The 56,252-nt window shown below is 64.9% G+C and carries 52 protein-coding genes (1 of these 52 running past the window's edge); 24 read left to right on the top strand and 28 right to left on the bottom strand.

The window, feature by feature from the left end; all coding sequences use genetic code 11:
• Positions 1-140 precede the first annotated feature (140 nt).
• Genes DESFRDRAFT_RS07195 through DESFRDRAFT_RS22885 form a run of 3 tightly spaced genes read right to left on the bottom strand, consistent with a single transcriptional unit; the run spans position 141 to position 2,367 of the window.
• On the bottom strand, positions 141-1,223 hold the full coding sequence (locus tag DESFRDRAFT_RS07195; RefSeq protein ID WP_005992575.1) for an SGNH/GDSL hydrolase family protein: 1,083 nt from the start codon (positions 1,221-1,223) through the stop codon (positions 141-143).
• Between the two features lie 27 nt (positions 1,224-1,250).
• The gene (locus tag DESFRDRAFT_RS22880) at positions 1,251-1,955 is read right to left on the bottom strand and encodes an AMIN domain-containing protein (RefSeq protein WP_005992577.1); all 705 of its coding nucleotides are present in this window, start codon (positions 1,953-1,955) and stop codon (positions 1,251-1,253) included.
• 13 nt (positions 1,956-1,968) lie between these two features.
• Entirely contained in the window at positions 1,969-2,367 is a 399-nt protein-coding gene (locus tag DESFRDRAFT_RS22885) for a hypothetical protein (protein ID WP_005992579.1), read from the bottom strand.
• 164 nt (positions 2,368-2,531) lie between these two features.
• On the opposite strand from DESFRDRAFT_RS22885, the gene DESFRDRAFT_RS07210 reads away from it, so the two are divergent.
• Positions 2,532-2,768 (top strand): hypothetical protein, encoded by a 237-nt coding sequence (locus tag DESFRDRAFT_RS07210; RefSeq protein ID WP_005992580.1) that lies wholly within the window; start codon positions 2,532-2,534, stop codon positions 2,766-2,768.
• 77 nt (positions 2,769-2,845) lie between these two features.
• On the top strand, positions 2,846-3,391 hold the full coding sequence (locus DESFRDRAFT_RS07215; protein ID WP_005992582.1) for a hypothetical protein: 546 nt from the start codon (positions 2,846-2,848) through the stop codon (positions 3,389-3,391).
• 20 nt (positions 3,392-3,411) lie between these two features.
• On the opposite strand, the gene DESFRDRAFT_RS07220 is transcribed toward DESFRDRAFT_RS07215, so the two are convergent.
• The 10 genes from DESFRDRAFT_RS07220 to DESFRDRAFT_RS07265 form a co-directional block, all read right to left on the bottom strand.
• The gene (locus DESFRDRAFT_RS07220; protein ID WP_005992584.1) at positions 3,412-3,648 is read right to left on the bottom strand and encodes a hypothetical protein; all 237 of its coding nucleotides are present in this window, start codon (positions 3,646-3,648) and stop codon (positions 3,412-3,414) included.
• A 76-nt stretch (positions 3,649-3,724) separates the two neighbouring features.
• Positions 3,725-4,651: a hypothetical protein gene (locus DESFRDRAFT_RS07225; protein ID WP_005992586.1), complete on the bottom strand. Its 927-nt coding sequence runs from the start codon at positions 4,649-4,651 to the stop codon at positions 3,725-3,727.
• Between the two features lie 255 nt (positions 4,652-4,906).
• Positions 4,907-5,788 carry an ATP phosphoribosyltransferase gene (gene hisG, locus DESFRDRAFT_RS07230; RefSeq protein WP_005992588.1) on the bottom strand — a complete coding sequence of 294 codons (882 nt, stop codon included), beginning with the start codon at positions 5,786-5,788 and terminating at the stop codon, positions 4,907-4,909.
• Positions 5,789-6,205, bottom strand: a complete 417-nt coding sequence (hisI, locus tag DESFRDRAFT_RS07235) for a phosphoribosyl-AMP cyclohydrolase (protein WP_272913123.1) — start codon at positions 6,203-6,205, stop codon at positions 5,789-5,791.
• A 13-nt stretch (positions 6,206-6,218) separates the two neighbouring features.
• Positions 6,219-6,650 carry a PIN domain-containing protein gene (locus DESFRDRAFT_RS07240; RefSeq protein ID WP_005992592.1) on the bottom strand — a complete coding sequence of 144 codons (432 nt, stop codon included), beginning with the start codon at positions 6,648-6,650 and terminating at the stop codon, positions 6,219-6,221.
• Complete coding sequence (locus DESFRDRAFT_RS07245; RefSeq protein WP_005992594.1) at positions 6,647-6,910, bottom strand: AbrB/MazE/SpoVT family DNA-binding domain-containing protein; 264 nt, start codon at positions 6,908-6,910, stop codon at positions 6,647-6,649. Before DESFRDRAFT_RS07245 ends, DESFRDRAFT_RS07240 begins: the two co-directional genes overlap by 4 nt.
• A gap of 102 nt (positions 6,911-7,012) precedes the next feature.
• Positions 7,013-8,065 (bottom strand): 23S rRNA (adenine(2503)-C(2))-methyltransferase RlmN, encoded by a 1,053-nt coding sequence (gene rlmN / locus DESFRDRAFT_RS07250; protein WP_005992596.1) that lies wholly within the window; start codon positions 8,063-8,065, stop codon positions 7,013-7,015.
• A 541-nt stretch (positions 8,066-8,606) separates the two neighbouring features.
• Positions 8,607-9,929 carry an HD domain-containing protein gene (locus DESFRDRAFT_RS07255; RefSeq protein ID WP_005992598.1) on the bottom strand — a complete coding sequence of 441 codons (1,323 nt, stop codon included), beginning with the start codon at positions 9,927-9,929 and terminating at the stop codon, positions 8,607-8,609.
• Positions 9,930-9,971: 42 nt separating this feature from the next.
• Positions 9,972-11,270 (bottom strand): dihydroorotase, encoded by a 1,299-nt coding sequence (locus DESFRDRAFT_RS07260; RefSeq protein WP_005992600.1) that lies wholly within the window; start codon positions 11,268-11,270, stop codon positions 9,972-9,974.
• Positions 11,267-12,205: an aspartate carbamoyltransferase catalytic subunit gene (locus DESFRDRAFT_RS07265; RefSeq protein WP_005992601.1), complete on the bottom strand. Its 939-nt coding sequence runs from the start codon at positions 12,203-12,205 to the stop codon at positions 11,267-11,269. The genes DESFRDRAFT_RS07260 and DESFRDRAFT_RS07265 overlap by 4 nt, the downstream gene beginning before the upstream one ends.
• 197 nt (positions 12,206-12,402) lie before the next feature.
• Here DESFRDRAFT_RS07265 and DESFRDRAFT_RS07270 point away from each other — a divergent pair, with 197 nt between their 5' ends.
• Positions 12,403-13,110 (top strand): epoxyqueuosine reductase, encoded by a 708-nt coding sequence (locus DESFRDRAFT_RS07270; RefSeq protein WP_005992602.1) that lies wholly within the window; start codon positions 12,403-12,405, stop codon positions 13,108-13,110.
• Between the two features lie 6 nt (positions 13,111-13,116).
• Here DESFRDRAFT_RS07270 and DESFRDRAFT_RS07275 read toward each other — a convergent pair whose 3' ends face one another.
• From DESFRDRAFT_RS07275 to DESFRDRAFT_RS07290, 4 genes are all read right to left on the bottom strand, one after another.
• Positions 13,117-13,938, bottom strand: a complete 822-nt coding sequence (locus DESFRDRAFT_RS07275; RefSeq protein ID WP_005992603.1) for a sirohydrochlorin cobaltochelatase — start codon at positions 13,936-13,938, stop codon at positions 13,117-13,119.
• A complete protein-coding gene (locus DESFRDRAFT_RS07280) occupies positions 13,938-14,810 on the bottom strand; it encodes a cell division protein FtsX (RefSeq protein ID WP_005992604.1) in 873 nt (290 codons plus the stop codon). The genes DESFRDRAFT_RS07275 and DESFRDRAFT_RS07280 overlap by 1 nt, the downstream gene beginning before the upstream one ends.
• Complete coding sequence (locus DESFRDRAFT_RS07285) at positions 14,807-15,478, bottom strand: cell division ATP-binding protein FtsE (protein WP_005992605.1); 672 nt, start codon at positions 15,476-15,478, stop codon at positions 14,807-14,809. The genes DESFRDRAFT_RS07280 and DESFRDRAFT_RS07285 overlap by 4 nt, the downstream gene beginning before the upstream one ends.
• A gap of 77 nt (positions 15,479-15,555) precedes the next feature.
• On the bottom strand, positions 15,556-18,318 hold the full coding sequence (locus tag DESFRDRAFT_RS07290; RefSeq protein WP_233489578.1) for an ATP-binding protein: 2,763 nt from the start codon (positions 18,316-18,318) through the stop codon (positions 15,556-15,558).
• On the opposite strand from DESFRDRAFT_RS07290, the gene DESFRDRAFT_RS07295 reads away from it, so the two are divergent.
• Positions 18,317-18,625, top strand: a complete 309-nt coding sequence (locus DESFRDRAFT_RS07295; RefSeq protein ID WP_199533110.1) for a hypothetical protein — start codon at positions 18,317-18,319, stop codon at positions 18,623-18,625. The genes DESFRDRAFT_RS07290 and DESFRDRAFT_RS07295 overlap by 2 nt on opposite strands.
• On the opposite strand, the gene DESFRDRAFT_RS07300 is transcribed toward DESFRDRAFT_RS07295, so the two are convergent.
• Positions 18,615-19,091, bottom strand: coding sequence for a C40 family peptidase (locus DESFRDRAFT_RS07300; protein WP_005992607.1), 477 nt, complete (start codon positions 19,089-19,091; stop codon positions 18,615-18,617). The genes DESFRDRAFT_RS07295 and DESFRDRAFT_RS07300 overlap by 11 nt on opposite strands.
• Before the next feature lie 375 nt (positions 19,092-19,466).
• Between DESFRDRAFT_RS07300 and DESFRDRAFT_RS07305 the strand changes: the two genes are divergently transcribed.
• From DESFRDRAFT_RS07305 to DESFRDRAFT_RS07335, 7 genes are all read left to right on the top strand, one after another.
• Positions 19,467-20,234 (top strand): ABC transporter ATP-binding protein, encoded by a 768-nt coding sequence (locus tag DESFRDRAFT_RS07305; protein ID WP_005992608.1) that lies wholly within the window; start codon positions 19,467-19,469, stop codon positions 20,232-20,234.
• 81 nt (positions 20,235-20,315) lie between these two features.
• Positions 20,316-21,443, top strand: a complete 1,128-nt coding sequence (locus DESFRDRAFT_RS07310; RefSeq protein ID WP_005992609.1) for a branched-chain amino acid ABC transporter substrate-binding protein — start codon at positions 20,316-20,318, stop codon at positions 21,441-21,443.
• A 198-nt stretch (positions 21,444-21,641) separates the two neighbouring features.
• The gene (locus DESFRDRAFT_RS07315; RefSeq protein ID WP_005992610.1) at positions 21,642-22,559 is read left to right on the top strand and encodes a branched-chain amino acid ABC transporter permease; all 918 of its coding nucleotides are present in this window, start codon (positions 21,642-21,644) and stop codon (positions 22,557-22,559) included.
• Positions 22,543-23,766, top strand: a complete 1,224-nt coding sequence (gene livM, locus DESFRDRAFT_RS07320) for a high-affinity branched-chain amino acid ABC transporter permease LivM (RefSeq protein ID WP_005992611.1) — start codon at positions 22,543-22,545, stop codon at positions 23,764-23,766. Before DESFRDRAFT_RS07315 ends, livM begins: the two co-directional genes overlap by 17 nt.
• Positions 23,767-23,768: 2 nt before the next feature.
• A complete protein-coding gene (locus DESFRDRAFT_RS07325) occupies positions 23,769-24,485 on the top strand; it encodes an ABC transporter ATP-binding protein (protein WP_005992612.1) in 717 nt (238 codons plus the stop codon).
• Entirely contained in the window at positions 24,475-24,753 is a 279-nt protein-coding gene (locus DESFRDRAFT_RS07330) for a hypothetical protein (protein WP_005992614.1), read from the top strand. Before DESFRDRAFT_RS07325 ends, DESFRDRAFT_RS07330 begins: the two co-directional genes overlap by 11 nt.
• Positions 24,754-24,902: 149 nt before the next feature.
• Positions 24,903-25,502, top strand: coding sequence for a hypothetical protein (locus DESFRDRAFT_RS07335; RefSeq protein WP_005992616.1), 600 nt, complete (start codon positions 24,903-24,905; stop codon positions 25,500-25,502).
• 15 nt (positions 25,503-25,517) lie between these two features.
• Here the strand turns inward: DESFRDRAFT_RS07335 and DESFRDRAFT_RS20705 are convergent, their stop codons facing one another.
• Both DESFRDRAFT_RS20705 and DESFRDRAFT_RS07345 read right to left on the bottom strand, forming a co-directional pair.
• Positions 25,518-25,832, bottom strand: a complete 315-nt coding sequence (locus DESFRDRAFT_RS20705; RefSeq protein ID WP_005992618.1) for a hypothetical protein — start codon at positions 25,830-25,832, stop codon at positions 25,518-25,520.
• A 73-nt stretch (positions 25,833-25,905) separates the two neighbouring features.
• Positions 25,906-26,805 (bottom strand): DMT family transporter, encoded by a 900-nt coding sequence (locus DESFRDRAFT_RS07345; protein ID WP_005992621.1) that lies wholly within the window; start codon positions 26,803-26,805, stop codon positions 25,906-25,908.
• A 177-nt stretch (positions 26,806-26,982) separates the two neighbouring features.
• On the opposite strand from DESFRDRAFT_RS07345, the gene DESFRDRAFT_RS07350 reads away from it, so the two are divergent.
• The 3 genes from DESFRDRAFT_RS07350 (at position 26,983) to DESFRDRAFT_RS07360 (ending at position 29,378) form a co-directional block, all read left to right on the top strand.
• Entirely contained in the window at positions 26,983-27,426 is a 444-nt protein-coding gene (locus tag DESFRDRAFT_RS07350; RefSeq protein ID WP_005992623.1) for a hypothetical protein, read from the top strand.
• 98 nt (positions 27,427-27,524) lie between these two features.
• Positions 27,525-28,799, top strand: a complete 1,275-nt coding sequence (locus DESFRDRAFT_RS07355; RefSeq protein ID WP_005992626.1) for a class II fructose-bisphosphate aldolase — start codon at positions 27,525-27,527, stop codon at positions 28,797-28,799.
• A gap of 111 nt (positions 28,800-28,910) precedes the next feature.
• A complete protein-coding gene (locus DESFRDRAFT_RS07360; protein ID WP_005992628.1) occupies positions 28,911-29,378 on the top strand; it encodes a YbhB/YbcL family Raf kinase inhibitor-like protein in 468 nt (155 codons plus the stop codon).
• Positions 29,379-29,490: 112 nt separating this feature from the next.
• On the opposite strand, the gene DESFRDRAFT_RS07365 is transcribed toward DESFRDRAFT_RS07360, so the two are convergent.
• From DESFRDRAFT_RS07365 to DESFRDRAFT_RS07380, 4 genes are all read right to left on the bottom strand, one after another.
• Entirely contained in the window at positions 29,491-30,015 is a 525-nt protein-coding gene (locus DESFRDRAFT_RS07365; RefSeq protein ID WP_005992630.1) for a cyclic nucleotide-binding domain-containing protein, read from the bottom strand.
• The gene (locus DESFRDRAFT_RS07370) at positions 30,012-31,235 is read right to left on the bottom strand and encodes a potassium channel protein (RefSeq protein ID WP_005992631.1); all 1,224 of its coding nucleotides are present in this window, start codon (positions 31,233-31,235) and stop codon (positions 30,012-30,014) included. Before DESFRDRAFT_RS07370 ends, DESFRDRAFT_RS07365 begins: the two co-directional genes overlap by 4 nt.
• A 224-nt stretch (positions 31,236-31,459) precedes the next feature.
• Positions 31,460-32,230 carry a hypothetical protein gene (locus DESFRDRAFT_RS07375; RefSeq protein ID WP_005992632.1) on the bottom strand — a complete coding sequence of 257 codons (771 nt, stop codon included), beginning with the start codon at positions 32,228-32,230 and terminating at the stop codon, positions 31,460-31,462.
• 89 nt (positions 32,231-32,319) lie between these two features.
• A complete protein-coding gene (locus DESFRDRAFT_RS07380; protein WP_043794164.1) occupies positions 32,320-34,737 on the bottom strand; it encodes a Lon protease family protein in 2,418 nt (805 codons plus the stop codon).
• Between the two features lie 139 nt (positions 34,738-34,876).
• Here DESFRDRAFT_RS07380 and DESFRDRAFT_RS07385 point away from each other — a divergent pair, with 139 nt between their 5' ends.
• Entirely contained in the window at positions 34,877-36,040 is a 1,164-nt protein-coding gene (locus DESFRDRAFT_RS07385; RefSeq protein ID WP_005992634.1) for an acyltransferase family protein, read from the top strand.
• A gap of 165 nt (positions 36,041-36,205) precedes the next feature.
• On the opposite strand, the gene sfsA is transcribed toward DESFRDRAFT_RS07385, so the two are convergent.
• Entirely contained in the window at positions 36,206-36,946 is a 741-nt protein-coding gene (gene sfsA / locus DESFRDRAFT_RS07390) for a DNA/RNA nuclease SfsA (RefSeq protein WP_005992635.1), read from the bottom strand.
• 90 nt (positions 36,947-37,036) lie between these two features.
• Between sfsA and DESFRDRAFT_RS07395 the strand changes: the two genes are divergently transcribed.
• The 3 genes from DESFRDRAFT_RS07395 to DESFRDRAFT_RS07405 all read left to right on the top strand — a co-directional run bounded on the left by DESFRDRAFT_RS07395 (position 37,037) and on the right by DESFRDRAFT_RS07405 (position 41,245).
• Positions 37,037-38,212, top strand: coding sequence for a pyridoxal phosphate-dependent aminotransferase (locus tag DESFRDRAFT_RS07395; RefSeq protein WP_005992636.1), 1,176 nt, complete (start codon positions 37,037-37,039; stop codon positions 38,210-38,212).
• Between the two features lie 127 nt (positions 38,213-38,339).
• On the top strand, positions 38,340-39,788 hold the full coding sequence (locus DESFRDRAFT_RS07400; RefSeq protein ID WP_005992637.1) for a sensor histidine kinase: 1,449 nt from the start codon (positions 38,340-38,342) through the stop codon (positions 39,786-39,788).
• An 83-nt stretch (positions 39,789-39,871) separates the two neighbouring features.
• Positions 39,872-41,245: a sigma-54-dependent transcriptional regulator gene (locus tag DESFRDRAFT_RS07405; RefSeq protein ID WP_005992638.1), complete on the top strand. Its 1,374-nt coding sequence runs from the start codon at positions 39,872-39,874 to the stop codon at positions 41,243-41,245.
• A 194-nt stretch (positions 41,246-41,439) separates the two neighbouring features.
• On the opposite strand, the gene DESFRDRAFT_RS07410 is transcribed toward DESFRDRAFT_RS07405, so the two are convergent.
• Complete coding sequence (locus DESFRDRAFT_RS07410; protein WP_407918613.1) at positions 41,440-42,606, bottom strand: sensor domain-containing diguanylate cyclase; 1,167 nt, start codon at positions 42,604-42,606, stop codon at positions 41,440-41,442.
• A gap of 614 nt (positions 42,607-43,220) precedes the next feature.
• Here DESFRDRAFT_RS07410 and DESFRDRAFT_RS07415 point away from each other — a divergent pair.
• The 6 genes from DESFRDRAFT_RS07415 to DESFRDRAFT_RS07440 all read left to right on the top strand — a co-directional run bounded on the left by DESFRDRAFT_RS07415 (position 43,221) and on the right by DESFRDRAFT_RS07440 (position 53,573).
• The gene (locus DESFRDRAFT_RS07415; RefSeq protein ID WP_005992642.1) at positions 43,221-46,166 is read left to right on the top strand and encodes a DEAD/DEAH box helicase; all 2,946 of its coding nucleotides are present in this window, start codon (positions 43,221-43,223) and stop codon (positions 46,164-46,166) included.
• Positions 46,167-46,673: 507 nt separating this feature from the next.
• Positions 46,674-47,486, top strand: a complete 813-nt coding sequence (locus DESFRDRAFT_RS07420; RefSeq protein ID WP_005992644.1) for an ABC transporter ATP-binding protein — start codon at positions 46,674-46,676, stop codon at positions 47,484-47,486.
• Between the two features lie 168 nt (positions 47,487-47,654).
• Positions 47,655-48,395: an ABC transporter permease gene (locus tag DESFRDRAFT_RS07425; protein ID WP_005992645.1), complete on the top strand. Its 741-nt coding sequence runs from the start codon at positions 47,655-47,657 to the stop codon at positions 48,393-48,395.
• A gap of 3 nt (positions 48,396-48,398) precedes the next feature.
• Positions 48,399-49,163, top strand: coding sequence for an ABC transporter permease (locus DESFRDRAFT_RS07430; protein ID WP_005992646.1), 765 nt, complete (start codon positions 48,399-48,401; stop codon positions 49,161-49,163).
• 43 nt (positions 49,164-49,206) lie between these two features.
• On the top strand, positions 49,207-50,139 hold the full coding sequence (locus DESFRDRAFT_RS07435) for an ABC transporter substrate-binding protein (protein ID WP_005992647.1): 933 nt from the start codon (positions 49,207-49,209) through the stop codon (positions 50,137-50,139).
• A gap of 86 nt (positions 50,140-50,225) precedes the next feature.
• Entirely contained in the window at positions 50,226-53,573 is a 3,348-nt protein-coding gene (locus DESFRDRAFT_RS07440) for a DEAD/DEAH box helicase (protein WP_005992648.1), read from the top strand.
• Positions 53,574-53,842: 269 nt separating this feature from the next.
• Here the strand turns inward: DESFRDRAFT_RS07440 and DESFRDRAFT_RS07445 are convergent, their stop codons facing one another.
• Both DESFRDRAFT_RS07445 and betB read right to left on the bottom strand, forming a co-directional pair.
• Complete coding sequence (locus DESFRDRAFT_RS07445; RefSeq protein ID WP_005992649.1) at positions 53,843-54,802, bottom strand: ABC transporter substrate-binding protein; 960 nt, start codon at positions 54,800-54,802, stop codon at positions 53,843-53,845.
• Between the two features lie 184 nt (positions 54,803-54,986).
• Positions 54,987-56,252: the 3' portion of a betaine-aldehyde dehydrogenase gene (gene betB, locus DESFRDRAFT_RS07450; RefSeq protein ID WP_005992650.1), read on the bottom strand. It continues 228 nt past the right edge of the window; 1,266 of the gene's 1,494 nt are visible here — the last part of the coding sequence; its start codon lies beyond the right edge, outside the window — the gene reads right to left on this strand; the stop codon is at positions 54,987-54,989.

Genomic DNA, 56,252 nt, shown 5'->3' on the forward strand with positions numbered 1-56,252 from the left:
GCTTGCGGGCGGCGCGGTGTGCGCGGCGGCCGGCGTATCGTTTAACGAACGTTCCTTGAGCGTATCCTGGGCCGCGGCTGCGGCGGCCAGGACGAAAACGCAGCCCACGGCCAAAACTATCGTCGCGGCAAAGCGTTGCATTATTTCCCTCCGTCGGTCGTGGCGGGCATGGCGGAAAAGCTATCGCGGATGGCCGGCAGCATGGCCGCCGCGATGCCCTCGCGCCCGGCATCGGTGTTATGCACGCCGTCGGCCGTGTAGGCCGGGGCGTTACGCCCGCACAGGGCGTTGCGCAGGTTCACGAAATAGGGTTTGCCGGCAAGGGCCTTCTCCAACGCGGCGTAAACGGTCATGAAGTTGTCGCGCACGTGGGGAAAGGTCTTGCGGCCAAGGATCGTCTTTTTCTCGCTGGCCGCCACGGCGGCGTTTTCGCCAGGGCATGTCTCGACCCAGTAGAGCGGCTGCAGGAAAAGCAGGAACCGCGCGCCGTAGGCCGCGCACACCTTGTCAGCGAAGTCGTAGCGCTTGACCGTCAGGTCCACGAACTTGGCCAGCTCCGGCGAATGCGGGTCCACCGGCTTGGCGGTGTAGAGGAGCTTTTGCAGCAGTTCCCGGGTAAACGAGGCGTAGTAGGCGGCGTTAAGGGGCTTGAGGATGCCGTAGCCGGCCTTGTAGTAGCTTTCGATGACGCCCTGCACCCGCTCGCGGCCCTCATGGGCATAGGGCGTTTTTTGCACGGCAAAGTAGTTGGCGTCGTTGGCCCCGTCGTAAAAGACCACGAGCTGGGGCCGGATGGGATACTCGATGAGCTGCTTCTCGAGGTATTTGACCTCGAGAAGGGAATTGAAGGAATTGACCCCAAAATTGAAGCAGTTGTAGGCGTAGGGCTTGCCCGTGGCATTGAGCGTCTTGGCGAGCAGGCTCGGGATGGAATGCTGGTAGGGCGCGGCGCTGGCCCGCATGGTGGAGCCGCCGAAAAACCAGATGACGCGCGAGAGCTCGGGATGGTTCTCGACATAGCCGGTATTGGCCGTGGGCCAGATGCCGTTTCCCATGAGGAACAGGGCGTAGGGATCGTAGACGGCCTTGGGACCCTCGCGCAGGTTGCCGTAGATGACCCAGTTGGTGGTGGTGATGACGGCAAACGACAGCACTTCCAGGCACAGGACGGCGATGACGCCCCATTTGACGGTTTTCCACAGGGCGGAGAAAAAGCGTTTCAAGGCCAAAGGTTCCTTTGCCGCTCGGGATTATTTGGGGATGCGCAGGACCACGCCCTCGGGCGACCGGGACACCGTCGGCGCGCCGCGAAGCCGGGCCGGCGCGTCCGGGGCCATGTCGAGCACCACCCGGAACAGGTCCTTGTGCCGGCCGATACGGATGCGGCGGATGAAGTCGCCGCCCGTGTCGCTCGCCGACGCCCCGTGGTAGTCCCATAAGCCGGCGATATCGAGCACCATGCGTGGCGGATTGGTCAAAAACATCTTGGTGTAGCTCGCCGGCGGCTTGGTCGTCTGGATGGCAAGCTCGTAGACCCCGGGCTTTTCCTCGCCGATGACGCGAATGACCCGACCCACGGCGGCCGTTGCCTTGGCCGGGGCCGGAGCCGGCTTGGCTTCGGGCTTGGCCTTGGCGGCAACCGGCTTGGCTTTGGGCGCGGCGGCCGGTTTGCCGGCCGGGGCTTCGGGCTTGGCCTCAGGCTTGGCTTTGGTTTCGGGCTTGACGCCGGTCCCGTTTTTTTCCTTGGCCGGCTTGGCCGCCGCATGGGAGGGCTTCTCCTCGGCCTTGGCCGGCGCGCCCGATTCGGGCGCGGGGGGGGTAGCGGGCGGCGTCTGGGCCGCCTCGGGAGCCGGCGCGGGCTTGGGTTCGGCCGGGGGCCCCGCCTTGGGCGCGGCCGGCGCGGCCTCGCCGGGCTTCTCCGACGGCGCGGCGTCGCCGGAAATTTCCGCGAACATCTTCTCCAGGGTTTCATCCCCCCGGCGCGGCGGGAGCCGCCGGTTTGGCGGCGTCTTGCGGCGCGGAGGCCGCGTGTTGCGGTGCCTTCTCATCCGGGACGGCATCCTTTGCCACGGCGACCGGTCCGGCTGGCGGCGTGGTGGATTGCGTCACGACCGGAGCCGGCGGCGCGGACGGCGCGGGCTGGGCCGATTGCACGGGAGCGGCGGCGGGCACGGGGACAGGGGCCGACACGGCGGCCGGGGCTGGCGGAGCCGGCGTGGCGGCGGTTGGGGCCGGGGCGATGGCCACCGGTTCCTTGCCGCCGGAAAAAAGGCCCGGACGTTTGAGGATGGCCAAGCCCAAGACCACGGTCGCGGCCAGCGCCACCGCGCCAATGATGATCATTTTGTCGCCGCGCGTCAGTGCCATGCTCCTCTCCTCCCCTTGCTCGGGTCCAATACCCTGCCCTCAATTCGGCGGCAACGCTACCCGAGCTTGCCCGATCCCTCAAGAGGGAAGCCGGCCGGATGCGCGCCTCATACGTTGACAAGATATGGACTTTTCGTATTTCGTCTTCAAAACGGGAGGCAGGCATGCAAAACAAGGTCCGTTCGGTGCGGGTCCCGCCCGAAATCGAAACCCTCGACCTGTCGGCCCTGATAAAGGAATGCGCCCGGCATCTGCGCGATCTGGAATCGGCCAGCCTGCTCAAGGCGCAGGGCAACCCCGAGGCGGCCGAGGCGCTGGTGCGCGCCCGGCAGGCCGACCTCGGCCAACGCGTCGGCCGGCTCGTCTGGGAAGCCGGCAAGCGCGGCCAGGAGCGGAAATAAGGGCCCCTTGCTCCCGCGCGCGTCCGGGGATAGGACGGCCCTGCCTTCCTTTGCAACGCCTTCCGGGAGCCAAGCCCATGCCACGATTTTCCGTCCTGCCGCTATGCGCCGTTCTGGCGGCCCTCGTCGCGAATACGCCCGCCACGGCCGGCGTCACCCTGGAGGGCGACACCTGCCGGCAAGTCTTCGACAACCCGCGCGCGGAGAAGATCAACTGCCGCACCGGGTTCCGGCTGGACCCCGCCACCAGGGGCAAGCTCGAATCCAGCACCTTCGGCTTTTTGACAGATTTGACCTGCGCCGCGAATCTCACCGCCACCCGCTCCGAGGTCGTCGCCCGGGTCCATGCCGGCGGGGACGTGGCCCTGCCCCAACAGGAAATCCGCTGCCGGCTCTATTCCGGCTCCGACCCGGTCAACGTGCGGTTCCACCTGGCCCCGGTGGTGCGCATCGACAAAAAAAGCCGGCGGGCCGTGGACGCGCGCCTGGGCGTGCGCGACGTCACGGGCATCCCCGAGCCTCTGGCCACGGCCGTGGCCCAATTCCTCAACAGCGAGCCGACCCTGCGCAAAAGCCTGATCGCCGCCGCCAACCAGATCATCCCCAATCTGCCAGGAAAGTAACCCCGGCCGGCCCGGCGGCCTCACTCCGCGTCCAGTTGCCTGGCCAGCGCGGCGACGGCCTCTTCCTTCTCCTCTGGGGACAAGCGGGCATCGGCGCGGATCATGGCCATACGCGCCTCGAGAAAGGCGCGCCGCGTCGCCGCGTCCACGGGATTCCCGGCGGTTATACGGGCGAACGCTTCCCGCCGGTCCTCCCGTGGGGACAATTCCCGGGGCCTCCCGGGCGGCTTGTCGTCCGGCTTGCCTGTTTCGGCCATACCCCTCTCCCCGGCGGCGACCGACGATGGCCGGCCGCCGCCTTTTTACCTCTCCTTATGCCCTAGCCGGCATGCGTCAACTTTTGACCGCCCACGAGGACTGCGGATCGATGAAGTCCAGGCTGAAGCCCTTGTCATCCTCGCGGACCGTGGCCTCATCGGCGGAGAGCAGGCCGAGCTTTCCCCAGGTACCGGAAGAATCCTGGCCGGCCAGTTCGGTGATGAAGACCCCCATCAGCGAGGTGCCTTTGTAGCTGTCCTGGAAGGTTTCCACGATGGGCCCCCAGGAGCCGACCCAACCCGTCTTCTGCTCCGTCTCGGTCGCGGCATAATCATAGGAATAGACCAGATCGTAGCCCTGGCGATTGATATTGAAGAGGCTGACCGTGTTGCGCCACGTCCCCGTTTGCACCTGGGCGGTGACGTTCTCCACGGCAATCCCGGGATAGCGAACGCCACCGATGACGACCGTCACGAAATAATCCTGAAGGTTGGCATAGGGAATATTGAGCTGCCAGTGCTTGTCGCCCGGCTGCGCCCAGTCAAAGGCCATGAAGCTCATTTGATTTTGTGCGTAGTAGCAAACAAGGGCTTCCACACCGCGGGAGGCGCGGTTGGTCGCGGTCAGATAGAGCCAGGTGTTCACATTTCCGCCCGCCGTGGCCGGGCATATATAATCGAATTGCAGTTTCGTGCCCAGATTATAGGCGCTTTTGAAGGCGCTCGTATAGAACATGCCATACCCCACGCCGCCCGGAACGGGCTGATCGGTCACGGCCGCCTTGCCCAGCTTCATGGCCAGGGACTCATGGGCCGCTTTTTTTTGCGCGTCGCTGAGCGCGGGATCGGAGGCCAGCATCTGGAACCGGTTGGCGATGAAAGCCCGGGTGGCTTCTTCCGGGACCGGATTCGCCTTGCTGATTTCCTTGAAATACTCGGTACGATCTTCAAGAGGGGCAAGGGACGGATCGCCCGGCAAGGGGTGGGAAGCTTTCTGCGACATGCCAATTCTCCTTCGATTGGTTTCGAGGCCCGTTCCTTTTTACGATGACAAACGAAAACGCGGTCGCGCGAAAAAGGGTACCCGGAAAAAGCATGTCACAATATAAGATATTATTTCAAGAAATATATCATATCATCTATAAAACTTTCCAGCCATCCCTCCCTTGCGGACCGTAATCCACTCTTCCAAATAAAAAAGGCCGCGGGCGGATACCCGCGGCCCTTTTTCGGCATGGCGACGGAAACGCTGATGCGCCTAGATCACCTTATTGAGCGCGTATTCGATGATGCCCTCGGCGCCCAGGTCGTGGAGCTTGGGGATCAGGTCGCGCACGGTGCCCTCGGCCACCACGATTTCGATGGACAACCAGTCCTTGTTGTAAAGGTTGGCCACCGTCGGCGAGGTAAGGCTCGGCAGAAGCGCCATGATGTCGGGCATCTTTTCCTCGGGCACGTTCATCTTGAGCCCGACGAGGCCCTCGGCGCACAGCGCGCCCTGGAGCAGCATGTTGATGACCTCGATCTTGCGGCGCTTGAACGGGTCTTCCCAGGCTTTCTTGTTGGCGATCAGCTGGGTGTTGGTCAAAAGCAGCTCGGAGATGATGCGCAGGCCATGGGCCTTGATCGTGGTGCCGGTCTCGGTGACTTCCACGATGGCGTCGGCCAGCCCCTCGACCACCTTGGCCTCGGTCGCGCCCCAGGAAAATTCCACATCCACGGGCACGCCCGCGCCGGCGAAATACTTCTTGGTGAAATTGACGAGCTCCGTGGCGATCTTCTTGCCGGCCAGGTCCTCGGGACGCTTGTAGGGGGCGTCGGCGGCCACGGCCAGGACCCAGCGGGCCGGACGGTTGCTGACCTTGGAGTAGACGAGGTCGGAAACGACCACCACGTCGGACTCGTTTTCGAGGATCCAGTCCTTGCCGGTCAGGCCGCAGTCAAGGGTGCCGGATTCGACGTAGCGGGACATCTCCTGGGCGCGGCACATGGAGCAAGTCAGCTCCGGATCGTTGATTTCGGGGAAATAATTGCGGTGATGCATCCGGATCTTCCATCCGGATTTCTCGAACAGCGCGATGGTGGCGTCCTGGAGGGAGCCTTTGGGAATGCCGAGTTTGAGGATGTTGTTGGCGGACATTTATTTATAGACCTCCTTGGGATCGAAGACCTTGGGCGAACAGGTGCGCTCGCCGTCGCTTGTGATCTCGGTGTAAAAGCAGGACTTGTAGCCTTCATGGCAGGCCGCGCCGCCGATCTGCTCCACCAGGACCAGGATGGTGTCGGCGTCGCAGTCCAGGCGCACGGACTTGACCTTCTGGACATGGCCGGACGTGCCGCCCTTGTGCCAGAGTTTCTGCCGGCTGCGGCTAAAGTAATGCACTTCGCCGGTTTCAAGGGTTTTATCGTAGGCCTCTTCGTTCATGTAGGCCATCATGAGCACCTCGCCGGTGCAGGCTTCCTGGGCGATGGCGGGGACAAGGCCGCCGCACTTGGCGAAATCGGGTCGTTTCATGCACTGTTCCTTTAGCGAAACGGCGTTGGAAGAGGGGGATATCTCTTTTGGAGGGTTAAGGCTCTACAAACTGTTGGTCCGAACCGACAAGCGGTTCAAAATGCTTTCTGTTAAACGACAACACCAGTTCCGCACCGCCCTTTCGCGCGGCGACGACATGCAGCGCATCATAGATGCTGCCACCGCCCCGGCCAATTCGAGCCACCGACTCCATGGCCGCGACATAATCGCGGCAATCGAGCGTGATGACGGAACAAACGCCAAGAACGCTTGCCTGGAGAAGCATTGCGGCGCTGCGCGGCGATATGCGCGGCCGCGCCGGATACACCGTCAGCGACGCGTATGTTTCCGCCAATCCATGCGCGGCGACAAGCATCTCCAACTCGCCGCGCCGACATTTCAAATACCATGCGAAGGCTCGCTGGTGCTGCGGGTGGCTTTGCACCAACGCGGCCACCAGGACCGACGTGTCAAAAAGCGCCTTCATCGCCCCGAGAGCCCGGAAACATCGCGGGTGCGATCCTCGCGCACCCGGTCAAGCAGCTCCTCGACCGGCCCGACCGTTTCACCCCCGAACACAAGCACTCCGCACTCTTCGACAAGTCCGGATGCCGCATCCAGGGAACGAATCACAATGGCGCTGTCCTGCCCCTCGACAATGACGCGCGAGCCCGGAGCAAGCCCCATATCCTTCAGGACATCCGCAGGGATGGTCACGCGCCCCTGTTCGTCAAGCGTCGTTTCCATACGGCCTCCTCTGGCGCCCATTACGCACATATTGCGCGAAAAAGGAAGATAACCTTACTCAAACGGCAAATGAGTGACAAGCGCCGCGTGGCGGGCCGAATTTTATGCGTCGCCGCGCCCGGCGCACTCCGCCTCGGCGCGCAACTGCCCGCAGGCCGCCGCGATGTCCGCCCCCTTGCTCTTGCGGATCGTGGCCGTGATCCCCTTGGCCTTCAAAATCTCCTGGAACGCCGCCACCCGCCCGGCCGCCGGCTGGCGAAACGGCAGCCCCGGCGTGGCATTGTACACGATCAGATTCACCTTGGCCTTGACCGTGGAGAGAAGCCGCACCAGTTCCCGCGCATCGGCATCGGCATCGTTGACCCCGTCGAGCAGCAGATACTCGAAGGTCAGCCGCTCCCGAGGCTTCAGCGGATACTCCCGCAAAATCCCCATAAGCTCGGAAAGCGGCAGCTTGGCCGCCCCGGGCATGATCCGCGCCCGCTTCTCCTGGGTCGGCGCATGGAGCGACACCGCCAGCGAACACAACCCCGTGCGCCCAAGCTCCAGCAGATTGCGCCGCACCCCGGCCGTGGACACCGTGATGCGCCGGCCCGAAAAGTCCAGCCCCTGCGGATGATGCAACGCCTCAAGCGTCTTGACCAGATTGTCGTAATTGAGAAGCGGCTCGCCCATGCCCATAAAAACCAGATTGCGCAACGCCAGCGCCTCACCCTTGTCCAACAGATACTGCCGCGCCACCAACACCTGCCCCAACATCTCCCCAGGCGTCATGTTGCGCCGAAACCCCAGCATGCCCGTGGCGCAAAACCCACACCCCATGGCGCAGCCCACCTGGGTCGACAGGCAAGCCGTGTAGTGATCCTTCTCCGGAATCAAAACACACTCCACCGCCTCGCCATCCGACAGCCCCAACAAAAACTTCACCGTGCCGTCAGCGCTCTCGCTCACCCGCAATACGTCAGGCCAGGCGATCGTGGCGACTTCCCCCAGCCGCGACCGCAACGCCTTGGACACGTCCGTCATCCGGCCGATGTCGCGGCATCCCTTCTGCCACAACCATTGCCAGACCTGGCGCGCCCGGTACGGCGGCTCGCCAAGCGACACGATCAGCGCCTCAAGCTCGTGGAACGTCAGGTCGATCAGGTTCGTCATAGCGGTTCTGGCTGTCGGTAACTGTTGAGGCTGGAGCTGGCGGGGCTCCGCCCCGGACCCCGCCGGGAGGCCACGGGCCCCCCGGGCCCCCCGACTCGGCTTTGGCCGGACGGAAGCGGGATTGGCGCGCGGTCAGGCGGTTGGGTGAAGATGGCGGCGGAATTTGCCGGGACGCTGCCGCCGCTTTGCGGCAGGCTCGTCCCAAGCAAATTCCGCCGCCACCACGCCGGTCGCCCCTTTGGGGCGACATTCAGAAAAAGTATCTTCTTCTTAAATGCGGCGCTTCGCCGCTGGCGCACCTTGTTGCCGCAATCGCGTCCGGCGTCGAGGCGCAACGCGCCTCGTGCCGCCGGGCCGATTGCGGCAACAAACGTCGGTCTCCCGCCGTCCAAAGAGCCCTACCCCACGCCCTCCCGCTTCACCATCCCAACCCGGTAAAGGGGGGTCCGGGGGGCATCAAGCCCCCCGGCGGAGAGGTGCAGGAGAGGCGGAGCCTCTCCTGCCGGGGTCCAGGGGCGGCGCCCCTGGCCACCTGGACCGACTAGTGCAGCTCTTGCTTGTTCCAGTAATCGTGCACGAAGTGTTCGGCTTCTTCCAGGCTGGTGACGTCGCCGGCGATTTGGGCCTTGAGCAGCGCGTCGCGGATGAGTCCCACGACCGGGCCGGGTTTGAGGCCGAGCAGCTGCATGATCTGCGCGCCGTTCAGGAGCGGCTCGAGCATTTCCTCGGGCGTTTCGGTACGCTCGAGCATTTTGAGATTGTGATTGAATTCCTTGTAGTTACCTTCGACAGCTTTGATGTCGGCCCGGGCCATTTCGATCAGGCGCGGGTACTGGTCCAGGGCCTTGAAGCGGCGGATGCCCCGGTCGGTGAGCATGAAGTGGAAGCGCATGTGGCCGCGCACGAGGTTGCAGACGAGGTCGGTCTCGTCCGGGGGGAAGCCCAGGCGCGAGAGGATCTTGCGGGTGACTTTGGCCCCGACCTGGTGGTGCTGGAAGAAATGCAGGTCGCCGCCGGCGTATTCGGCGGTGTGGAGTTTGCCCACGTCGTGGAACAGGCAGGCCAGGGTGCCGTACCAGTCGTAGGGCAGTTCCTCGGGGTAGTGGCGCATGACGGCGAGGGTTTCCTCGAAGAGCGTGTATTCGACGCCCTCTTCGGTTTTCTGCTTGATGCGGGCGAGCGTCGCCACTTCGGGCAGGAACCAGTGGAGGATCATGGTGTCGTAGAGCAGTTCGACGAAGGTGGCCATGTTTTCGGCCTCGACCCTGCGCCATTCGTCCATGATGTCCTTGACGGAGACGTAGTCGAGGATGCGGCGCGAGGCGCGCAGGATGGCCATGAGGGTATTGGCTTCGACGGGGATATTGTAGTTGGCCGAGAAGCGCAGCGCCCGCACGGCCCGCAGGTAGTTCTGACGGATGGACTCGTCGGGGATGCCGAGCAGGCGCACTTCGCCGCCGGCAAGGTCGGCGAAGCCGTCGTGATCGTCGCGGCAGTGCGGCAGGTAGGGGCTGATCTGGCTGGCCGGCAGGATGCCCAGGGCATCGAGGCGGTCGATCATGCGCCGGGTGAGCCGGGCCACGGTCTCCTCGGGGTGGGAGGCGTCCACGGTTTCGGCCGGGTGGAAGTTGAACAGCGTATCGCCGTGGCGCACCCGGGCGTAGGCCCCGTCTTCGCTTACGGCCTCGGTTTCGGAGAAAAGCTTTTGCAGTTCGGCCAGGGGGGCGTCGGTCGCCAGGTCGAGTTCGGGCGCGGCGGGATCCAGGGCTTTTTCCTGGAGCACGGCGTTGATGACGTAGGCATCGTAGCCGTTGCGCATGATGGTCTTGCAGATGGCATTGGCGTCCTTGAAGGGTTGCGCCATGGAAAAAACCTCCGGAGAGCGTTTGGGTGTCGGGGTTTCGTCTCAGGTTCGGCCGGGACGGATGCGGTCGTGCACCACGACGCCGCCGACGGCGGTCAGGGCCACGCGGCCGGTGAGCGGCTGGCCCAGAAGCGGCGTGTTCTTGCCCTTGGAGCGCAGGGCTTCGGGGGTGACGACCCAGGAATCCTCCGGGTCGAAGAGCAGGAAGTCGGCCGGGTCGCCGGGGGCGAAGCGGTTGACCGGGAGCTTGAAAATTTCGGCCGGACGCCAGGCGAAGCGGGTGACGATGTCCTCGGGCGAGAGGCGTCCCTGGCGCACCAGCTCCCACAGGGCGGCCAGGGCGGTATCGAGGCCCGAGATGCCGTTTTTGGCGTTCTCGAACGGGGTTTCCTTTTCGTGGGCCGCGTGGGGGGCGTGGTCCGTGGCCAGAATGTCGATGACGCCTTCGCGCAGGGCCTCGACCAGGGCCAGCCGGTCGTCGTCGGTGCGAAGCGGCGGATTGACCTTGGCCAGGCTGTCGTAGCCCAGAAGCGCCGCGTCGGTCATGAGCAGGTAATGCGGGCAGGTCTCGGCCGTGACCTTGACGCCGCGCTTTTTGGCGTCGGCGATGAGTCCCACGGATTTGCGGCAGGAAATGTGGGCCAGATGGACGTGCACGCCCAGGTATTCGGCCAGCAGGATGTCGCGGGCGGCCTGGATGGCCTCGGCAGCGTCGGGCTGGCCGCGAAGGCCCAGCCGCGCGCTCATGGCCCCTTCGTTGGCCCCCGATCCTTTGGCCATGTAGGGGTCCTCGCAGTGGTCGATGACCGGGGCCAGGTCGGCGGCGTATTCCAGGGCGCGACGGAAAATCTCGGTGTCGGCCACGGGCTCGCCGTCGTTGGAAAAGGCCACGCAGCCGGCTTCGAGCAGCTCGCCCATGGGCGCGAGCTCCTTGCCGCGAAGCCCGACGGTGAGCGCGCCGATGGGGAAAAGGCGCGGGCCGTTCGGCCAGGACTCGGCCGCTCGGCGCAGCATGAACCGCGTGACCGAGGCGGTGTCGTTGACCGGGTCGGTGTTGGCCATGCACATGATGTTGGAAAACCCGCCGGCGGCGGCGGCGGCCAGTCCCGAGGCGATGTCCTCCTTCCATTCCTGGCCGGGCTCGCGCAGGTGGGTATGGGCATCGGTCAGGGCCGGCATGAGGAGCATCTCCCGGCCGTCGATCACCGCATGGCCGTCGTGGGACGCGGCCGGATCGTGGGCGGTCAGTTCCCGGACGACGCCCTCGGCCACGAGCAGGTCGAACGCGCCTTCGCGGCCGGGAACCCGGACGTTTCGGATGGCCAGGGAGTTGGCTGTCACGCGGTTTCCCCTTTTTCCTTGCGGGTGATGTGCAGGTAAAGGACGGCCATGCGCACGGCCACGCCCGAGGACACCTGGTCGAGGATGAGCGAATTGCCGGCGTCGGCCAGTTCCGAGGAGATCTCCACGCCCCGGTTGATGGGGCCGGGATGGAGCACCTTCACGTCGGGGTTGGCCAGGGCCAGGCGCTTTGGCGTGAGGCAGAAGCGGCGGGCGTATTCGCGCAGGTCGGGCAGGAGCCCCGCTTCCTGGCGCTCGAGCTGGAGGCGCAGGCACATGACCGCGTCGGCCCCCTTGAGCGCCTCCTCCGGGTCGTGAAAAATCTCGGCGTCAAGCGCGCCGGCATCGGTCGGCAGCAGGGTGCGGGGGGCGCAGATGCGCACCCTTGCCCCAAGGGTCGGGAGCAGGCGGCAGTTGGACCGGGCCACGCGGCTGTGGGCCACGTCGCCGAGGATGACGACGGTCTTGCCGGCCAGCGAATTCCACACATTGAGCAGCGTGAAAAGGTCGAGCAGGGCCTGGGTCGGATGGGCGTGCCAGCCGTCGCCGGCGTTGATCACGGCGCAGGAGACGCGCTGGGCCACGAAATCGGCCGCTCCGGAAGAGGAATGGCGGATGACGATGGCGTCGGGGTTCATGGCCTCGAGGGTGCGCACCGTATCCTTGAGCGTCTCGCCCTTTTGCAGGGAGCTCCCGGTCTTGGCCAGGCCGAAGGTGTCGGCGGAAAGGCGCTTGCCGGCGATGTCGAAGGACGTCTTGGTGCGGGTGCTCGGCTCGGCGAAAAACAGCACCACGCTTTTGCCCTTGAGCGTGGGAACCTTCTTGACCGGGCGGGAATTGATCTCGCGGAACGAGGCGGCGGTGCGCATGATCACGTCCACGTCTTCCCTGGAGAGCTGGGATACGTCGAGAAGATCCTTGTGGGGCCAGTTCATGGGGGAATCCTCAGGGGCGGAAATTTGGCCGCGCACCCATGCGCGTAAGCCGACCGATATTTTCACAACCCCAAAGCGGCGTCAATGTTGGAACGCGACGCCGGATTCCCGGAAACGGCCTCCGGCCCGCGAAGCGCGCTCCAAAAGACCCGCGCTCCCCCTGGCCGCGCCATTGCCCTTATGCTATGCGGCGCCCCATGAACACAGAGAAATTCAAGACCTTCGCCCTGGAGGCCGGCGCGGACCTGGTCGGCATCGCCGATCTGGACCAGCTTGCCGGCATCGAAACCGAGCCGGCCAATCTGTTCGAGGGCTTCACCCGGGCCGTCAGCCTGGCCGTGCGCCTGGCCGACGCCGTGCTCGACCCCATAGTCGACCGCCCAACCCCCCTTTACAACCGCCACTACCAGGTAGCCAACGCCGCGTTGGACGCGCTGGCCCTTCGCATGAGCCAGCGCATCGCCGACGCGGGAGGCCGCGCCCTGCCCCTTCCGGCCAGCCAGATCCTGGATGCCGCGCGCATGACCTCCTACCTGTCCCACAAGGCCGTGGCCATCGCCGCCGGCATGGGCTGGCAGGGCAAAAGCCTGTTGCTGGTCAGTCCGCGGTACGGCCCGCGCGTCCGCCTGGTCACGGTGCTGACCGACCTGCCGCTTTCGCCCGACGCGCCCCTCAAAAACCATTGCGGCTCTTGCGACGCCTGCACCAAGGCCTGCCCCGTGGGGGCCATCCGCAACGTCAATACGGACCGCCACTACGCTTCCCGCGAGGAGGCCATCGATTTCGGCCGCTGCCTCGCCCGGCTGACCCAAAACGAAACCCTGCCCCACATCGGCGGCTTGCTGTGCGGCGTCTGCGTGACCGTTTGCCCCTGGGGCAAAAAGAAGAAAAAAAAAACTTCCTGACCGGGGCTATGCGCCAGGGGCAAGCGCCCCGGGGAGACGGGCCAGGGCGATGGCCAGGTGGTCGCGCCAGACGGCGGCCATGGCCGGCTGTTCGATAAGGCCGGAAAGATGCGGCCGGCAGGCGATGCCGGCGGCTTCGAGGCGGCCGCGCCAGGAGGTCGGGGCCTCACCGGCCAGGTCGCAGCAGGCGTGGGCCCCGGCCACGGTGAGAAAGGGCAGAAGCCAGGCGGCGCGAATGTTTTGGGCCGAGAGGTCCGTGAGGATGGCTTCGAGGTCGTGGCAGGGCGCATCCCGTTCGCGCGGCATGGCCCCGAACCGGGCCAGCCGGTCGAGGCGGAAAAGTTTTTCGCGCAGCGCCTCGTAAAACCCGGCCCCGGGCGGCGGCGCGCCGTGTCCCATGACCACCACGGCCTCGTCTGGCGCGCGCCCGGACGGCAGTCCGGCCAGCACCGCCCCGGCCACCCGGTCCACGTCGGCAAGGCTGGCCAGAAGCGGCGCGCCCACGGAAAAGGTCATGCGCCGGCCGCCAGTCTCCAGAAACCGCCGCAGCCCGGCCAGCATCTCGTGATATCCCTCGCCCGGCACCACGTGCAGGGACTGGACCGCCACCCGCGTTACCCCCCGCGCCGCCATGGCGGCCAGGACCTCCGGCACGCACCGCGTCCCGCCGAAGGCCTCGGTGCCGCCATGCTTGCGGCCGACGGTGCGGGCGATGGCCACCGCGCATTCCGGGTATTCCCGGCCGAGACGTTCGCCAAAGGCGGCGAGTGCGGCCATGGCCCCGGGATGCCGGGAGCCATGGGCGGCCAGGACGATGCCGCAGCCCATCAGGAACGCGGCTCCAGGGCGGCGGCCAGTCCGGCCAGCCCGGCGACGAAGGCGGCGGCCAGGGCCAGGGCGACGGCCAGCCAGGCGGGCATGAACGGCAGGCGGAAAAAAAGCGGCGGCACGTCCAGGGCGTAGGCCAGCGCGGCCTGGGTGAGCTTCAGCGCCGCAAGCGCCACGCCCGCGCCGCAAAGCCCGGTCAGGGTCGCGCCAGCGGCCAGCGGCAGGCGGATGTACCATTCGCTGGCCCCGACCAGCCGCAAAATCTCGAGTTCCTCCCGGCGGCGCAGCATGGACAGGCGCACCATGCCGCCGACCACGAGTCCGACAAGAAGCGTCAGCAGCCCGGCCAGGGGCAGCACGGCCCGGCGCGCGACCAGCCCGACGGCCAGGGCGGCGTCCATGGCATGGGGATCGTAGCGCACCTCGGCCACGCCCTCGACCCCGGACAGGCGCTTGTACATGTCCCGGGCGAAACCCTCCTCGGCCACGGGCGGGCGGAAGGTGAGCAGCATGGTCTGGGGCAGCGGGTTGCGGGCGGCGAAGGCGGACAGGTCGGCCTGGGGGCCAAGGCTGTGGCCCAAAAGCGCCAGGGCCTGGGACGGGGTGAAAACCTGGGTGGCGACGAGTCCGGGCAGGGCGCGCATCCAGTCCATCTGCCGGGCGATGAGCGCGGTATCCGCCCCGGGTTTCCAATAGACCTGGAACCGCACCCGGCCCTGGTCCCGGCCGAAAGCGGCGTCCAGCGCCGTGCCGGCCAGGACGAAAAGCCCGCACAGGTAGACCACGGCGGCGACCCCGGCCACGGTCGCCGCAAGCCGTCCGGGCTGGTGCAGCAGCTCCCGCGCCCCGGAGACGAAAAGCCGTCCGATCACGCCTCCCCCTCCCCGCCCGGCAGGGTGAAGACCAGGGCGTCGGGAGCGCCGGCCATGAGCTCCCGGTCGTGGGTGGCCATGAGCACGGCCGTGCCGTGGAGGGCGAACTGGCGCAGGATGGAAAGCACCTTCGCGGACAGCGCGGCGTCGAGGTTACCGGTCGGTTCGTCGGCCAGCATGATTTTCGGCCCGGCCACCACGGCCCGGGCGATAGCCACGCGCTGCTGGCCGCCGCCGGGAAGTTCGGCGCAGAGGCGGCCCGCGTCGTCGGCCAGTTCCAGGGCGAGCAGCGCCGAGTCCACCCGGCGGCGCAGCCGGGTGCGCTCCATGCCGCGCACGACCAAGGGCAAGGCCACGTTGTCATAGACGGTGCGGTCGGGAAGAATGCGGAAATCCTGAAAAACCATGGAGACGTCGCGGCGGAGTTTGTAGAGCCCGGCCGGGGTCACAACGGACAGGTCATGGCCGGCGATCATCCCCCTGCCCTCCTGCCAGGGCAGGCTGCCGTGGAGCAGGCGCAAAAGCGTGGTCTTGCCCGAGCCGGACGGGCCGGTGAGAAAGGCGAAATCCCCTTGCGAGAGCGCCAGGTCGACGCCACCGAGCACGGTCCGGTCGCCGAGCGAACAGGCAAGGCCGGCCACGTCCAACACCGTCTCCTTCGCGTCCATCGGGGCCTCGCCCGCGTCGTGCGCCGCATCCATCGGTTTTTTTTACGGGATAAGGCCGGCCCCGCCAAGGGGGCCGGTCATTCGCCGTCCGGGGCGCGCCAGTCGCTGTAGGCGGCGCGCAGCTTTTCCCAAAGATCGGAGAGTTCTTCCAAGGCCTTGCCGGCGGCGGCGCCGTCTCCCCGGCGCAGGGCCTTTTCCAGCTCCGCCGCCGCGCGCCGGCAGGAGTAGGCCCCCATGGTCGCGGTGGCGCCCTTGACGGTGTGGGCGGCGATGGCCGCGCTTTCGACGTCCCCGGCATCCATGGCCTTGGCGGCGTCGGACAGCCGCCGTTCGCCCTCGCTGAAGCTGACCAGGGCCAATTCCCGGTACTGGGGCCAGGTGACGCCCATGGCGTCGCGGGCCGCCTCGGGATCGAACAGGGCGTCACCGTCCGGGGCCGGGCAGGGAACCTCCGCCGCTACGGCCTCGCCCGCTTGTTCGAGGAGGTGGCGCAGGTTCCGGTAGTTGACGGGCTTGGTGACGAAGCCGCTCATGCCGGCCTCCAGGCATTTCTGGCGCACGTCCTCCACGGCATGGGCCGTGACCGCGATGATGGGGACGGCGGGATCGAGAACCGGGCCGTCGGCCGGCCCCCCGTCCCGGATGACGCGGGTGGCGGTGATGCCGTCGACGTCGGGCATCTCGATATCCATGAGCACGGCGTGAAACGACTCCTTGGCGAGCAGGGCGTAGGCGGCGGCGGCGCTGTCCGCCACGGTCAGGTCGTGGCCCATGCGGGCCAGGTGCAGCCGGGTGACGGCGGCGTTTAGGGCATTGTCCTCGACGAGCAGGATATGAAGCGGCCGCCGGGAGGCTTCGGAGGCCGGCGCGCATGCCGCCGGTTCCGGGGCGACCGCCCGGCCCGGGTCCAACCAGGCCGTGCAGGTGAAAACGCTGCCCCCGCCGGGATTGGCCTCCACGCTGATGGTCCCGCCCATGCGCGTGACGATGCCCTTGCTTATGGCGAGCCCCAGGCCCGTGCCGCCGAAACGCCGGGCAATGGCCCCCGCGCCCTGCTGAAAATCCTCGAAAATGCCTTCACGCCGGTCCGGGGCGATGCCGATGCCGGTATCCGCCACCCGGATGGCGATGCCGACCCGATCCGGCGGCCCGGACGCGGCGGGCGCGACGTCCAGGGAGACCGACCCGGACTCGGTGAATTTCACCGCGTTGCCGAGCAGGTTGAGCAGCACCTGGCGCAGCCGGCCCGGATCGCCGCGCAAAAACGCCGGCACGGCGTCGTCCACCCGGGTCGAAAAATCGAGCCCCTTGACCCGGGCCTCCCGGGCGAACACGTCGGCCACGCCGGCCACGAGCTCGCGCACGTTGAAGTCGATACGCTCGAGCACCAGCTTGCCGGCCTCGATCTTGGAAAAGTCGAGCACGTCGTTGACCACGCCGAGCAGGTGGGCGGCCGACTGCTGGATGATCCGGAAGTGGTCCCGCTGTTCGCCCGTGGCCTCGCCGGCGAGCAGTTCCTCGGTCAGGCCGATGACGACATTGAGGGGCGTGCGGATTTCGTGGCTCATGACGGCCAGAAACGCCCCCTTGGCCTTGCTCGCCTCCTCGGCCATGGTCTTTTGCTGTTCCGTGCGGTCCCGACGCCGGATCTCCTCGGTCACGTCCACATAGGAGAACACGCGCCCGATGGTGGAGCGCCCCTGGCGTATGGGACCGGAACGGCGCTCCAGAAAGCGGCCGTCGCGAAGCGCCAGCACCGTCGTCTCCAGGCGCTCCCCGTCGCCCATGAGCGCCGCGTACCCGGCCCGGGCGGCCTCGGGGTCGGCCAGATTGTCGAGAAGAAGCCGCGCCCTCTCCGACTCCGGCAACGCGGCCCAGTTTTCCGCGAGCCCCCACAGTTCCAGAAACCGGCGGTTGTGGGCCAGCACGTCCCCGGGCAGCGGCCAGGACACGCAGACCATGCCCTCGGCCGTGGACTCCAGGATGGCCCGATGCAGAGCCAGGGCGCGCTGCTGCCGGTCCTCGGCCTCGCGCCGGGCCGCGACCTCGGCCGTCAGCTTGTCGTTCGTTTTGGCCAGTTCGGCCGTCCGCTCCTCGACGCGACGCGCCAGAAGCCGCCGGCTCTCCTCGATCTCGTCGCGGCTTTTGGCCAGGGAATCGGAAGTTTCCTTGAGCCTGGCGGACATGGCGTTAAACGCCAGGACCATCCGGCCCATGGCGTCGCTCGAGGAAACCGGCAGGCTGTGCCCGAGCTGTCCGTCCTGCACGGCCTCGAGTCCCCGGCGCAGCGTGTCCACGGGGGAGAGCACCAGCCGGTGCAGCAGGACGTTGAGCAGCCCGGCCAGAAGGATGTAGGCCGAGGCCACGGCCAGGGCGAAGGCGACCCAGGTCCGCTGGTTGAGGTCGGCAAGTTCGCCGAGGGAATAACGCAGGCGCAGGGAGGCCAGACGGCGGCCGTCGGCGCTTGTCACGGGTTCGATCAACGAGGCGGACAACTTGCCGTCGGCCTCCGAGGCGGCGACGGTGAAGACGCGCCCGGGCGGCGGGGGCTGGCCGCCGCCGTCGACCAGGTTTTTTACCGGCTTGCCGCTGCCGGCAGAAACCAGCAGCCTGCCCGAGGCATCATAGAGGGAGGCACCGGTCACGCCGTCGACCTTGACCACCCTTTCGAGAATGTCCTTGGCGGCCGCCAGCTGCAGCCGCTTGTCGAGCAGGAGCTGCAAGGCTTCCAGGCGATGGGCGGCCACGGAGGCCAGGATGAGGCGGGCCCGGTTCTGGGCGGCAACCTTGCGATTGCCCATATACCGGGTCAGGATCATCCCGAAGGCCGCAGCGGCCATGAAAAACGCCAACAATATCGCAATATTGATTTTGACCCGCAAGGACGCGTGGCGCATGGGACTCCCGATTTTCGACCGCGAACGGGCGGGTGGCCGCGCCGTGACCAATGACGCATACCGCAAAGGCGACCGTTTGATTTTCTATGAAATTAAAAAGAAAGCCCAGGGCCTGTCAAAGCCTTTGCCCGACGTCGCGGCGCGTCCCCACGGCGCGCGGCAACCCCTTTGCATAACGCACGATCCGCTTAAACGGCCCGCCCGCGAATCCGCGCGCGAGGGCGTTTCGAGAGCGGCGCTCAGGGCGTGACGCGGTTGGCCGCGTAATACGTCGAGCGCCAGTACGGGGCGAGCATGCTGTCCGCGCGCACCCGCCCGCCCGAGGACGGGCTGTGGATGAACGCGCCGTGGCCGTCGAAGATGCCCACGTGCAGGCTGCCGGACTTGGCCGAGGGCATGAAAAAGACCAGATCACCGGGCCTTAGCTCGCTTTTGGACACATGCCGGCCGACCCGGATCTGGTCGTCGGTGCGGCGGGGCAGACGGATGCCGTGGCGGGCGTAGACCCACTGGACGAACCCCGAGCAGTCGAACCCTTGCCGTGGGGATTGCCCGGCATACCGGTAGGGTACGCCGATTTGCGACCGGGCCGTGTCCACGATCGTCCCCTTGCCCGGGGCGATGCCGGACGGCCCGGAACCGGAACCGAAAAAGGCGCAGCCGCCGAGCGACAAGCCGAGAAAAACCATCAGGGCGATGCGTAGGGCGATCCGCATGCGCGACACCTCCTGTCCGCCCATAATGCAACGGCCGTGCCCGGCCTGCCCGGCGACCGCCCCGGGCGGGGAAAAAGGGCGCGGACGGTCCAGGGGACTTTTCTCGAAACTTCGACGAGGATTTTGACAAAATCAGAATTTTTTCCTGTTTATCGGGCAAAAATTCGTCGATCCTTCCTTGCCCCGGCCCTGTTTCCGGAGCGTGGAAACGGCGCGAAACGACGCGGAGGCGAGACGAAGTTTTAACAAATTCGCCAAGTTCCACGCCGTGGCCGACCAGGGCGGGCCACGGCCGGAGAAGCGGCATTAACCCGTTGGATGCTTTGCAATTTTCCCTTTGTTTTTTGACGGATTTTTTCGTATGAACCTTGTTCCATGGCCCACTTGCGTCTCACCGATGTCAGCGTCCACTTCGGAGGTCTCCAAGCCCTCACGGAAGTGTCATTCGATTTGCGTCCCGGCGAGATTTTAAGCCTCATCGGCCCCAACGGCGCCGGCAAGACCACCATCTTCAACGTCATTACGGGCGTTTACAAAATTTCCGGAGGCCAGGTCACCTACGACGACGTCCCCATCTCCGGACTGCGGCCCCACCACATCCTGGCCCGGGGCATCGCCCGCACCTTTCAGAACATCCGGCTTTTCACGGCCATGACCGCCCTGGAAAACGTCATGGTGGCCAGGCATTGCCGCACCAGGGCCTCGGTTTTGGGTTCGGTGCTGCGCTCGCCCTCCCAGCGCCGCGAGGAAGCCGGGGTGCGCCGCCGGGCCATGGAGGCCCTGGACTTCGCCGGACTGGCCGACCACGCCGACACGGTGGCCAAAAACCTTCCCTACGGCCTCCAGCGCCGGCTGGAGATCGCCCGGGCGCTGGGGTCCGATCCCAAGACCCTGCTGCTGGACGAGCCGGCCGCCGGGCTCAACCCCTCGGAAAGCCGGGAGCTGATGGAGACCATCCAGCGCATCGCCGACACCGGGATCAACGTGCTTTTGGTCGAACACGACATGAGCGTGGTCATGAACGTCAGCCACCGGGTGGTGGTGCTCGACCACGGCGTGTGCATCTGCCAGGGGACCCCCGAGGAGGTGCGGGCCAACCCGGCGGTCATCGAGGCCTATCTGGGCTCCGAGGCCGAGGCGTGACCACTTAACCGCGAAGACGCCCGCATGGCCGCACGTCGCGGCGAGGGGGGCGAGACCAAGGAGACAGGAGGTTTGCGGAACATGAAGACGAGAAGCATCATCCTCACGGCCCTGGCCATCTGCCTCGCCATGGCCGGGACGGCCACGGCGAAAACCCTCAAGATCGGCAGCATGAGCCCGCTTACCGGTTCCTACGCCGCCGACGGCAACGACATCGCCAACGGCACCCGGGCGGCCATCGCGGTCATCGAAAAGGAAGGCGGCATCCCCGGCTACGACAAGATCGAACTTTTCGCCGAGGACACCGCCTGCGATCCCCGGCAGGCCGTGGCCGCCGCCAACAAGCTGATCAACGAAAAGGTCGTGGGCGTCGTCGGCGCCTACTGCTCCTCGGCCACCATCCCGGCCTCCGAGGCCCTGGCCGACGCCGACATCCCCATGCTGACCCCGGCCTCCACCTCGGAGAAGGTCACCGAGCGCGGCCTGCCCTACATGTTCCGCGTCTGCGGCCGCGACGACGACCAGTCCATCGCCGCCATGAAGTTCATCAAGGACGTGCTCAAGGGCAAGACCATCTTCATCGTGGACGACAAGACCACCTATTCCCAGGGGCTGGCCGACAACGTCGAGAAGCTGGCCAAGAAGGAAGGCATCAAGGTCATCGAGCATGACCACGTCAACCAGGGCGACAAGGACTTCTCCGCCGTCCTCACCAAGATCAAGGAAGCCAAGCCCGACGTCTTCTACATGAGCCTGCAAAACTCCGCCTCCGGGGCGCTCATGCTCATCCAGGCCAAGCGCGCCGGCGTCACCGCCGCCATCATCGGCCAGGACGCGGTCTACCATCCGCAGCTCATGGAGATCGCCAAGGACGCCGCCGAGGGCGCCTACCTGACCTTCGGCTACATCGACGACACCACCCCGGCCTACAAGAAGTTCCTGGCCGCCTACAGCAAGTACGGCAAGCCCGGCGCCTACTCCGCCTACTCCTTCGACGCCGCCTACTCGCTGCTGTCCGCCATCAAGGCGGCCAAGTCCACAGACCCGGCCAAGATCAAGGCCGAACTGGTCAAGATGAACATGGACGGCGCGTCCAAGAAGATCAGGTTCGCCAAAAACGGCGAGTCCGGCTCCAACTACATCATCCGCGTGGTCAAAGACGGCAAGTTCGTCAACTACTGGGACCCGCAGACCGGCAAGAAGTACTAAGACATTAAAAAAAGATGCCGGGGGGAAACTTTTCTGAAGAAAAGTTTCCCCCCGGACCCCCTTTCCAAAGACTTTCATAAGGGAAGGCGAGAATTTCAATGGAGCACAATCCCCCCCGCTAAAAGTTTTTGCGGGAGGGGGGCCGGGGGAGGGGGCTTTTTTTAAAAAGCCCCCTCCCCCGGAAAAACGACCACCAACATGGAATACTTCATACAGCAGTTCATAAACGGCCTGACCCTCGGCGGCGTCTACGCCCTGGTGGCGCTTGGCTACACCATGGTCTACGGCATCATCGCGCTCATCAACTTCTCCCACGGCGAGATCTTCGCCGCCGGCGGCTACATGGGCGTGATCCTTTTAAGCTACATGACCTCCAAGGGGCTCATGGCCACCCATCCCTGGTTCGGGCTGGCCTTCGCCCTGATCCTGGCCATGGGCTACTGCGCCATGCTGGCCATGGCCGTGGAAAAGGTCGCCTACAAGCCGCTGCGCCAATCCTCGCGCCTTTCGGTCCTGCTCTCGGCCCTCGGTATGTCCATTTTCCTGCAAAACGGGCTCATGCTCACCCAGGGCGTCTACGACAAAGCCTACCCCACCGAGTTCACCCACGGCGGCTTCGAAGCCTGGGGCGTGCGGGTCAGCTACATGCAGATCGGCATCATCGGGGTCACCGCCCTGCTCCTTTTCCTGCTCAACGCCCTGGTCTTTAGGACCCGCATCGGCAAGGCCATGCGGGCCACGGCCCAGGACAAGGTCATGTCCGCCCTGGTCGGCATCAACTCCGACCGGGTCATCAGCACCACCTTCGCCATCGGCGCGGCGCTGGCCGCCGCCGCCGGCATCATGGTCGGCATGTACTACGGCTCGGTGCGCTACGACATGGGCTTCGTGCCCGGCATCAAGGCCTTTGCCGCGGCCGTGCTCGGCGGCATCGGCAACATCACCGGGGCCATGATCGGCGGCTTCATCATCGGCATGGTGGAGATCCTGGCCGCGGCCTACATTCCCCACGGCGGCGAGTACAAAGACGTCTTCGCCTTCGTGATCCTCATCCTCGTCCTCTATTTCATGCCGACCGGCATCATGGGAGAAAACGTCGATGACACGCGGGTCTAGGAAATCCTGGGCATACTTCGGCCTGGGCCTGGCCTGGTTCTACCTGCTGCTGTGGCCGCTTCTTGGAATCCGCGACGGCGAACTCCATTTCGAGAAGTCGTTTCTGGTCTGGCTGCGGGTGGCCGTGGCCGCCACCGTCTGCTTCGTGCTCTACCGGCTCGGCAAGCGCGGCATCCTCGACCCTATCCTCACGCCGCTCGGCAAGGCCCGCGACGCCGTGGCCCACGGCCTGGAGAAAACCCCGCGCTGGATGCTCTACCTGCCCCTGGCCGCCTTCGCCCTGGCCTACCCCATACTCACCAACCGCTACGCCCAGGACGTGGCCATAAACGTCCTGGTCTACATCTGCCTGGGGCTCGGGCTCAACGTGGTGGTGGGACTGTGCGGCCTGCTCGACCTCGGCTACATCGCCTTCTACGGCGTCGGGGCCTACACCTACGCCCTGCTCTCGGTGCACTACGCCGTGCCGTTCTGGGTCTGCCTGCCCATCTGCGCCCTGTTCGCCGCCATGGCCGGCTGCATCATCGGCTACCCGACGCTGCGCATGCGCGGCGACTACCTGGCCATCGTGACGCTCGGGTTCGGCGAGATCGTGCGCATCGTGATCAACAACTGGATGGATTTGACCGGCGGCCCCAACGGCGTCCTCGGCATCAAGGCCCCGGGCATCTACGTGCCGAGCTTCGCCGACGGCTCCTTTTCCTTCGAGCACCTCTATCTGCGCAAGCTCGAATACCTCTACTACATCATCCTGGCCCTGGCCGTGTTCACCATCATCGCCGTCTACCGCATCAACTTCTCGCGCATCGGCCGCGCCTTCGAAGCCATCCGCGAGGACGAGACCGCGGCCGAACTCATGGGCGTCGACACCTTCCGCTTCAAACTCCTGGCCTACGCCCTGGGCGCGGTCTTCGGCGGCCTGGCCGGAGCCTTTTTCGCCGCCCGCATGCGCTTCGTCAGCCCCGAGAGCTTCACCTTCATCGAGTCGGCCATGGTGCTGGCCATGGTGGTCCTCGGCGGCATGGGCTCCATCCCCGGGGTCATCCTCGGGGCGCTGGCCCTGGTCGCGCTGCCGGAAGTGTTCCGGGGATTCGAGCTCTACCGCATGCTGGCTTTCGGCGGGGCCATGGCCCTCATGATGATCGTGCGCCCGGCCGGACTGTGGCCGGCGGCGCGCATGGGCAAACGTTCGGACGATTCGGAGTAGCCGTGGCCGCGATATTGGAACTTTCGGGCGTCAGCGCCCACTACGGCCGCATCCAGGCCCTGCGCGACGTGTCCCTCACCGTGGGCGAGGGCGAGATCGTCACCATCATCGGCGCCAACGGCGCGGGCAAATCCACCACCCTCATGACCATTTGCGGCATCGTCAAAGCCAGCGCCGGCGACGTGCGCTACCTCGGCCGGTCCATCACCGAGGTGCGGGCCGACAGGCTGCCGTCCATGGGGCTTTGCCAAGTGCCCGAGGGCCGGCGCATCTTTCCGCGCCTGTCCGTCCAGGAAAACCTGGACATGGGCGCGTTCTTCCGCCGCGACGCCGACGGCATCGAAGCCGACCTGGGCCTCGTCTACCGCCTTTTCCCCATCCTTTTCGAACGCCGCAAACAACACGGCGGCACCCTCTCCGGCGGGGAACAGCAAATGCTGGCCATCGCCCGGGCATTCATGAGCCGGCCCAAGGTTCTGCTCCTGGACGAGCCGTCGCTGGGGCTCTCGCCCATGATCTCCCAGCACATCTTCCGCATCATCAAAAACATCAACGAGGAGCGCGGCATGACCATCCTCCTCGTGGAACAAAACGCCAACATCGCGCTGAAGCTCGCCGACCGGGCCTATGTCATGGAGACCGGCTCCGTGGTCATGGAGGATTCCGCCGCGAACCTGCGTGAAAACGCCGACATCAAGAAGGCCTACCTTGGACAATAACACCATCCTCGACGCCATCATCACCCGCCTGCGGCCCGAAAAGGCCGAAACCATCCGGAACCTCATCACCGACGCCGTCGCCAAACAGTTCGGCGAAAGCCCCGACCCGACCGAGGTCAAACGCTTCCTCGACGATATCCGCGTCGCCCAGTCCATGTCCGACATCGATATCAACTACGCCGAACACTACACCGACCTCCACAAGGCCGGCGTCGACTTCATGCGCCTCGTCCAGGCCGTCAAAACCGCCGACAAGGATTATCGGTAGGGAACAACAGCGACCCGGGGGGATCATCCCGCCGGACCCTTGAAAAGGGGAATGGTCGCGGAATCGCTTGCGGCGTTGGTCGCGTTTTCACCGTTAGGGAGGGTTCGGGAGGGGCTTAGCCCCTCCCACCGCCGGAGGCATTTTTCCCCATGAGGAAAATCGACGACATCATCGCCCGGATGGAATCCCTGGAAAAGGAATTGGCCGAGGCGTTCGAGCAGGCGGGCGGTGAAGTCCGCTACACCATCGAGCGCAAAAAGGTCCGTTTCACCAGAGAAGTCAAGCGGCAACACAAGCTTCTGGTCAAGAAATGGATGGCCTATGTCTATGAATCCGGGTTCCTGATGATTCTCACCATCCCAGTCATCTGGGGGGCGGTCATCCCGGCCGTGCTCATGGATTTAACCGTCAGCATCTACCAGCGGATTTGCTTCCCGATTTACGGCATCCCCAGCGTGCGACGCGGCGATTTCATGATTTTAGACCGCCAGTCGCTCTCCTATCTTAACTGGATCGAGAAGCTGAACTGCGTCTATTGCGGTTATTTTAACGGCCTGCTTGGCTTCGTCCGCGAGGTGGCCGCCCGTACCGAACAGTATTGGTGCCCGGTACGCCACGCCCGCACCCCGCACTCCGTCCACTCCCGCTACCGCTTTTTCCTGGAATACGGCGACGCCGAAAGCTACCGGGAACGCCTGGAGACCGTGCGTCGTCAGTTCGACGACCTGCGCGCCCATAAAAAGAGCTGACCTCCTCCTCCCCGCCTACGCTTTCCGATCAATGATCGCTTCGCTGGCGAAGGCGCGCAGTTTCCTGACGAGTTTGAGCCAGTCGTCGTCGGGGAGTTTGCGCAGCACTTTGCCTGTGGCGGCGTCGCGGACCACGGCCTGGACGATATTGGTGGCCTGGTCGATGACAAGCCGGATGTCACGGGTGGGGAAAAGGGCCTCGATGCTGACGGTGTCGGCGTCGGGAAGGGGCGTGCCGTTCTTTGGGGAGGCGGGACGGGCACTCTCCGACGTCCCGGTCGTTTCGGCCGGCAACGGATTGGCGGGTTGTGTCGGGTCGATTTCGCTCATGGCCGCTCCCGCGCCGCGTGCTGCTTCCGGGCGGCGCTCCCCATGAATCGATCGGCTGCGGAGGTGGCGTTCTTTAGCCCTGGGGCTGTCCGGTCGGGGTGGGCAGCGGCGAGCGAAAGCGTTGGCGCGCGCCGTCCCAGATGGTCATGAGCACCGAGGCGAGGATGAGTCCGGCCCCGAGGTACCCCACCAAGTCGAAGCGCTCGCCGAACATGGTATAGGCCAAAATGGCGGCGATGACAGGCTCCATGGTGGCCACCACGGCGGCCCGGGTGGCTTCCAGGCGCCTCAGCCCGGCGTAGTAGATCGAGTAGGCGCTGTAGGTGGAGAGGAGGGCCAGGGCCAGGCAGGGCACGGCTCCGGCCAGGGTCGGCCGGGTGAAGTGGACGAAGGGCAAAAGCGTCAACGATCCCACGGGCAGGGCATACAGGAACAGCGTCGGGGTGCGGTAGCGGCCCAGGTAGTATTTCCCGAAGATGTAATACAGAGCGTAGGTGATTCCGGAAAGCAGGCCAAAGACGATGGCCTTGCTCCCGATGGCCGTATGGCCGCTTGCGCCGGGCCCGAGGCTCACCCCGGCCACGCCGACGATGGTGGCGACGACGGCGGCCACCTTGTAGCCGCCCATGGGTTCCTTGAGGAAAAACCAGGACAGAAGCGCCACCCAGGCCGGGGCGGTGTAGAGCAGCACCGAGGCGAGCGCCGCGCCGCCGGCATCCACGGCCACGACGTAGGCCCCGAACAGTCCGGCGATGCCGCACACGCCGAATCCGGCCACGGCGGGCAGGTCGCGGGGCGCGATGCGGACTTCCTTATTGGCGATGGCCTGGCCGGCGAAGCAAAACCAGGCCAGGGTGGTGCGCCAGAAGGCGACTTCCACCGTGTCCATGCCGGCGGCGAACGACAGCTTGGACAGCGGCCCGATAAGTCCCCACAACGAGGCGGCGCACAAAACGTACAGATATCCGGCCACGGTCGCTCCCGGCCGGACGACATTACCGGCGTGGCAAGGCGCTACCAGAAAGCGGTTGCCATTGAAAGGAAAAAACCCTTGCCTGGAAGCGGAATTCGGGCCGATTTGTTGATTGTTTCCGCCGGCCGTACTATTGCTGCAAACGATGCGCCCCGTGTCGGGGCAAAAGGAGCGAGCATGCTGTCGCGCAAACTTTTCTGCGTCAACGACCCCACCCACGCCGACTTCGGCTGGGCCGCCGAGAGCACGTTTTTCCACATGCGCAAGTACGACGCCTGCGGCAACACCATGGCCCAGTGGACGTTCCCCGTGGCCGAAAGCGCCCCGGGCGAACTTTCCTGCGCCGTGTGCGGCGGCGCGGTGTTCGTGGCCGGCCTGTCGGCCCAGACGGCCGGGGATGTGGTGTCGTGCGATTTCCTGGGCCGCTGCCAGTCCGCGCCGGCCGACGCCAACCTGGCCCGGCTGGATGCCCTGGCGGAAAAACTCGCCGCCGTCGCGAAGCCGGCCGAACGGGCCAGGCTCGCCCCGGCCGTGGCCGCGCTGCTCGACGCCGTGGCCGATAATCCGGCCGCGGCGGAAATCGTTTCACGGCACAAGCTGGCGGATATTTTCGCCGCTTAGGGCCTGTCCGACCATACCGTAACAAACAGGCGCTATCAGGGAGGCTCGCGCCCGGCCCCAGGCGGCCGGCCGTCGCCCCCGACGCCAAGGAGGATCGCATGACCAAGACGGACCCCGCGTTTGAACAGGCCCTGGCCGTGGGCCGCCCGCCCAACATCAAAAAGCTTTTCCCCAATTCCCGGGCGCTTCTCGTCAGCGGCAAGGCCGTGGACAGGGCCATGATCAAAAAGGGCCACGCCATGACCATCGCCGCCAACTCCCGCAGCAGCTTCGTGCTGCGCGGGGCGCTCATGGCCGCCCAGCGGGCCAACGCCGCCATCATCCTGGAAATCGCCCGGTCCGAGTCCAACTACTGCGACGTCTCCATGTGGAACATCGCCCGCCAGGCCGACCAGGCCGCCAACGAACTGGGCATCACCGTGCCGGTGGCCATCCACGCCGACCACTACGGCATCAAGAAGCCCGGCGACGTGGCCGAGGCCAAGGTGGAGATCCCGACGCTGTTCGAGGCCGGCATCACCTCCATCGCCATCGACGCCTCCCACCTGCCCGACGCCGACAACCTGGTCGCCAACCTCGAGCTCGCTCCCTTCGTGCCGGCCTGGGCCGGCTACGAGACGGAGGTGGGCGAGATCAAGGGCAAGGACGGCCTGTCCACGCCCGAGGAAGCGCTTTTTCTCATCAAGGGCTTAAACGCCAACGGCTTGCACCCGGACTGGATCGCGCTCAACAACGGCACCACCCACGGCATCGAGGCCTCGGGCAACGGCATCCAGGTGGACCTGACCGCCCGCATCCACGAGGCCCTGGCCCCCTACGGCATTTCCGGCGCGCAGCACGGCACCTCGGGCAATTCCTCGGAAAAGCTCAAGGAGATCGCGGCCAAGACCGCCACGACCAAGGCCAACGTGGCCACGGCCCTGCAGATGATCTCCTGGGGCGTGGCCGTCAACGACTACGGCAACGCCATCATGGACGCGGCCGGCAACTTCATCAAGGAGCCCGAAAAGGGCGTTTCCCCGGAGCTGTGGGAACAGATGGTGGCCTATGCCGACGGCAAGGCGCTTAGGGCCGGAGACTACAAGAAGCTCAACTGCGCCTTCGAGCACAAGCTCCTGGCCCAGCCGGCGGCGGTGCGCGAACGGATGGCCGGGGCCGTGGCGGAATTCGTCCACTGGCTCCTGACCGACGTCTTCAATGCCGCCGACACCGCGCCGCTCGGCATCGAGGCCCTGGTGACGGCCGGTTCCTACGACCTCGGCCCCAAGGCCGACCGCATCGAAAACCCGGACGACTGGACCCGCGAGAAGATCGCGCGGCGCGCGGCGGGCATGAGCCGCGACAAGGGTCCGGAGGGCGATTTCGACGATTGACCGGAAGGGCGGATTTTCCCCTTCCCCGTGAATCCGGCCGGGGGCGGTCCCCGGCCGGCACCCGTGGCAGCCAACATGCCGGGCCGGTCGTAACAGCCCAAGGAGCGCGCCATGGCCATGACCTTGACTTCCAGGGCCTTTGTCCACGAGGACGACATTCCCGAACGCCACACCTGCGACGACGCGGACGTCTCCCCGCCCCTGACCTTCGGCGACGTCCCGAAAACAGCGGGAAGCCTGGCGCTCGTGTGCGACGATCCCGACGCCCCGGCCGGGGTGTGGGATCATTTCGTGCTCTACAACCTCTCCCCGGCCACCCCCGGCCTGCCCGAAGGGCTGCACAGCGCGGAGCGCTATCCCGACGGAAGCCTGTCCGGCCGCAACAGCTGGGGCCGCTACGGCTACGGCGGCCCATGCCCGCCGCGCGGCGTCCACCGCTACTATTTCACGCTCTACGCCCTCGACGCCATGCTCGACCTGGCCCCGGGCGCGACCAAGGCCGAGCTTTTGCGCGCGGCCAAGGGCCATATCCTGGCCTCGGCCACGCTCATGGGGCGCTACCGGCGCAAAGGCCGTTAGCGGCCGCCTCGTGTCGCGATCCTAAAAATACGTCAATATTTTTTGAAGAAAAGATAATTATTCAACTCTGCTGTCGTAAAAAAACGCATCCACTTTCTTCTAAAACGCGACACTAGCGCGCCTGGTCGCGGCGGCTGAGCACCAGGGCCAGGGCCGTCGTCAGCTTGACGAGGTCCTCGTTGTTTTTGCGCACCACCCTGGCCAGCCGTTTGGCCAGGGTCGTGACCATGCGCACGCCGATGTCCGGCCGGGCGGCGAGCAGGGCGAAAAAGCGGTCGCGGTCGATGCGCAGAAACCGGCAGTCGGTGAGGCAGGTGACGCTGGCCGAGCGGATGTCGCGGTCGAGAAGCGCCATCTCGCCGAAAAAGGGGCTCTGGGCATCGGAAAGCTCACAGAGCGTCTTGCCGCCGGCCTCGGCGTCCAGGGCCGGCACGGCGATGCCCTTGAGCACCATGGACTTGCGCACCCGCACCTTGCCCGAGACCAGGATGAACATGTCGTCCCCGGGCGCGCCCTCGACGATGACATCCTGGCCGGCCAGCAGCTCCACGGTGTCGAAGGACGGGCGCACGGCGTCCAGATCCTCCGGGGAAAGGCCGGCGAAAAGCTCGGCCTTGGTCCAGGACGCGCCGCTCATGACCGCCCTCCCGCGCCCGCCTGGGTCGCAGGAGCCGGGGCGGCGGCCGGCGCGTCGTGCCCCGTGGCCTGCCCGCCCATGCGCAAGGCGATCAGGCCGTCAAAGCCCGTCAGCTCCACCCCGTCGCCGGGATTGACCAGCACGCTCGGCCCCTGGCTGGCGATGCGGCCGTCCTGGCCGTAGGCCGTCAGCATCTCCAAAATAAAGCTGTCCAGGGCCGCGTCCACGTCCAGCAGGTCCTTTATGGCGATGTCCCGGGGCAGCCGGAACACGGCCACCGGCAGTTCGCCGCTCCCGGCCGCCAGGGCCCGGCCGACGAGCTGGGACCAGGGCAGGCCCTTTTCCTCGGCCGTGAGGTTGCGGGCGTGCATGGGCCGCTCGCCCGGATGGCCGAGCAGATGCTCCAGAAAATGCCACAGGGCCGGGTGTTCGCCCATGGCCCCGAGCGCCCGGCCGGCCAGTTCGCCGGGAATGAGCGTCACGTCCACCCCGGCGCGGCTTAAGTGCTTGCGGTTGGATTCGAGCATGGCCTCGGCGTAGAGCCGCAGTTTCGGGGCCATGCTCTTGACGGTCAGGGCGGCAAGCAGGCTTTGCTGGTCCGCGTCCTCCCGGGTGAGCCCGTCCTGGGACAGGATGTAGGCGGCCCGGGCCGTGATCGGGCTGGCGCGGCCAAGGGTCGGCTCGCTGGCCGGATTGCCCCGGCAAAAGGCCAGCCGGTCGCCCTGGCCGATGTCGGCGGAAAGCTCGGCAAAGGCTTCGGGGGTGATGGTCGCCACCAGCACCACGGCCGGCGTGATCCCGGCCGGGGCCGAGGCGATAAGCGCCCGGAGCAGCTCCGGGGCCTGGGCGTTATATCCCAAAACAAGGCTGTGTCCGGCGGTTTTCACTGGCAGGAGCCCCTGGCTTTTGCGGTTTTTGCGTTCGATGAGCACCGAGGCCAGATTGGCGCTCAAGGCCGCCATGACGCCGATACCGGCGACCATGATGGCCATGCCGATCAGCCGGCCGGCCACCGTGCCCGGCACGATGTCGCCATAGCCGACCGTGGTCAGGGTGACCATGGCCCACCACAAGGCGTCGAAAAGCGATTTGCCGCTGTGGCGCAGCTCCAGGAAATAAAACCCGGCCGTGGCCAAAACAAGCATGGCCGCGACCAGCAACAAGGCCGTGGCAAAGGGAGAGGCGATAACCCGCCGCCACACGCGCACCGGGTTGGTCACGGCGTCGCCTCGGGATGGGGGGATGGGGAAGATACGGACGAGCGAGAGGGGAACCCTTTTTGAAAAAAGGGTTTCCCCTCTCGCACTCTCCCCTCCCAAAAACTTTTAATGGGCGTCACGTGGGCAACCTCCCCTCTTCTGAAAAAAGTCTTTGGAAAGGGGGCCTGGGGGGAGAACCTTTCTTCAGAAAGGTTTCCCCCCAGCGCTTTTCTTCAAAAACCTTGTCACGCCCGCAGGTGGGCGCGCCAGGTGTCGACGATTTCCTTTTCGCGGCGGGCCGGCTCGCTGTCCGGGCCCATGCGGCAGGCCTCCTCGGCCGCCTCGGCCGCCTGCTGCATCCAGCCGCCCTCGCGCAGGCTGCGCGAAGCCATCACGTACATGAATTCCGGCGCGTCGCCGTAGACGCCCCGCAGAAGCTCCCGATAGCCGCCGCCGAACACCTCGCGCACCAGCTCGTTGCGCTTGAACATGAGCCGGGCCAGCCAATGGTTCTCCTTCTGGTCGGCCAGATAGAGCGGAAACAGCTTGCGGCACTCGCCGAAAAGAAACCGGATGCGCCGGATTTCGCGCTGCATGCTCTCGGCGGTCTGCATGAGGAGTTGAAACAGCTCCCGGCTGATGATGAGGTCGGGCTCGGGCAGTTCGCGCTCCTGCATGGACCGGAACCAGGGCGCGTAATTTTGCTGCTGATAGGCGTCTTCCTTGAGCTTCATGGACTCGTGGAAGATATAGCCGATGCACCAGTCGAGAAACTGGCCGACAAGGCTCGACGTGCCGCCGTCGCGGAAGAGATGGTGGGCCGTGTCCTTGAGGCGCCACAAAAGCCCCTTGTTCATCTCCTCGCCGAGCAGATCGCGCAGTTCCTCGAAAGCCATGGCCCCGCGGCGGTCGAATTCCTGGAAAAGCCCCTCCAGCACCTGCACCGACAGGCAGTAGTCGCGCAGGAGATCGCGGACGAACTCGGCGCGCTTTTCGTCGAACCAGTTGCTTTGCATGCCGCCTCAAACCTTTTCAACCACAGCTCTCGGTATGATTGAAAAATATGAAGTTATATCGCGGACCTCTCCCATCTCCGGCCCGCCCTTCATCCCCGGTCGGCCACCTGTCCGGGAAACCCCGGCGGGGCGCACCGGGCAAGCCGCGCCAGCCGCTCGTCCACCAGGGCGTAAAGGGTCTGGGGCGGGAACTTGCCGTCCGCGCCGCGCGTCCCGGCCGGCAAACCGGTCAGGATCTCCATGGCCTCCTCGATGGTGCTCACCGGGAAAATGCGAAAGAGCCCCTGGTCCACGGCGTCCAGGATGTCGTCGTCGAGCATGAGGTTGACCACGTTGTCCGCCGGCAAAAGCACCCCCTGCGCGCCGGTCAGGCCCCGGCGGCGGCAGACCGTGAAAAAGCCGCGGATCTTTTCGTTGAGCCCCCCCACGGCCAGGATGTCCCCGGACTGGGACACGGCCCCGGTCATGGCGTAGCACAACTTGATCGGCCGCTCGGCCAGGGCGGAAAGCAGCGAGGCCAGTTCGGCCCCGGAGGCCGAATCGCCCTCCACCTCGGCATAGCTCTGCTCGAAGCACAGCGACCCGGTCATGACCAGCGCCTTGTCCTGGGCGAACCGGCCGAGCAGGTAGCTTTTTAAAATCATCATGCCCTTGGTGTGGATCGGCCCGCCAAGCTCGGCCTCGCGTTCGAGGTCGAGGATGCCGCCGTGGCCGACGCCGACCGTGCAGGCGATCTGGTGGGGCAGCCCGAAGGCGTAGTCGCCGTACATGCGCACCGACAGCCCGTTGGCCCGGCCCACGGCCTCGCCGGTGGTCGAAACCTTGATCATCTCCCGGTCGTATTCCTCCAGGTAATCCTCTTCGTAGAGGTTGACCCGGAAATCGCGGGCCCGGCGGGCCCGTTCCAGATGGGAGGCGGCGACCATGTCCGCCTTCTCGCCGCGGGCCAGGGCGGCGGCTTCGATCATGAGCTCCCGGGCCAGCGGGAGCTTGAGCGACAGCCGTTTCTGGTCCTCGGCCAGAAGCGAGGCGTACTCCACCAGCCTGGCCAGGGCCGAACGGTCGAATGGCGGCAGTTTCGCGTCCCGGATCACCCGGGCGGCCAGGGTCAGGTAAACGAGAATGTTTTCCGGCGTGCGCGGCATGGTCTCCTGGAGATGGGCCTTGAGCTTGAACAGCTTGCCGAAACGCTCGTCGTTGTAAAGCAGCAGTTCGTAGGCCTCGTCCGGGCCCACCAGCACCACCTTGAGGTCCAGGGGGATGGGCTCGGGCTCGATGGTGCGGGTGCGCACGTGCTCGCCGCCCTCGGCCGGGTCCTCGACCCTGGCCTGGCCCGAGCGCAGCGCCCGCAAGAGCCCTTCCCAGGCCCCGACATTGGCCGAGATGTCGTCCACGCGGATGATGAGGAAGCCGCCGTTGGCCTTGTGCAGGGAACCGGCTTTGATGAGCGTGAAGTCGGTATAGAGCGCGCCCATCTCGGATTCGCGCTCGATACAGCCCATGAGGTTGAAATAGGTGGGGTGGTCCTCGATGACCACCGGCGCGCCCGAGAGGTGGCCGTTGTCCACGAACAGGTTGGCTTCGTAGCGGTAGAAGATGTCGTCGGGCAGGGGCGGCTCGCCATGGGAGGCCGGCGCCGGCGCGGGCTGGGCTCCGGGCATAAAGGCGTCGATGTTGTCCAGGATGTCGGCCCGCATGGCCTTGAGAAAGGCGTCGATGGCCGGATGGGCGGCGCGCAGCTCGGCCAGGGCCGCCAGATGCGCGTCCACCACCTCGCCGGCCGTGGTGCGCTCCAGATCCTTTTCCCGGTCGCGGTAGCCGCGCTCTTCCTTGGAAAGACGCCGTAGCGCCGAGCCCATCTCTTCGAGGAGCCGGTCACCCTTGGCCTTGAGCGTCTTTTTGAGCTCCGGGTCGAGGCGCTCGAACTCCTCGTCCGAAACCACCTTGCCCTCGAGCAGCGGGTACAGGGTAAAGCCGCCCTGATCGTCGATGAAAAGGCTGTAGCCCTCGCCCTTGGCCCGCTCCTCCATCTCGTCGAGAACGGTTTCGCGGTCGGCGTTGTAGCCGCGCATGAGGCTCTGCTTCTGGGTCTGGTAGGCCTCCCGCTCGAAACGGGCGGGAATTTCCTCGCGGATGTCGGCCACGGCCTTGGCCAGGGAGGTCTTGAAGCCCTTGCCCTGGCCGGGCGGCAGCGAGATGGCGCGCGGGCGGTCCGGGTCGTCGAAATTGTGGACATAGAGCCAATCCGGGGGCGTGGCCCCCTTGGCCGCCGCCGGGTCGAGAAAGGTGCGGGCGAAATGCGTGCGGCCCATGGAGGGCTCGCCGGCTAGATACACGTTGTATTCCCGACCGGCGATGGACAGGGCCAGATCCAGGGCGGCATGGGCCCTGGGCTGGGTCCTGGACAAGGCGTCGGGGGAATCGGGAATGTCCCGGCTGTCGGCGTAGGGCAGGCTGTCCGGGGGGCAAGCGGCACGAAGAGAAGAAGCGCGAAGGATTTTCGTCATGGATACCGTGGGGCGATAGGCGTTATGGATAAGGCGCCCGGTCGGGCGCGGAGCTGCTTCCCCCCTGATACGGGCTAACGGTCGCTTTGTCACCATCGCCGCCTTTCCTTGCGCCGACGATTGTGCTAGGGGCGCGACCATGCTTCATGCCCACGGCAGGCCGCCGTTTCTCACCGGTCTCGGCGGCGTTCGGGCCCTGGCCGTGCTGGCCGTCCTTGTCGGCCACGCCGCTTCATGGCTGACGCCCCTGCCGGGGCACCCCGCCCTGCGCGAGCCCCTGGCCCGACTCACCCAATGCGGCCTGTCCGGCTTTTTCGTGCTGTCGGGCTTCGTGCTCCAATACAACTACGGCGCGCGCCCCATCACCGGCCCACGGGGGCTGGCCCGGTTCGCCGTCGCCCGGCTGGCCCGCATCTATCCGGTCTACCTGCTGCTGCTCGCGGTCTCCCTGGCCGGTATTTTCATCCGCTTCGGCCGGCCCTGGGAAGTGCCCGGATTTTGCCAAAGCGTCCTGTCCGCCCTGACGCTGACCCAAAGCTGGTATTTCGTGGCCGAGGCCCCGAGCGTCTATCCGCTGGCCTGGGCCGTGAGCACGGAAATCTTCTTCTACTTGTTTTTTCCGCTCCTTAGCCGGGGCCTGTCGGCGCTGCCCGGCCGGCGGGCGGCCTGGTGCGCCGGGCTTGCGGCCCTGGGCGCGGCCGTCGGCCTCGACGCCTGCATCAGCGCACACTGGCCCGCGCTTTTCGCCTGGGCGCTTCGCGCCCATCCCGCCCTGGCCGGCGACCAGGCGCGGCTGGCCGGACTGCTTTTCGAGTGGCTGACCTACACCAGCCCGTATCTGCGCATCTTCGAATTCATTGCCGGCATGGCCGCGGCGCGGCTGTTCGTCCTGGGCCTGCGACCGCCGGCCTGGCTCGCCGTGGCGGCCACGGCGCTCCTCGCCGTCCTGCTGTGCGTCCCCGTGTCGGGCGACCGGTTTTTCTTCGCCATCCTCAAAAACAACGCCCTCTACGCCCCGGCCCTGGCCGCCTTGTGCCTGTCCCTGGCCGCAAACCCGCCGGCCTGGGCCACACACCGCCTCACCAGCCGCATCGCCGGGGCAAGCCTGTCCATCTACCTCGCGCAGCCCTTCGTCCTCGAGCCCTGGAAATACCTCTTCGCCCCGACCGGACCGCTGTGGCCCATGGCCGCCCTGGCCGGCATGGCCGCGACCATCGCCGCCGGCATGCTCCTGGCGCGCTTCGTGGAAGCCCCCGCCGCCCGGTGGATAAATAAAAAGCGTGCGAGAGGGGAAACCCTTTAAAAAGGGTTCTCCCCTCTCGCGCTCTCCCCTTCCTAAAGCTTTTAACGGGGACGAGTGTCACCGTACCAATTGAATTCTATTAAAAGTCTTTGGAAGGGGGCCTGGGGGAAACCTTTCTCCAGAAAGGTTTCCCCCAGCGGGGTCCGGGGCAGAGCCCCGGCGTAATCAATACCGTCCTGCCAAGGGCAGGCGGTCGGCCAGGGTGATGCCGGCTGTGGAGACGTCGGCCCGGTAGGGCAGCATCAGCACGCCGGCGGCCAGGGCCTCGGTGAAAAGCGCGGCGTATTCCGGGTCGACCATGGCCGCCGGGGCGAAGCAGTCCCCGTCCGGGCGCTGGACGCAGAAAAAGAGCGCGGCCAGGCATTTTCCTTCCCGGGCGAGCCGGGTCAGTTCCAGCAAGTGCTTGCACCCGCGCTCGGTCGCCGCGTCGGGAAAGGCGGCGGCATTATCCTCGACCATGGTGACGTTCTTGCACTCCACGAAACAGGTCCCGGCCGGGCCGGTCAGTTCGAAATCCAGCCGGCCGTGGGCAAAGACCGGTTCCGGCCGGATGGTGTCGTAACCGGCCAGCTCGGGAAAGGCCCCGGCGCAAAAGGCCCGGCGGAAAAGCCGGTTGGGGGTCAGCGTATTGACCCCGACCCAGAAGTCGCCCCGGAAATCCGGCACGCGCGTCATCTCCAAGGTATGGGCCAGCTTGCGCTTGGGGTTGTCCGACACGGAAAGCCCCACCGTGCACCCCGGGCGCAGGAGCCCGAGCATGGAGCCGGTATTGTTGGCATGGGCCGTGATCGGCCGGTTTTCGATCACGGCGTCGATCAAAAAACGCTTGTAGCGGCGCACGAACCGGGCCATGACCAGTTCGCCGGGGAAAGGGAGGATCACGCCGGAATCCGATCGCGCAGCCATGATTTACCTTTGGCCTTTTGTATACTATATTGACAAACGGCCGCGCACACGCGGCCGAGGCATAACACTTCAACGCAAGGATTCCGGGCCATGCGCACCGCGCTTCGTATGCGTCTCGTCGCCCCGTCCGCCACACTGGGCATGGCCGCCAAGGCCGCCGACCTGCGGCGCCAGGGCAAGGCCATCATCGACCTCTCGGCTGGCGAACCCGATTTCAACACGCCCCAGCACATCAAGGACGCGGCCAAAAAAGCCATAGACGACAATTTCACCCGGTACACTCCGGTGCCCGGCGTCCACACCCTGCGCGAGGCCATTGCCGGCTATTTCAAGACCACGTACGGCGTGCCCACGCCCAAAGAGGCCATCATCGCCACCAACGGCGGCAAGCAGGCCCTGTACACGCTTTTCATGGCCATGCTCAACCCCGGCGACGAGGTCCTGGTGCCCGCCCCCTACTGGGTCAGCTACCCGGACATGGTGCGGCTCGCCGGCGGCCGGCCCGTGCCCGTGCCGAGCACGCCGGAACAGGGCTTCCTCGTCTCCGTCGAGGACCTCGACAAGGCCATCACCCCGGCCACCCGGGCGCTCATCATCAATTCACCGTCCAACCCTACCGGCGCGCACTACACCGCGGAGCAGCTCGACGCCATCGTGGACTGGGCCGTATCGCGCGACGTCTACATCGTGTCGGACGAAATCTACGACAGGCTGGTCTACGCGCCGGCCGCGCCCGCTTCCATGGCCAGCGCCTTCGCCCTGCACCCGGAGCACGTGGCCATTGTCGGCGGCCTGTCCAAAAGCTTCGCCATGACCGGCTGGCGCGTGGGCTACGCCATGGCCCACCCCAACGTCATCCGGGCCATGTCCACCCTGCAGAGCCAGTCCACCTCCAATATCTGCTCCATCGCCCAGAAGGCGGCCATCGCCGCCCTGACCGGGCCCATGGACTGCGTGGAGGAAATGCGCCAGGCCTTCGCCCGTCGCCGCGACCTGGCCCTTTCCATCATCGGCACCTGGAAAAAGGCTTTCTGCCCGACGCCGAGCGGCGCGTTCTACCTGTTCCCCTGCCTGTCGGGCTACTACAACGACACCGTGCCGAACTCCACAGCCCTGTCCGAGACCCTTCTGACCGAGGCCGGCGTGGCCACGGTGCCGGGCGTGGCCTTTGGCGAGGATCGCTGCATACGGCTTTCCTACGCCACGGCCGATGCCACCCTGGAAAAGGGACTGACCGCCATGGCCGAGTTCCTGCGCAAACTGTAACGCCGGACAGGCATTCCGACATCCGACATCCGAAACGATACAAATATATCAATGAGATATATCTGTTACTGGTGCCACTTTTGAAACGAAAAGGGAATTCGGCCTACGCGGGGCCAGGGAATCCGGCGTGAGAAAAACCGGCCGCACGGACGCCGACCAGTACCTGGGGCTGGTCAAATTTCTGTCCTGGAGCTCCCTGGCCCTGATCCTGCTCGTCAACCTGTTCCTGTCCATTTTCCTGTCCAACTACGCCCGCCAGGACGTGCTGGCCAAACAGAAGGAATTCGCCCTGCTCCTGGCCGAAAACCTCAACCATCAGATATACCAGCGCTTCACCCTGCCCACGGTCATCGGCTTCGGCCGGGTGGAACTGTCCCAACCGGCCCAGTACGACCGGCTGGAAAAGACGGTGCTCTCCACCATCCACAGCTTCCACGTCAGCGAAGTGCGCATCTACGACTACGACAAGCGGGTGTCCTTCTCCACGGACAAGGAACTCGTGGGCCAGACCGGCTATGCCGGCGAAGCCATCATGGAAGCCCTGGAACAGGGCAAGTCGAACTTCCAGCTGGTCAGCCGCACCGGGCTCCTGGGCGGCATCCTCAATTTCCATCCCAAGCCGGACTCGGTGATTTTGCGCACCATCTATCCGCTGCGCATCGAACGGTCGCTCATCCCGGGCAATCCCCAGGGATTCATCATGGGCGTGCTGGAGTTCACCCAGGACATCACCAACGATTACCAAAAGGTGGTGGATTTCCAGCGCATCATCATCGCCACCACCCTGGCCTCCTCGGTGCTCCTTTTCATCATGCTGCGGGTGATCATCAGCCGGGCCGGACGCATCAACGCCCAGCGCATCGCCGAGCGCGAACAGCTCGAACGCGAGCTGCAACAGCAGGAAAAGCTGGCCGGCATGGGCCGCATGGTGGCCGGCATCGCCCACGAGATAAGAAACCCGCTCGGCATCATCCGTTCCACGGCGGAACTGCTCCTCAAGCGCGGCAAGGACGCGGACAGCGTCAACGCCAAGCTGCTCTCGGCCATTTTCGACGAATCCAAGCGCCTGTCCAAGACGGTGGGCGATTTCCTGGATTACGCCCGGCCCAAGTCCCCGCGCCAGGAGCGCGTGGATTTGGCCATCATCTGCGACCAGGCGCTGACCTTTCTCGAGGCCAAATGCGAGGAGCTGGGGGTCGCCGTCAGTCGCGACTACGCGCCGGGGCTCTTTGTTTCCGGCGACAAGGACCTGCTCTACCGGGCCGTCTACAACGTCCTGTCCAACGCCCTGGACGCCATGGCCGAGGACAAGGAAAAGGCCCGACCGCCGGCCATCGCCGTGACCGCCACGGCAAGCGAGGAGGCGGTCGTCCTGTCCGTCACCGACTCCGGGCCGGGCTTTTGCCCGGAGAACAAGGACCGCCTGCTCGATCCCTTTTTCACCACCAAGGACGCCGGCACGGGCCTGGGACTGGCCATCGTGCGCACCATCGTGGAAAGCCACAACGCCAACCTGACCCTGGACAACGCGCCGGAGTCCGGAGCGCGCGTCACCATGACCTTCCCTCCGGCCTGAGCCTGGGGTAACACCTCCTTGCGGCGGACAGCCCCGCCGCCACGGCCCGGCCCCGGACGCCAATCCCTTTCCCTGGAACACCCATGGCAAGCCAGATACTGATACTCGACGACGAAAAGAACTATCTGCTGATCCTCGAGGCCATGCTCGGCGACGCCGGCTATGCCGTCACCGCCCTGGACGACCCGGAAACCGGGCTGGCCTTTCTCGACGAATCCGAAGTGGACGTGGTCATCACGGACATGAAGATGCCCAAGGTCACGGGGCAGCAAGTGCTCGAGCACGTCAAGCGCAACTTCCCTTACATCCCGGTCATCATCATGACGGCCTTCGGCAGCATCGAAGGCGCGGTGGAAGCCATGCGCGTCGGGGCCTTCGACTACATCGCCAAGCCCTTCGCCAACGACGAGCTGCTGCTGACCGTGGAAAAGGCCAGCCGCTTCGCCGCCGCCCAGCGCGAGAACATGCTGTTGCGCCAATCCCTGGAGGACCGCTTCTCCTCGGAGAACATCATCGGCCGGGGCAAGGCCATGCAGCGGGTGCTGGAGATGGTGTCCAAGGCCGCGCCCACCCGGTCCACGGTGCTGATTACCGGCGAATCCGGCACGGGCAAGGAACTCTTGGCCAAGGCCGTCCACTACGCCTCGCCGCGCAAGAACGCCCCCTTCGTGTCGGTCAACTGCATGGCGCTGGCTTCGGGAGTGCTCGAATCCGAGCTTTTCGGCCACGAGAAAGGATCGTTCACCGGGGCCGTGGCCCGCAAGCGCGGCCGGTTCGAGATGGCCCACGAAGGCACGATCTTTCTCGACGAAATCGGCGAGCTGTCCCCGGAACTCCAGGTGAAGCTCCTGCGCGTGATCCAGGAACGCAAGTTCGAGCGCGTGGGCGGCTCCGAACCCATCGAGGTGGACATCCGCATCCTGGCCGCCACCAACCGCAATCTGGCCGACGCTGTGGCCGAGGGGACCTTTCGCGAGGACCTCTACTACCGCCTCAACGTGGTGCACATCCAGACGCCGCCGCTGCGCGAGCGCCGCGAGGACATCCCCATCCTGGCCGCCCATTTCCTGGAACGCTACGCCGGGGAGAACAACAAGAAGTTCAAAGGGTTTTCCCCCGAGGCCATGGACTACCTGACGGCCTACGAATGGCCGGGCAACGTGCGCCAGCTGCAAAACGTGGTGGAGCGGTGCGTGGTGCTGGCCGGGGGCGACATGGTGCAGGTGGAGGACCTGCCGAGCGAGATCCGCGACGAGGAAAGCCAGTACAAATCCGCCGTGGACCTGCTGCCGGTCAAGATCAACCTGAACGACACGCTGGAAAAAATCGAGGCGGCGCTCATCCGCCGAGCCCTGGCCCGCTCCAACCTCGTCCAGGTCAAGGCGGCGGACATGCTCGGCATCTCCAAAAGCCTGCTCCAGTACAAGCTCAAAAAGTACAAACTCACCGGGCATTGAAGCACCGGGGGGAAACTTTTCTGTAGAAAAGTTTCCCCCCGGACCCCCTTTCCAAAGACTTTTAACGATTACAGACTGTTAACGAAAATAGGCTGTAACCTTTAGAAGTTTTTGGGAGGGGAGAGCGCGAGAGGGGGACCCTTTTTTCAAAAAGGGTCCCCCTCTCGCATCTCCTTTTCCCTTCCCCTTATCCCTTATCCCTTATCCACCTTCACGCAATTGCGGCCGGCGGCCTTGGCGACGTAGAGCGCCTTGTCGGCCCGGGCCAGCAGATCGTCCAGGGGCGTTTCCCCGTATTCCACCTGGTCCCGCAGCGCGGCCACGCCGATGCTCACGGTCACGACCAGGGCGCGGTTTTCGACCATGCACGGCGCGCCGGACAGGGCGTGGCGGAAGCGCTCGGCCAGCATGGCCGCCTGGGCGACATCGGCGCCCGTCAGGAGCACGGCGAACTCCTCCCCGCCATAGCGCGCCACGAGATCGGATTTTCGCACGCAGCCCGAGAGCACCCGCCCCAGGTGGACCAGCACCTGATCGCCGGCGGTGTGCCCGTGGGTGTCGTTGACCGTCTTGAAATGGTCCACGTCGAGCATCAGGCACGAGCACGGCCGTCCCGACCGCTGGGATGCCGCCAGCAGCTTCATCCCGCCGGAAAAAAGGAATCGCCGGTTGTAAAGGCCGGTCAGCGCGTCCTGGACGCTCAGGCGCTCGGCCTCCTCGATGCGGCCGCGCACCTCGCCGGCCATGGAGCAAAAGGCGTCGCGCAGTTCGGCCACCTCGCGGGGCAGGCGCTCGGCCCTGATGATCGGGCAGGCCGCCGCGTAGCGCGTTTCCCGCAGCTCCCGGGCATAGGCGGCCAGGGTCGTCAGGGGCCGCTCGATCTTGCGGGACAGGCGCAGCACCAGCGGCAGCACCAAGGCCACCGTGGCCAGCGCCCCGAAAACCACCCAGCGCATCTGCCGCCGGTAGCCGGCCAGCACCTCCGACACGGGCATATCGCTGACCAGCCGCCAGCCGTCGCGGCCAAGGGAAACCGCCGCCCCGAGCATTTCGCGCCCGTCCGGCCCCACGTACACCCCGCCCTTTTCCCCGCAGGCCAGCAGCTCCGGCGAAACCCGCGCCTTGCCAGGACCGCCCGCGGCCGCCATCACCGTCGTCGGGGCCAGGATACGGCCCTCGGTATCGCACAGGATGACCGGGCTGCCGGAATAGGCGACATTCTCGCGCAGCCAGCGGTCCAGGGATTTGAGATGCACCGAGATGGCCAGCACCCCGCCGAAGCCTCCGTCCTTCGCGGTGATGGGCACGCTGAACACGCAGGCCGGATTGCCTGTCAGGCGGCCGACCGGAATCAGTTCCAAGGCGGAACGTCCTTCCCGGCCATCTTTGAAATAGGCGCGATCGCCAAGGGAGGCACCCTTGGTGTCGATATTCGAAGCAAGAATGACTCCGTCAGTCCCAACATAGAATATGTGTTTTACATATTCATGTGTCTTGACATAAAGCTTATAGTACTCAGACAGATCGATGCTGTCGCTGTGCATGATCGCAGCGATCCTGGCAAAATACTCGGCATCGTCGACGCGTTCATCAATCCACGTGCGCACGACATTGCATTCTTGTCGTAAACTATAGACAAGGCTTTGTCGTTCCCTTTCCACGACATGCCCGCGCTGAAACAGAGAAAAGCAGAGTAAAGCCAAAAGGATGGGCAGCACTACCAGAAGCAGCGTGTAGAAGCGTAATTGTCCGCGAAGACCATCAAGGCCGAGCATTTTGCGTAGCCGCATAAGGGGTCGCCTTCCCCAAAAAGCCCTCGCCCGGGACGGCCAGCCCGTTGCGTCGGTATCTTTCCGAGTTTGCTACGATACACCGTTACAATAAAGCCTGCCGCAGCACAATGCGCCTAGCCCGCCGCCTTGCGAAAAACCGGATTTTGCCCCATGACGGGCGTGGGCATAGCCGCCCCACGATCATGCCGCTCCCTGACGCCAATACCCCCTTCCCCGACGCGCCCGAGCCCCGGCTCGACGCCGCCGGCGACGTCGCCGCCTACGTGGCCGCCCTGCTCGCGTCCAAGCGCCTGGGCAACCAGGTCGTGTGCCACCGCGTCTTTCCGGCGGCCCAGGCCGCCTACGCCGACCCGGTGCGCCCCTTTTCCCGGCCCGTGGCCGCCATGCTGGCCGGGCGCGGCATCTCCCGCCTCTACACCCACCAGGCCGCCGCCGTGGACCTGGCCCGGGCCGGACGCCATGTGGCCGTGGCCACACCCACCGCAAGCGGCAAGACCATGACCTACCTGCTGCCGGTCCTGGAGGAGATCGCCCAAAACCCCGATTCCCGGGCCATCTTCCTCTATCCCCTGAAAGCCCTGGCCCAGGACCAGCTCAAGGCCATAAACGAATTGACAGCGGCCCTGCCGGCCTCGAGCCGCCCCACCGCCGCCATCTTCGACGGCGACACCACGCCCCATTTCCGGCGCAAGATACGCGACAATCCGCCCCAGATCCTCATCACCAACCCCGAGATGCTCCACCTGTCGCTGCTCCCCGGCCACGAGGCCTGGAGCACCGTCTTCGCCGGGCTCACCCACGTGGTGGTCGACGAGATGCACACCTACCGGGGGGTGATGGGCTCGCACATGGCCCACGTGTTCCGGCGGCTCCTGCGCGTATGCGCCCGGTTCGGGGCGCGGCCGGCCTTTGTTTTCTCCTCGGCCACCATCGGCAACCCCGGCGAGCTGGCGGCCAGCCTCACCGGACTGCCGGTGGAGACGGTCACCGCCTCGGGCGCGCCCACAGGCTCGCGCCATTTCCTTTTCATCAACCCCGAGCAGTCGCCGTCCACCACGGCGGTCATGCTGCTGGCCGCGGCGCTGAAACGGGGCCTGCGCACCATCGTCTACACCCAGTCGCGCCGCATGACCGAGCTCATCAGCCTGTGGATCTCCGAACGGGCCGGCCCATACGCTTCGCGGGTCTCGGCCTACCGCTCGGGATTTCTGCCCGAGGAGCGCCGGGCCATCGAGGCGTCCATGGCCTCGGGCGAGCTTCTGGGCGTCGTTTCCACCTCGGCCCTGGAACTCGGCATCGACATCGGCGGCCTCGATCTGTGCGTGCTGTGCGGCTACCCCGGCTCGGTCATGTCCGCCTGGCAGCGCGGCGGCCGGGTCGGCCGGGCGCTTCGGGAATCGGCCGTGGCGCTCATTGCCGGCGAGGACGCCCTGGACCAGTACTTCATGCGCCACCCGGCGGATTTCTTCGAGCGCCCGCCGGAATCGGCCGTCATCAACCCCGACAACCCGGTCATCGCGGCCAAGCACCTGGAATGCGCCGCCGCCGAGCTGCCGCTCACCGTGGGCGAACCGCTCATCACCCCGCCGGCCATGGCCAGGGAAGTCGCCCGGCTGGAGGGGAAGGGGCTGCTTTTGCGCGACCGCGAAGGTACGCGCGTCTTCGCCGCCAGAAAACGCCCCCACCGCGACGTCAACCTGCGCGGCTCGGGCGGCCAGTTCACCATCGAAACCACGAGCGGCGCGGTCATCGGCCAGATCGACGAGCAGCGCGCCTACCGCGAGACCCATCCCGGCGCCGTCTACATCCACCGGGGCGTCTCCTACATGGTGGAATCCCTGGATATCGCCGAGCGCCGGGTAAGAGTCGCCCCGGGCAAGGTCGACTACCACACCCGGGCCCGGGGCCAGAAGATGACGGAAATCCTGGAAGTCTCCGGCGAAAAGACGGTCCACGGCGTGCCGGTGTTCCTCGGCCGGCTCAAGGTCACGGAAACCGTCACCGGCTACGAGCGCCGGGCCAATCGCGGCGGCCAGCTCCTGTCCATCGTGCCGCTGGACCTGCCGCCCATGGTCTTCGAAACCGAAGGCCTGTGGTGGGTCATCCCCAAGGACGTGCAGGACGAGCTCGACCGGCGGCTCTTTCACTTCATGGGCGCCATCCACGCCATGGAACACGCCATGATCGGCATCCTGCCGCTCTTGGTCTTAACCGACCGCAACGACCTCGGCGGCATCTCCATTCCCCTGCATCCGCAAGTCGGCCGCGCCTGCGTGTTCATCTACGACGGCGCGCCCGGCGGCGTGGGCCTTAGCCGCATGGCCTTCGCCAAGGCCGAGGAAGCCCTTTCCCGCACGCTGGCCACGGTGGCAGGCTGCCCCTGCGAGACCGGCTGCCCCTCCTGCGTGCATTCCCCCAAATGCGGTTCCGGCAACCGGCCCATCGACAAGGTTGCCTGCCGCTTTCTCCTGGAGCTGCTCGTGTCAGGAAAAATGCCCGAGAAAGGCGATTGCCGTCCCGAGTGCAACGAACAACAACACACCAACAACCAGAAGCCCGGCTCCGGCCCCGCCCTGATCAAACAGGCCCCGCCCGAGCGCTACGGCGTCCTCGACGTGGAGACGCGCCGCTCCGCCGCCGAGGTCGGCGGCTGGGGCAACGCCTACAAGATGGGCATCTCCGTGGCCGTGCTCTACGACTCGTCCCTGGACGACTTCCTGGTCTACCGCCAGGAGGAACTCCCCGCCCTCTACGAAGCCCTGGCCCAGTGCAACCTTGTGGTCGGCTTCAACATCAACCGCTTCGACTACAAGGTCCTCGCCGGCGCGTCGCCCTTCGACCACCACACCCTGCCGACCCTGGATATCCTGGAAAAAGTCCACGCCCGCCTGGGCTACCGCCTGTCCCTGGACGGACTGGCCAAGGCCACCCTCGGCGCCCGGAAATCCGCCTCGGGCCTGGAAGCCCTGGCCTGGTGGAAGGAAGGCCGCATGGACGAGATCATCACCTACTGCAAACAAGACGTGGCCGTGACCCGCGATCTCTATATCTTCGGCCGTGACAACGGGTACCTGCTCTTCTCCAACAAAGCCGGCAAAACCGTCCGCCTGCCCGTTGAATGGGCATGACGCAGGAGGGGGAGCCTCCGGCGGCCAGGAGGGGCGCCGCCCCTCCTGGACCACCCCGCTGGGGGAAACCTTTCTGGAGAAAGGTTTCCCCCAGGCCCCCTTCCCAAGACTTTTCATGGGGTGAGATATTGGATCATGTGAAACGGATTTTGGAAGGGAGCCTGTAGCGGCCAGAAAATCGTTCCCCAATATAGCCGCCGACGATGTTTTTCTTCTTCCCGACTGGGAGAATTGTTCCCAGATATGGCGCGGAGGCCCAGGGCCGGCGGGGCATGTGGGGACGCGAAGGCGTATTCTTCAAATATGCGCCGCGCGCGGCCGCCACATGCCGCCGCCGGCCTACCAACCCTAAACTTCGCGCAACCGCGATGGGCATCATGCATCCCTTCTGAAAAACAGGATATTTGAAATGAAAAGGCCGCGAGGGAGCCTCCCCCTTTCGGAAGCTTTCCCCTCCCGCACTTTCTCCTTTTCTTCCCCAAGCGAATTGCATTACGAATACCCCTTGTGCTGACTATTGAAGAATTGTCCAAAACTTACGCCCAAAACGGTTCGCCGCCGGCCTGCGCCCTGGCCGGGGTGAGCTTTGCCGTGCCGCGCGGGGCGTTCGTCTCGCTTCTGGGGCCGTCAGGCTGTGGTAAATCCACCATCCTCCAATGCGTGTGCGGGCTTATGCGCCCCACTTCCGGCCACGTGCGCCTCGACGGCCGCGACGTCACCAGCCCGCCCCCGGAAATGGCCCTCATCTTCCAAAACGCCGCCGCCTCGCTCTTCCCCTGGCAAACCGTGGCCGAAAACATCCGCTTCGTGCTGCGCCGCAAACCCGGCTCCAAAAAAGACAAGGAACAGGCTGCAAGACAGGCCCTGGCCTCGGTCGGACTGGCCGCATTCGCCGACCGCTACCCCTGGCAGCTCTCCGGCGGCATGCAGCAGCGCGCCGCCCTGGCCCGGGGACTGGCCTACGGCGCGGATATCCTGCTCCTCGACGAACCCTTCGCCTCCGTCGACGCCCAGACCCGCGAGGAACTCGAAGACCTGCTCGCCGCCGTCGCCCGCAACCAGGCCAAAACCGTGCTCTTCGTCACCCACGACATCGACGAGGCCGTGTACCTGTCCGATACCGTCATCGTGCTCACACCGCCGCCGGCCAAAGTCGCCGCCACCATCACCGTCGAACTGCCCACACCCCGCGACCAGATCAGCACCCGCGAGGATCGCCGCTTCCTCGACGCCCGTAGGGCGATTCACGCCCTGTTGCGGCGAGAGGAAGAGGGTGGGAGGGGCGTTGCCCCTCCCACACCCACCCCACCAGGGGAATAATTCCCCTGGACCCTTTAATAGCGGACAATTTCAACCATCACCGACATGCCGCATCCATCCGACATATCCAACCCATGCCCCATCAAAGGGGGCCCGGGGGGAATTATTCCCCCCGGTAGGGTGGTCCAGGAGGGGCGACGCCCCTCCTGGCCGCCGGAGGCATCATCCATGGGCTACTTGCTCCTCCTCGCTCTGCTCCTCCTCTGGGAGGCGACGGCGCGGGGGGGCGTGGTGCGGCCGGATTTGTTGCCGCCGGTTTCGGGGGTTGTTGCGGAGTTATGGCGGTTGACGGTTTCCGGCGAATTGTGGCGACAGGGCGGCGCGACGCTGTGGCGCACCCTGGCCGGGTTTGCCTTTGGCGGCGGAGTCGGCGTGTTGTTGGGGTTTTGTTGTGGTGTGTTTCCGGAATTCGGCCGGGCGAGCCGGACCACGGTGGAATTCCTGCGGCCCATGCCGTCGGTGGCGCTGATTCCGATCGGAATTTTGTTCCTGGGGCTGGGATTCGGGCTGTGCGTGGGCATCGCCGGGTTCGCCTGTTGCTGGCCGGCCTATGTGGCCGCGTTGGCCGGGGCCTCGGCCGCCGGTCCGGAGCTTTTGGCCACGGCCAGGGTGTACGGGTTGTCGCGACGCGAGACGATTTTGCTGGTGCGCGCCCCGGCCGCCCTGCCCCAGGTGATGGCCGGGCTGCGGGTGGCTTTGGCCGTGGCCGTGGCCGTCACCGTGACCACGGAGATGGCGGCGGCGGGAAGCGGCCTGGGTTCGTTCATCCTGGAGTCGTCCCTGGCCCGGCGTCCCGATGCCATGTACGCCGGCATCGTGGCCGTGGGGTTGCTCGGCTTCGGGCTCAACGCCGCCTTCGTGGGCGTGCGCGGCCGCGTTTTGCGCTGGATGCCGCGCAGGGGGCGTTAGGCGATGCGACGCGTCTCGGGACTGATCGTTTTCGTGGCCCTGGCCTGCCTGTGGGAAGCGGTTTCCAGGCTTGGCATCGTGTCACACCTCTACTTTCCGCCGGTTTCGATCATTGCCGTCACCTTCTGGAAGCTGACCGTCTCGGGGCTGTTGCCGCTCCAGGCCGGGCAGACGCTTACGCGCGCCCTGGCCGGACTGGGGATCGCCGCCGCGGTCGCCGTGCCGCTCGGGCTCGGCATGGGCGTTTCGCGCCGGCTGGCCCGGCTGCTCTCGCCCACGGTGGAGCTTTTGCGCCCGGTGCCGCCGCCGGCCATCATTCCGGCGGCCATGCTCCTTTTCGGCATCGGCTCGGGCATGAAGGTGTTCGTGGTCTTTTTCGCCTGCTTCTTTCCCATCCTGGTCGGGGCCATGGACGGGGCCAGGGCGGTGCCGCCGCAGTTTCGCCTGACGGCCGCCGCCTACGGCCTGTCGCGCTTCGACACCCTGGCCCGGGTCATGTTGCCGGCGGCCGGGCCGAGCGTCGCGGCCGGATTTCGCACGGCCGTGCCCATGGCGCTGATCGTGGCCGTGCTCTCGGAGATGATCGGGGCCACCAGCGGCATCGGACATTATATCCTGCGCATGCAGCGCACCTTCGCCATTCCGGAGATGTATGCCGGGGTCGCCATGCTCGGGATTCTCGGACTCGGGCTCAACGCGGCCGTGGAACGCGTCACTGCGCGGCTTTTACGCTGGCATGACGGACGCGGGGACGCTATGGAAGGCTGATCGCGTTTTCGGCCGCAGCCACGACAACCCACAGGAGGCCCGTATGCCGCGCCCGCTGCTTTTCGCCCTGCTCTCGATTTTCCTCGCTCTGCCCGTCCACGCCGCCGAACCCGCGCCGCTTAGGGTCGGCTACATGCCGGTCGGCGACTGCCTGCAATTCTTCGTGGCCGAGGCCGAAGGGTATTTCAAGGCCGAAGGCCTGGCCGTCACGGGCGCGTCCATGAAGGGCGGCGCGGTCATCGCCCCGGCCGTGGAAGGCGGCGAGCTGGCCGTCGGCTGGTCCAACACCGTGTCCATCATCCTGGCCCACGCAAAGGGTTTCGACTTCACCTTCCTGGCCCCCGGGGCCGAAGGCGTGGCCGGCACCAACGACGTCCATGCGCTGCTCGTGCCGGCGGATTCCAAGATCACCTCGGTCAAGGAGCTGGCCGGCAAGACCGTGGCCATCAACACCCTCGGCAACATCAACGAGGCGGCCATGCGCGCCCTGGCCGAAAAAGCCGGGATCGCTCCCGATTCCATCCGCCTCGTGGAAGTGCCCTTCCCGGACATGGCCACCGCCCTGGCCAAGGGATCGGCCGACGCGGCGCTCACCCTCGAACCCTTCGTCACCGACGCCGTGTCGCGCGGCGTGGCCAAGGTGCTTGATCCCTCACCCCATGCCGCCTTCGGCAACCCCTATCTGATCGGAGCCTGGTTCGCCAAAAAGTCCTGGATCAAGGCCCACCCCGAGGAAGCGGCAGCGTTCGTCCGGGCGGTGACCAAGGCCTCGGCTTTCATCACCGCCCACCCCGACAAGGCCCGTGAAATCCTGCGCGGCCGCACCAAACTCTCGCCCGAACTGGCCGCCAAAATCACCCTGCCGCGCTTCCCCGAAAAGCTCGAACCGGCCGCCCTGCAAGGCGTCATCGACGTCTGCGCCCGCTTCGGCCTCATCCCCAAGCCCTTCGCCGCAGGCGACGTGTTGGGGAGGTGAACGGGAAATGCGAAGGAGCAACCCCAACATGCGCGCAACAGGTTCACCCGCAACAACTGCGGAAGGCTCCCCACTTTAAGGTAAAAATGAATAAAAGCAGTATGATATCACTCGTCGAGTCTGACAAGGAGCGCCTCCTCGCCATTCTCAATTCGTGGCACAAGATTGAATTCTTCATACCATTCGATCTTGATGGCAGCGTTGTCCAAGATACCAACCAACGTAAAAAGATAAACTGGTTGCATAAGGACTCACTCCAACAGGGAATGGAGATATTCAACTTCCCGGCGTGTTCCGACGACAAAATCCCCAACTACTCCTTGTTTCTTGGCGTATTCGACAAAAATGAGATTGCGCCTATTTGCCAACGCATGCTTCAACTGGGTCCCGATGACAATGATACATTTGAAAATCAGGAAAGAGGAGACTTGGAAGGGGCCACCTGCTTCGCCAAAATCAAGCTCAACGAACATGGAGAACCGCTGTTTGATGCAATCTCAATCTCAACGTTGCCCTGGGCGTTGGGGATGGTTCAAACCCTCGGACTTGACGGGTTGAGCGCCAGCAGTTTCGCTTTGGCCCAGGCGCGGTTAGTCGAGAGGCTTCAAAACTTCGCCAATCAACGCGAAACCGCAGGGGCTCCGCAGCCATTGACCGCCGAAGACATTTTCGCCCTGCGCGACCTGCTCTACGATTGGGCTAAATTCACGCCTAAAGACGAAACGGCCCCTGCAATCCTTCAGTGGCAAGAGTCACACGCCAAATCCGGTAATGCCGATAAAGACAACACCCCTGAAGATGACGCCCTCCAGGAGCCGGAGGTGGATATCCTCAACAGTTTTTTCATCAAGGATCTTGAAAGCGCAATGGAGGATGCGGAAGCGGGCAAGATGTCGCGCTCATTGCGCGAATACCTGACGCCACGCAACCCGGCGGAGAGAATCGACATTTACTCGAAAGAAGGCAGGAGGACGCTGCAAGAAAAGCTGCGCCCGAACATGTTCAACCGTGGACATTGGTTCGACGCTCCCGACCATCTCATGAGCCTGATGCAGCAGTTCGCCATCAACATGGCGTTCGAGGTCAATGAACAGCGCGGCATATTTTCGGTAAACGGACCTCCCGGCACCGGCAAAACAACCTTGCTGCGGGATATCATCGCCGAGAACGTCGTCCGGAGGGCTGGCGTGCTCGCCGCATTTCGAACGGCCGCATGCGCTTTTGACGGGAAAAAACAACTCCCGTTGGGGAATGGGACATTGGTCTGCACGCTCAAACCGGAACTCGCCGGCTTCGAGATGATTGTCGCCTCATCGAATAACGCGGCGGTTAACAACATATCCAAGGAGCTTCCAAAACAAGCATCCTTGGGAAAAGTTTGGCGCGACAAGACGTATATCCAGCAAACTGCCCAGAAGATCGCAACCAAGAACAATGGCAACAAATTCACGCCGCTCCCTCCAGAAAAAACACAATGGGGCCTCATCGCGTGCGCCTTGGGGAACTATGCTAACCGCAAGAAATTCAATGAAGGCTTTTTCTTTTATCCTGACAATCAAAATCGCAGTCCGGCACATAAGCTTGGCCTGCTCCATATCTACGACTGGATAGATCAATATAACGGTCCAACGTTTGACGAAGCAAAAACGACATTCCTGTCCAAACAAACACTTGTTGAAGATGAGCTTACAGATCGCACTTTGTTTGCTTCTTTGGCTGAGGAATTGGCAGGACAAACGGAAGACTCTTACGTTGCCGGAAACATAGAAGATCTTGAACATTGTCAACAGGAACTTACCCGCATTAAGCAAGCGCTTGCCCGCGCCACGCAAGAAGCCACCGAAATCCGGCACTCGATTCACCAAGCCGAGATGGAATGGCTTACCCTCGAACAACAAAAACCGGGCTGGTTCAGTCGCCTTTTCCGGCTTTCTTCTGACAGAAAATACCGCTTGGCCGCCCGCGTCCTCACGTCGAAGCGCGAGTGTTTGGAGGCGGACATCGCAGCTGTCGACAGCAGAGTGAACTTGCTGCGGGACCAAGAAATTCAGGCGGACACTTGCTGCCGGGAAGCTGGCGGGCGATTGGCAAGGCGGCGGCGGGAATGGGAAGTAAAACAGAAAGAATTTGAGGCACTAAAGCAACATTTCAGCAATTTCGACATACCTCGAACGCCAGACGAGCTTGAAACCGAGGCATTCCAAATACGCGGCCTCTGGAACGACGAAAGGCTCTCAACGCTTCGGACCGAGCTCTTCAGCGCGGCGCTGACCCTGCATGAAGCCTGGCTTGCCGACGTCGGCAGGAACAAAGACCGCGGCGGAGCAGGTTTTAGAGGCAACATCATGGCGATCAGCAATTACCTCAAGGGACATGCCCGCCTCGACAACCTGGACGCCCTCACAATCTGGCAAAGCCTCTTCATGATCGTGCCTGTTGTTTCAACCACCTTTGCTTCCTTTGCAACCCAGTTCAAAGACGTCGGTTCCAACATGCTTGGCTGGCTGTTCATTGACGAGGCGGGGCAAGCTGTTCCGCAGGCGGCGGTCGGCGCATTGCGGCGGACGCAAAACGCCGTCGTCGTCGGCGACCCGCTCCAGATAGAACCGGTCTTCACGGTCCCTGCAAACTTGATCCGCTCCATTTCCGCACTTTCTCCACACACGAAAGAAGGCGACTACGCGCCGGACGTGGTTTCGGCCCAGAGCCTGGCCGATGCCTGCAATACGTACGGCGCGTATACATCGTCCTATTCAAGGGAAAGCCAGACATGGATCGGCAGCCCACTAAGGGTTCACAGGCGTTGTATCGAACCCATGTTTTCCGTTTCAAACAACATCGCATACGAGGGGAGGATGATTTTTGGCCTTCCCCACAAATCCGCCCCAAACCAACCGCCCTTGCCTCTTGAAAGCGCGTGGGTGAATATCCTTGGACAAACAACCAACCAACAGATTGTTCCAAGCCAGATTGAATTCGTTATCCGGCTCATAATAAATACGTTCATGCAGCAGAATGAACTCCCCGCAATTTATGTCATATCCCCGTTCAAGGCCGTGACGAAAGAACTTCGAAAAAAACTAAAAGGCGATTGGGCAATTTATGGAGCGACGAACAAGCCGGCAGAACGCACTCTCAACGACTGGTGCAAAGCGAGAATAGGGACAGTACACACTTTTCAAGGCAAGGAAGAAGATTGTGTTATCATGGTCCTCGGCGCGGACAGCGACACTAAAATCGGGGCAGCCCAGTGGGCCGCATCCAAACCAAACCTTTTAAATGTCGCGATTACTCGTGCGAAAAAACGGTGTTTCATCGTAGGAGACAAGAAACTTTGGGCGAGCATGAAGTACTTTCCATCAGCCCAAAGAGAGTTCAAAACGATCACACCCGAGATGGCCTTAAAAGCGACTTCACTCGTTAGTATTACGTAGCGGCGGTGTTATGGTGAATGGCCTGAGGTGGTCACAAGAAATTGGACAGCCCGTTAAGCTCTCGTCCAATTGAGCCCATGCCGCCTTCGAAGCCAAGTGGCCTTCTCGGCCTACGTCCATAGGGCGACGTCCATCATAAGGGTCCCCCTCTCGCGCTCTCCCCTCCCCAAAACTTCCAACGGTGACAATCTGTTATCGTTAAAAGTCTTTGGAAAGGGGGTCTGGGGGAAAACTTTTCTACAGAAAAGTTTTCCCCCAGTCTTATCCTCTTAATGCACCTTGGCCAGGAAGGCCGTGACCACGGGCAGGGCCGGTTTGCCCTTCCTGGTGGTGACGCCGTCGAGCCATTTTTTCAGGATATCCGGGTTGGCTTTGAGCCACTTGAGCGCCGCGCGACGGGGTTGTTCCTCTTTGCTGTTGTGCAGCGTGGTCATGATGGTGTTCATCATGGGGATGGGGAAGGTGAGATTTTTGAGGAACTTCGCGACGTTTGGATACTGCTTGTCGAAGCCTTTGCGGATGTTGGTGTAGACGCTTGCGGTTCCGTCGTTGGGGCCGAAGGTCGCGTCGGTGGAGCCGGTCAGGTACTTCATGTCGATGGTCTCGTTCATGCTGTGGGGCGACCAGCCGAGAAAAACGATCCACTGCTTTTTCCGGGCAAAGGCCTGCACCTGGCCGAGCATGCCGGCTTCGCTCGAGGACACGAGCTTGAAATCCCCCAGGTCGAACATGTTCTTGTCGATCATGGCCTGGATGATCTCGTTGCCGTCGTTGCCTTCCTCGATGCCGTAGATCCTGTGGTCCAGCTTGTCGGCATATCTGTGGATGTCGGAAAAATCCTTGAGGCCGGCTTCGTACTCGTAGGTGGGCACGGCCAGGGTGTACTTGGCCCCGGTCATGTTTTCGCAGTATTTGATGACCGAGCCGTCCTTGAAATATTTCTCCGCGATGGTGGCCATGGACGGCATCCAGTTGCCGAGAAACACGTCCGCCTCGCCCGTGGCCATGGCCTTGTAGGCCAGCGGCACGGACACCATGAGGTTGCGGGCCTTGTAGCCGAGAACATCCAGAATCTGAACCGCAAGCTCGGTTTTGATGGTCACGCCCGTCCAGCTCACGCTGGCGAAGGTGATCTCGCCGGGCTTGGCCAACGCCTGCCCGGCCATCAGCGCCACAGACAACGCCAGACACATGGCAAAGACCAGCTTCCTGGTTGTTGATCGAAGCATCAGACCTCCTTGGGTTGAGGTGGTGGGAGCTTGGGGTGGGCGAGAGGGGAACCCTTTTTGAAAAAAGGGTTCCCCTCTCGCGCTCTCCCCTCCCAAAAACTTCTCACGATTACGGATGCTTTAACGACAACGCTTTGTAACCGTTAGAAGTCTTGGGAAAGGGGGTCCGGGGGGAAACCTTTCTTCAGAAAGGTTTCCCCCCGGTTACACCAAACCACGCAACCGCCTTCGGCGCGTGGTTCTGGTAGACGTGCTTGACCTCCTGGTACTCTTCCAGGCCGATGCGGCCGAGTTCGCGGCCAAGTCCGGACTGCTTATAGCCGCCCCAGGGGGCCTGGGTGAAATACACGTTGAAGTCGTTGACCCAGACCGTGCCGAACCGCAGCTTGCGCGAAACCCGGGCGATGCGGTCCGGGTCGCGGGTCCAGAATCCGGCCGACAGGCCGTAGATGGTGCTGTTGGCGCGGCTTATCGCCTCTTCCTCGGTCCTGAAGCGCTCCACGGTGATGACCGGGCCGAAGACTTCTTCCTGGACCACGCGCATGGCGTTTTCGCAACCCGTAAAAAGCGTGGGCAGGTAGTAGAAGCCGCCGGCAAGGGCCGCATCGTCGGGACGCGATCCGCCGCAGACGAGCTTCGCCCCTTCCTTTTGGGCGATGGCCACGTAGCCTTCCACCTTGTCCCGGTGGGCGGCGGAAATAAGCGGCCCCATCTCCGTGCCCTCGTCAAGGCCGTTGCCCAGGCGGATAGTGCGGATGCGTTCGGCCAGCGCCTCGACGAAGGCGTCGTGGACGCCGTCCTGGAGCATGAGCCGCGCCCCGGCCGAGCAGATCTGGCCGGCGTGGAAGAAGACGGCGTTCAGGGCGTAATCCAGGGCCACGTCGAAGTCGGCGTCGTCGAAGACGATGTTGGGATTCTTGCCGCCAAGCTCCAGGGCGACCTTTTTCACGTTGCCGGCCGCCGCCCGCATGATGGACTTGCCGGTGACGATACCGCCGGTGAAGGAGATAAGGTCCACGTCCGGGTTGGCCGCGAGTTCCGCGCCGACCGGATCGCCGGGGCCGGTGAGCGTATTGAAGACGCCGGGCGGAAACCCGACCTCCTCGGCCAGCTCGGTGACGCGTAGCGTGGTCAGGGGCGTGAGCTCGCTCGGCTTGACCACGATGGCGCAGCCGGCGGCCAGCGCCGGGGCCATCTTCCAGGCGGCCTGGAGCAGCGGGTAGTTCCAGGGCGATATCTGGCCGCACACGCCCACGGGTTCGCGCACGAGAAGGCTCGTGGAATCCGGGTTGGGCGAGGCGATGACCTCGCCGCCCTCCTTGTCGGCCAGCCCGCCGAAGTAGCGAAAGATGCCGGCGATGTCGGCCATGTCCCAGCGCGACTCCTCCAGCGTCTTGCCGGTGTCGAGCGTCTCCAGTCTGGCCAGCTCCTCGGCGTGTTCCTCGATCAG

The organism is Solidesulfovibrio fructosivorans JJ], from assembly GCF_000179555.1.
Lineage (GTDB): Bacteria > Desulfobacterota > Desulfovibrionia > Desulfovibrionales > Desulfovibrionaceae > Solidesulfovibrio > Solidesulfovibrio fructosivorans.

Bases quoted from the DNA above. Each gene is read 5' to 3' on its own strand.
- DESFRDRAFT_RS22880 (WP_005992577.1), bottom strand. From the start codon at position 1,955: ATGTTCGCGGAAATTTCCGGCGACGCCGCGCCGTCGGAGAAGCCCGGC.
- DESFRDRAFT_RS22885 (WP_005992579.1), bottom strand. From the start codon at position 2,367: ATGGCACTGACGCGCGGCGACAAAATGATCATCATTGGCGCGGTGGCG.
- DESFRDRAFT_RS07210 (WP_005992580.1), top strand. From the start codon at position 2,532: ATGCAAAACAAGGTCCGTTCGGTGCGGGTCCCGCCCGAAATCGAAACC.
- DESFRDRAFT_RS07215 (WP_005992582.1), top strand. From the start codon at position 2,846: ATGCCACGATTTTCCGTCCTGCCGCTATGCGCCGTTCTGGCGGCCCTC.
- DESFRDRAFT_RS07220 (WP_005992584.1), bottom strand. From the start codon at position 3,648: ATGGCCGAAACAGGCAAGCCGGACGACAAGCCGCCCGGGAGGCCCCGG.
- DESFRDRAFT_RS07225 (WP_005992586.1), bottom strand. From the start codon at position 4,651: ATGTCGCAGAAAGCTTCCCACCCCTTGCCGGGCGATCCGTCCCTTGCC.
- hisG (WP_005992588.1), bottom strand. From the start codon at position 5,788: ATGTCCGCCAACAACATCCTCAAACTCGGCATTCCCAAAGGCTCCCTC.
- DESFRDRAFT_RS07240 (WP_005992592.1), bottom strand. From the start codon at position 6,650: ATGAAGGCGCTTTTTGACACGTCGGTCCTGGTGGCCGCGTTGGTGCAA.
- DESFRDRAFT_RS07245 (WP_005992594.1), bottom strand. From the start codon at position 6,910: ATGGAAACGACGCTTGACGAACAGGGGCGCGTGACCATCCCTGCGGAT.
- rlmN (WP_005992596.1), bottom strand. From the start codon at position 8,065: ATGACGAACCTGATCGACCTGACGTTCCACGAGCTTGAGGCGCTGATC.
- DESFRDRAFT_RS07255 (WP_005992598.1), bottom strand. From the start codon at position 9,929: ATGGCGCAACCCTTCAAGGACGCCAATGCCATCTGCAAGACCATCATG.
- DESFRDRAFT_RS07265 (WP_005992601.1), bottom strand. From the start codon at position 12,205: ATGAACTGGCCCCACAAGGATCTTCTCGACGTATCCCAGCTCTCCAGG.
- DESFRDRAFT_RS07270 (WP_005992602.1), top strand. From the start codon at position 12,403: ATGAACACAGAGAAATTCAAGACCTTCGCCCTGGAGGCCGGCGCGGAC.
- DESFRDRAFT_RS07275 (WP_005992603.1), bottom strand. From the start codon at position 13,938: ATGGGCTGCGGCATCGTCCTGGCCGCCCATGGCTCCCGGCATCCCGGG.
- DESFRDRAFT_RS07285 (WP_005992605.1), bottom strand. From the start codon at position 15,478: ATGGACGCGAAGGAGACGGTGTTGGACGTGGCCGGCCTTGCCTGTTCG.
- DESFRDRAFT_RS07295 (WP_199533110.1), top strand. From the start codon at position 18,317: ATGAAAAACGCCAACAATATCGCAATATTGATTTTGACCCGCAAGGAC.
- DESFRDRAFT_RS07290 (WP_233489578.1), bottom strand. From the start codon at position 18,318: ATGGCCGCTGCGGCCTTCGGGATGATCCTGACCCGGTATATGGGCAAT.
- DESFRDRAFT_RS07300 (WP_005992607.1), bottom strand. From the start codon at position 19,091: ATGCGGATCGCCCTACGCATCGCCCTGATGGTTTTTCTCGGCTTGTCG.
- DESFRDRAFT_RS07305 (WP_005992608.1), top strand. From the start codon at position 19,467: ATGGCCCACTTGCGTCTCACCGATGTCAGCGTCCACTTCGGAGGTCTC.
- DESFRDRAFT_RS07310 (WP_005992609.1), top strand. From the start codon at position 20,316: ATGAAGACGAGAAGCATCATCCTCACGGCCCTGGCCATCTGCCTCGCC.
- DESFRDRAFT_RS07315 (WP_005992610.1), top strand. From the start codon at position 21,642: ATGGAATACTTCATACAGCAGTTCATAAACGGCCTGACCCTCGGCGGC.
- livM (WP_005992611.1), top strand. From the start codon at position 22,543: ATGACACGCGGGTCTAGGAAATCCTGGGCATACTTCGGCCTGGGCCTG.
- DESFRDRAFT_RS07335 (WP_005992616.1), top strand. From the start codon at position 24,903: ATGAGGAAAATCGACGACATCATCGCCCGGATGGAATCCCTGGAAAAG.
- DESFRDRAFT_RS20705 (WP_005992618.1), bottom strand. From the start codon at position 25,832: ATGAGCGAAATCGACCCGACACAACCCGCCAATCCGTTGCCGGCCGAA.
- DESFRDRAFT_RS07350 (WP_005992623.1), top strand. From the start codon at position 26,983: ATGCTGTCGCGCAAACTTTTCTGCGTCAACGACCCCACCCACGCCGAC.
- DESFRDRAFT_RS07355 (WP_005992626.1), top strand. From the start codon at position 27,525: ATGACCAAGACGGACCCCGCGTTTGAACAGGCCCTGGCCGTGGGCCGC.
- DESFRDRAFT_RS07360 (WP_005992628.1), top strand. From the start codon at position 28,911: ATGGCCATGACCTTGACTTCCAGGGCCTTTGTCCACGAGGACGACATT.
- DESFRDRAFT_RS07365 (WP_005992630.1), bottom strand. From the start codon at position 30,015: ATGAGCGGCGCGTCCTGGACCAAGGCCGAGCTTTTCGCCGGCCTTTCC.
- DESFRDRAFT_RS07375 (WP_005992632.1), bottom strand. From the start codon at position 32,230: ATGCAAAGCAACTGGTTCGACGAAAAGCGCGCCGAGTTCGTCCGCGAT.
- DESFRDRAFT_RS07380 (WP_043794164.1), bottom strand. From the start codon at position 34,737: ATGACGAAAATCCTTCGCGCTTCTTCTCTTCGTGCCGCTTGCCCCCCG.
- DESFRDRAFT_RS07385 (WP_005992634.1), top strand. From the start codon at position 34,877: ATGCTTCATGCCCACGGCAGGCCGCCGTTTCTCACCGGTCTCGGCGGC.
- sfsA (WP_005992635.1), bottom strand. From the start codon at position 36,946: ATGGCTGCGCGATCGGATTCCGGCGTGATCCTCCCTTTCCCCGGCGAA.
- DESFRDRAFT_RS07395 (WP_005992636.1), top strand. From the start codon at position 37,037: ATGCGCACCGCGCTTCGTATGCGTCTCGTCGCCCCGTCCGCCACACTG.
- DESFRDRAFT_RS07405 (WP_005992638.1), top strand. From the start codon at position 39,872: ATGGCAAGCCAGATACTGATACTCGACGACGAAAAGAACTATCTGCTG.
- DESFRDRAFT_RS07415 (WP_005992642.1), top strand. From the start codon at position 43,221: ATGCCGCTCCCTGACGCCAATACCCCCTTCCCCGACGCGCCCGAGCCC.
- DESFRDRAFT_RS07425 (WP_005992645.1), top strand. From the start codon at position 47,655: ATGGGCTACTTGCTCCTCCTCGCTCTGCTCCTCCTCTGGGAGGCGACG.
- DESFRDRAFT_RS07430 (WP_005992646.1), top strand. From the start codon at position 48,399: ATGCGACGCGTCTCGGGACTGATCGTTTTCGTGGCCCTGGCCTGCCTG.
- DESFRDRAFT_RS07435 (WP_005992647.1), top strand. From the start codon at position 49,207: ATGCCGCGCCCGCTGCTTTTCGCCCTGCTCTCGATTTTCCTCGCTCTG.
- DESFRDRAFT_RS07440 (WP_005992648.1), top strand. From the start codon at position 50,226: ATGAATAAAAGCAGTATGATATCACTCGTCGAGTCTGACAAGGAGCGC.
- DESFRDRAFT_RS07445 (WP_005992649.1), bottom strand. From the start codon at position 54,802: ATGCTTCGATCAACAACCAGGAAGCTGGTCTTTGCCATGTGTCTGGCG.